Annotated in this window: 55 protein-coding genes, 2 tRNA genes and 1 pseudogene (1 of these 58 only partly in view); 24 read left to right on the forward strand and 34 right to left on the reverse strand. The window is 43.1% G+C overall.

Going from position 1 to position 57671, the window contains the following annotated elements; translation table 11 throughout:
* Positions 1 to 26: 26 nt before the first annotated feature.
* The 6 genes and pseudogenes from Xentx_RS08890 (at position 27) to pyrB (ending at position 3708) form a co-directional block, all read left to right on the forward strand.
* Positions 27 to 290, forward strand: a complete 264-nt coding sequence (locus tag Xentx_RS08890) for an antitoxin (protein WP_074019900.1) — start codon at positions 27 to 29, stop codon at positions 288 to 290.
* A complete protein-coding gene (locus Xentx_RS08895; protein ID WP_074019901.1) occupies positions 290 to 682 on the forward strand; it encodes a type II toxin-antitoxin system VapC family toxin in 393 nt (130 codons plus the stop codon). The genes Xentx_RS08890 and Xentx_RS08895 overlap by 1 nt, the downstream gene beginning before the upstream one ends.
* 119 nt (positions 683 to 801) lie before the next feature.
* Positions 802 to 968: pseudogene (locus tag Xentx_RS18785) on the forward strand (sigma 54-dependent transcriptional regulator); the annotation flags it as partial.
* A gap of 30 nt (positions 969 to 998) precedes the next feature.
* Entirely contained in the window at positions 999 to 1916 is a 918-nt protein-coding gene (rnz, locus tag Xentx_RS08900) for a ribonuclease Z (RefSeq protein WP_074019902.1), read from the forward strand.
* A 119-nt stretch (positions 1917 to 2035) separates the two neighbouring features.
* Positions 2036 to 2464 carry a carboxymuconolactone decarboxylase family protein gene (locus Xentx_RS08905; RefSeq protein ID WP_074019903.1) on the forward strand — a complete coding sequence of 143 codons (429 nt, stop codon included), beginning with the start codon at positions 2036 to 2038 and terminating at the stop codon, positions 2462 to 2464.
* Positions 2465 to 2763: 299 nt separating this feature from the next.
* Positions 2764 to 3708 (forward strand): aspartate carbamoyltransferase, encoded by a 945-nt coding sequence (pyrB, locus tag Xentx_RS08910; protein WP_074019904.1) that lies wholly within the window; start codon positions 2764 to 2766, stop codon positions 3706 to 3708.
* 174 nt (positions 3709 to 3882) lie between these two features.
* Here the strand turns inward: pyrB and Xentx_RS08915 are convergent, their stop codons facing one another.
* A complete protein-coding gene (locus tag Xentx_RS08915) occupies positions 3883 to 6201 on the reverse strand; it encodes an FdhF/YdeP family oxidoreductase (protein WP_074019905.1) in 2319 nt (772 codons plus the stop codon).
* 861 nt (positions 6202 to 7062) lie between these two features.
* Between Xentx_RS08915 and Xentx_RS18495 the strand changes: the two genes are divergently transcribed.
* From Xentx_RS18495 to Xentx_RS08935, 4 genes are read left to right on the forward strand one after another with little or no spacing between them, the layout of a single operon-like run.
* A complete protein-coding gene (locus Xentx_RS18495; RefSeq protein WP_083600924.1) occupies positions 7063 to 7716 on the forward strand; it encodes a helix-turn-helix domain-containing protein in 654 nt (217 codons plus the stop codon).
* Positions 7717 to 7726: 10 nt separating this feature from the next.
* Positions 7727 to 8209, forward strand: coding sequence for a hypothetical protein (locus Xentx_RS08925; protein WP_074019906.1), 483 nt, complete (start codon positions 7727 to 7729; stop codon positions 8207 to 8209).
* Positions 8206 to 8904, forward strand: coding sequence for a VUT family protein (locus Xentx_RS08930; protein WP_074019907.1), 699 nt, complete (start codon positions 8206 to 8208; stop codon positions 8902 to 8904). Before Xentx_RS08925 ends, Xentx_RS08930 begins: the two co-directional genes overlap by 4 nt.
* On the forward strand, positions 8901 to 9644 hold the full coding sequence (locus Xentx_RS08935; RefSeq protein ID WP_074019908.1) for a metallophosphoesterase family protein: 744 nt from the start codon (positions 8901 to 8903) through the stop codon (positions 9642 to 9644). The genes Xentx_RS08930 and Xentx_RS08935 overlap by 4 nt, the downstream gene beginning before the upstream one ends.
* A 49-nt stretch (positions 9645 to 9693) precedes the next feature.
* On the opposite strand, the gene Xentx_RS08940 is transcribed toward Xentx_RS08935, so the two are convergent.
* Both Xentx_RS08940 and Xentx_RS08945 read right to left on the reverse strand, forming a co-directional pair.
* Entirely contained in the window at positions 9694 to 10905 is a 1212-nt protein-coding gene (locus Xentx_RS08940) for a DUF819 family protein (RefSeq protein WP_074019909.1), read from the reverse strand.
* 63 nt (positions 10906 to 10968) lie between these two features.
* Entirely contained in the window at positions 10969 to 11724 is a 756-nt protein-coding gene (locus Xentx_RS08945) for a M15 family metallopeptidase (protein ID WP_083600925.1), read from the reverse strand.
* A gap of 227 nt (positions 11725 to 11951) precedes the next feature.
* On the opposite strand from Xentx_RS08945, the gene pyrI reads away from it, so the two are divergent.
* From pyrI to nrdG, 4 genes are all read left to right on the forward strand, one after another.
* Positions 11952 to 12416, forward strand: a complete 465-nt coding sequence (gene pyrI / locus Xentx_RS08950) for an aspartate carbamoyltransferase regulatory subunit (RefSeq protein WP_074019910.1) — start codon at positions 11952 to 11954, stop codon at positions 12414 to 12416.
* 138 nt (positions 12417 to 12554) lie between these two features.
* Positions 12555 to 12941: a 2-iminobutanoate/2-iminopropanoate deaminase gene (ridA, locus tag Xentx_RS08955; protein ID WP_074019911.1), complete on the forward strand. Its 387-nt coding sequence runs from the start codon at positions 12555 to 12557 to the stop codon at positions 12939 to 12941.
* A gap of 265 nt (positions 12942 to 13206) precedes the next feature.
* Entirely contained in the window at positions 13207 to 15129 is a 1923-nt protein-coding gene (gene nrdD / locus Xentx_RS08960) for an anaerobic ribonucleoside-triphosphate reductase (protein ID WP_074019951.1), read from the forward strand.
* Between the two features lie 4 nt (positions 15130 to 15133).
* On the forward strand, positions 15134 to 15595 hold the full coding sequence (nrdG, locus tag Xentx_RS08965; protein WP_074019912.1) for an anaerobic ribonucleoside-triphosphate reductase-activating protein: 462 nt from the start codon (positions 15134 to 15136) through the stop codon (positions 15593 to 15595).
* Here nrdG and Xentx_RS08970 read toward each other — a convergent pair.
* Together Xentx_RS08970 and bhsA are read right to left on the reverse strand one after the other, a co-directional pair.
* Positions 15592 to 16023, reverse strand: a complete 432-nt coding sequence (locus Xentx_RS08970) for a YhbP family protein (RefSeq protein WP_074019913.1) — start codon at positions 16021 to 16023, stop codon at positions 15592 to 15594. The two genes, nrdG and Xentx_RS08970, sit on opposite strands and share 4 nt — an antisense overlap.
* A 117-nt stretch (positions 16024 to 16140) precedes the next feature.
* Positions 16141 to 16392 (reverse strand): multiple stress resistance protein BhsA, encoded by a 252-nt coding sequence (gene bhsA, locus Xentx_RS08975; RefSeq protein ID WP_074019914.1) that lies wholly within the window; start codon positions 16390 to 16392, stop codon positions 16141 to 16143.
* 284 nt (positions 16393 to 16676) lie between these two features.
* On the opposite strand from bhsA, the gene Xentx_RS08980 reads away from it, so the two are divergent.
* The gene (locus tag Xentx_RS08980) at positions 16677 to 16985 is read left to right on the forward strand and encodes a GIY-YIG nuclease family protein (RefSeq protein WP_074019915.1); all 309 of its coding nucleotides are present in this window, start codon (positions 16677 to 16679) and stop codon (positions 16983 to 16985) included.
* An 18-nt stretch (positions 16986 to 17003) separates the two neighbouring features.
* On the opposite strand, the gene Xentx_RS08985 is transcribed toward Xentx_RS08980, so the two are convergent.
* The 5 genes from Xentx_RS08985 to Xentx_RS09005 all read right to left on the reverse strand — a co-directional run bounded on the left by Xentx_RS08985 (position 17004) and on the right by Xentx_RS09005 (position 21265).
* The gene (locus Xentx_RS08985; protein WP_074019916.1) at positions 17004 to 17513 is read right to left on the reverse strand and encodes a GNAT family N-acetyltransferase; all 510 of its coding nucleotides are present in this window, start codon (positions 17511 to 17513) and stop codon (positions 17004 to 17006) included.
* The gene (locus tag Xentx_RS08990) at positions 17507 to 17647 is read right to left on the reverse strand and encodes a hypothetical protein (protein ID WP_244149845.1); all 141 of its coding nucleotides are present in this window, start codon (positions 17645 to 17647) and stop codon (positions 17507 to 17509) included. The genes Xentx_RS08985 and Xentx_RS08990 overlap by 7 nt, the downstream gene beginning before the upstream one ends.
* Before the next feature lie 306 nt (positions 17648 to 17953).
* Positions 17954 to 19126 (reverse strand): ABC transporter permease, encoded by a 1173-nt coding sequence (locus Xentx_RS08995; RefSeq protein ID WP_074019917.1) that lies wholly within the window; start codon positions 19124 to 19126, stop codon positions 17954 to 17956.
* Entirely contained in the window at positions 19126 to 20271 is a 1146-nt protein-coding gene (locus Xentx_RS09000; RefSeq protein WP_074019918.1) for an ABC transporter permease, read from the reverse strand. The genes Xentx_RS08995 and Xentx_RS09000 overlap by 1 nt, the downstream gene beginning before the upstream one ends.
* A gap of 22 nt (positions 20272 to 20293) precedes the next feature.
* Positions 20294 to 21265 carry an HlyD family secretion protein gene (locus tag Xentx_RS09005; protein ID WP_074019919.1) on the reverse strand — a complete coding sequence of 324 codons (972 nt, stop codon included), beginning with the start codon at positions 21263 to 21265 and terminating at the stop codon, positions 20294 to 20296.
* A 917-nt stretch (positions 21266 to 22182) separates the two neighbouring features.
* Between Xentx_RS09005 and Xentx_RS09010 the strand changes: the two genes are divergently transcribed.
* The 3 genes from Xentx_RS09010 (at position 22183) to btsR (ending at position 27851) form a co-directional block, all read left to right on the forward strand.
* A complete protein-coding gene (locus Xentx_RS09010) occupies positions 22183 to 25239 on the forward strand; it encodes an inverse autotransporter beta domain-containing protein (RefSeq protein ID WP_074019920.1) in 3057 nt (1018 codons plus the stop codon).
* Positions 25240 to 25425: 186 nt separating this feature from the next.
* Entirely contained in the window at positions 25426 to 27129 is a 1704-nt protein-coding gene (locus Xentx_RS09015; RefSeq protein WP_074019921.1) for a sensor histidine kinase, read from the forward strand.
* 2 nt (positions 27130 to 27131) lie between these two features.
* Positions 27132 to 27851 (forward strand): two-component system response regulator BtsR, encoded by a 720-nt coding sequence (gene btsR / locus Xentx_RS09020; protein ID WP_074019922.1) that lies wholly within the window; start codon positions 27132 to 27134, stop codon positions 27849 to 27851.
* 164 nt (positions 27852 to 28015) lie between these two features.
* Here btsR and Xentx_RS09025 read toward each other — a convergent pair whose 3' ends face one another.
* The 16 genes from Xentx_RS09025 to rlmE all read right to left on the reverse strand — a co-directional run bounded on the left by Xentx_RS09025 (position 28016) and on the right by rlmE (position 46221).
* Positions 28016 to 29926 (reverse strand): DEAD/DEAH family ATP-dependent RNA helicase, encoded by a 1911-nt coding sequence (locus tag Xentx_RS09025; RefSeq protein ID WP_074019923.1) that lies wholly within the window; start codon positions 29924 to 29926, stop codon positions 28016 to 28018.
* 170 nt (positions 29927 to 30096) lie between these two features.
* Entirely contained in the window at positions 30097 to 30981 is an 885-nt protein-coding gene (gene nlpI / locus Xentx_RS09030; protein ID WP_074019924.1) for a lipoprotein NlpI, read from the reverse strand.
* 191 nt (positions 30982 to 31172) lie between these two features.
* Positions 31173 to 33311, reverse strand: a complete 2139-nt coding sequence (gene pnp, locus Xentx_RS09035; RefSeq protein ID WP_074019925.1) for a polyribonucleotide nucleotidyltransferase — start codon at positions 33309 to 33311, stop codon at positions 31173 to 31175.
* Between the two features lie 267 nt (positions 33312 to 33578).
* On the reverse strand, positions 33579 to 33848 hold the full coding sequence (gene rpsO / locus Xentx_RS09040) for a 30S ribosomal protein S15 (protein WP_074019926.1): 270 nt from the start codon (positions 33846 to 33848) through the stop codon (positions 33579 to 33581).
* A gap of 173 nt (positions 33849 to 34021) precedes the next feature.
* Positions 34022 to 34963: a tRNA pseudouridine(55) synthase TruB gene (gene truB / locus Xentx_RS09045; protein WP_074019927.1), complete on the reverse strand. Its 942-nt coding sequence runs from the start codon at positions 34961 to 34963 to the stop codon at positions 34022 to 34024.
* Entirely contained in the window at positions 34963 to 35373 is a 411-nt protein-coding gene (gene rbfA, locus Xentx_RS09050) for a 30S ribosome-binding factor RbfA (RefSeq protein ID WP_074019928.1), read from the reverse strand. The genes truB and rbfA overlap by 1 nt, the downstream gene beginning before the upstream one ends.
* Before the next feature lie 74 nt (positions 35374 to 35447).
* Complete coding sequence (gene infB, locus Xentx_RS09055) at positions 35448 to 38216, reverse strand: translation initiation factor IF-2 (RefSeq protein ID WP_074019929.1); 2769 nt, start codon at positions 38214 to 38216, stop codon at positions 35448 to 35450.
* Positions 38217 to 38241: 25 nt separating this feature from the next.
* Positions 38242 to 39750 (reverse strand): transcription termination factor NusA, encoded by a 1509-nt coding sequence (nusA, locus tag Xentx_RS09060; RefSeq protein ID WP_074019930.1) that lies wholly within the window; start codon positions 39748 to 39750, stop codon positions 38242 to 38244.
* 21 nt (positions 39751 to 39771) lie between these two features.
* Complete coding sequence (gene rimP, locus Xentx_RS09065) at positions 39772 to 40224, reverse strand: ribosome maturation factor RimP (RefSeq protein ID WP_139292463.1); 453 nt, start codon at positions 40222 to 40224, stop codon at positions 39772 to 39774.
* Positions 40225 to 40448: 224 nt separating this feature from the next.
* A tRNA-Met gene (locus Xentx_RS09070) sits at positions 40449 to 40525 on the reverse strand.
* 58 nt (positions 40526 to 40583) lie between these two features.
* Positions 40584 to 40673 (reverse strand) — tRNA-Leu (locus Xentx_RS09075).
* 87 nt (positions 40674 to 40760) lie between these two features.
* Positions 40761 to 41099 carry a preprotein translocase subunit SecG gene (gene secG, locus Xentx_RS09080; RefSeq protein WP_074019932.1) on the reverse strand — a complete coding sequence of 113 codons (339 nt, stop codon included), beginning with the start codon at positions 41097 to 41099 and terminating at the stop codon, positions 40761 to 40763.
* 179 nt (positions 41100 to 41278) lie between these two features.
* Positions 41279 to 42616 (reverse strand): phosphoglucosamine mutase, encoded by a 1338-nt coding sequence (gene glmM, locus Xentx_RS09085; protein ID WP_074019933.1) that lies wholly within the window; start codon positions 42614 to 42616, stop codon positions 41279 to 41281.
* Between the two features lie 98 nt (positions 42617 to 42714).
* Complete coding sequence (gene folP, locus Xentx_RS09090; RefSeq protein ID WP_074019934.1) at positions 42715 to 43557, reverse strand: dihydropteroate synthase; 843 nt, start codon at positions 43555 to 43557, stop codon at positions 42715 to 42717.
* Positions 43558 to 43623: 66 nt separating this feature from the next.
* Positions 43624 to 45543, reverse strand: coding sequence for an ATP-dependent zinc metalloprotease FtsH (ftsH, locus tag Xentx_RS09095; RefSeq protein ID WP_074019935.1), 1920 nt, complete (start codon positions 45541 to 45543; stop codon positions 43624 to 43626).
* 48 nt (positions 45544 to 45591) lie between these two features.
* On the reverse strand, positions 45592 to 46221 hold the full coding sequence (rlmE, locus tag Xentx_RS09100; protein ID WP_074019936.1) for a 23S rRNA (uridine(2552)-2'-O)-methyltransferase RlmE: 630 nt from the start codon (positions 46219 to 46221) through the stop codon (positions 45592 to 45594).
* Positions 46222 to 46355: 134 nt separating this feature from the next.
* On the opposite strand from rlmE, the gene yhbY reads away from it, so the two are divergent.
* A complete protein-coding gene (gene yhbY / locus Xentx_RS09105; RefSeq protein ID WP_038218890.1) occupies positions 46356 to 46649 on the forward strand; it encodes a ribosome assembly RNA-binding protein YhbY in 294 nt (97 codons plus the stop codon).
* A gap of 89 nt (positions 46650 to 46738) precedes the next feature.
* Here yhbY and greA read toward each other — a convergent pair whose 3' ends face one another.
* Positions 46739 to 47215, reverse strand: a complete 477-nt coding sequence (greA, locus tag Xentx_RS09110; protein WP_074019937.1) for a transcription elongation factor GreA — start codon at positions 47213 to 47215, stop codon at positions 46739 to 46741.
* Positions 47216 to 47493: 278 nt separating this feature from the next.
* Here greA and dacB point away from each other — a divergent pair, with 278 nt between their 5' ends.
* The gene (gene dacB / locus Xentx_RS09115) at positions 47494 to 48954 is read left to right on the forward strand and encodes a serine-type D-Ala-D-Ala carboxypeptidase (RefSeq protein WP_074019938.1); all 1461 of its coding nucleotides are present in this window, start codon (positions 47494 to 47496) and stop codon (positions 48952 to 48954) included.
* Between the two features lie 90 nt (positions 48955 to 49044).
* Here dacB and cgtA read toward each other — a convergent pair whose 3' ends face one another.
* The 3 genes from cgtA to rplU all read right to left on the reverse strand — a co-directional run bounded on the left by cgtA (position 49045) and on the right by rplU (position 50931).
* Entirely contained in the window at positions 49045 to 50214 is a 1170-nt protein-coding gene (gene cgtA / locus Xentx_RS09120) for an Obg family GTPase CgtA (RefSeq protein ID WP_074019939.1), read from the reverse strand.
* Positions 50215 to 50345: 131 nt separating this feature from the next.
* Complete coding sequence (gene rpmA / locus Xentx_RS09125; RefSeq protein WP_038237679.1) at positions 50346 to 50603, reverse strand: 50S ribosomal protein L27; 258 nt, start codon at positions 50601 to 50603, stop codon at positions 50346 to 50348.
* Between the two features lie 19 nt (positions 50604 to 50622).
* Positions 50623 to 50931 (reverse strand): 50S ribosomal protein L21, encoded by a 309-nt coding sequence (rplU, locus tag Xentx_RS09130; RefSeq protein WP_045968299.1) that lies wholly within the window; start codon positions 50929 to 50931, stop codon positions 50623 to 50625.
* 252 nt (positions 50932 to 51183) lie between these two features.
* Between rplU and ispB the strand changes: the two genes are divergently transcribed.
* Positions 51184 to 52155: an octaprenyl diphosphate synthase gene (ispB, locus tag Xentx_RS09135; RefSeq protein ID WP_074019940.1), complete on the forward strand. Its 972-nt coding sequence runs from the start codon at positions 51184 to 51186 to the stop codon at positions 52153 to 52155.
* A 27-nt stretch (positions 52156 to 52182) separates the two neighbouring features.
* On the opposite strand, the gene Xentx_RS09140 is transcribed toward ispB, so the two are convergent.
* Together Xentx_RS09140 and Xentx_RS09145 are read right to left on the reverse strand one after the other, a co-directional pair.
* Entirely contained in the window at positions 52183 to 52563 is a 381-nt protein-coding gene (locus Xentx_RS09140; protein WP_074019941.1) for a DNA-binding protein, read from the reverse strand.
* Between the two features lie 75 nt (positions 52564 to 52638).
* Positions 52639 to 52986, reverse strand: a complete 348-nt coding sequence (locus tag Xentx_RS09145; protein ID WP_074019942.1) for a DNA-binding protein — start codon at positions 52984 to 52986, stop codon at positions 52639 to 52641.
* A 187-nt stretch (positions 52987 to 53173) separates the two neighbouring features.
* Between Xentx_RS09145 and Xentx_RS09150 the strand changes: the two genes are divergently transcribed.
* The gene (locus Xentx_RS09150) at positions 53174 to 53440 is read left to right on the forward strand and encodes a helix-turn-helix domain-containing protein (RefSeq protein WP_074019943.1); all 267 of its coding nucleotides are present in this window, start codon (positions 53174 to 53176) and stop codon (positions 53438 to 53440) included.
* 110 nt (positions 53441 to 53550) lie between these two features.
* On the opposite strand, the gene mdh is transcribed toward Xentx_RS09150, so the two are convergent.
* On the reverse strand, positions 53551 to 54489 hold the full coding sequence (gene mdh, locus Xentx_RS09155) for a malate dehydrogenase (protein WP_074019944.1): 939 nt from the start codon (positions 54487 to 54489) through the stop codon (positions 53551 to 53553).
* Positions 54490 to 54893: 404 nt separating this feature from the next.
* Between mdh and argR the strand changes: the two genes are divergently transcribed.
* A complete protein-coding gene (argR, locus tag Xentx_RS09160) occupies positions 54894 to 55364 on the forward strand; it encodes a transcriptional regulator ArgR (protein WP_074019945.1) in 471 nt (156 codons plus the stop codon).
* Between the two features lie 73 nt (positions 55365 to 55437).
* On the opposite strand, the gene mpl is transcribed toward argR, so the two are convergent.
* Positions 55438 to 56808: a UDP-N-acetylmuramate:L-alanyl-gamma-D-glutamyl-meso-diaminopimelate ligase gene (gene mpl, locus Xentx_RS09165; protein ID WP_074019946.1), complete on the reverse strand. Its 1371-nt coding sequence runs from the start codon at positions 56806 to 56808 to the stop codon at positions 55438 to 55440.
* A 183-nt stretch (positions 56809 to 56991) separates the two neighbouring features.
* Here mpl and fbp point away from each other — a divergent pair, with 183 nt between their 5' ends.
* Positions 56992 to 57671, forward strand: partial view of a class 1 fructose-bisphosphatase gene (fbp, locus tag Xentx_RS09170; protein ID WP_074019947.1) — the 5' portion only. 325 nt of this gene lie beyond the right edge of the window; 680 of the gene's 1005 nt are visible here — the first part of the coding sequence; the start codon lies at positions 56992 to 56994; the stop codon falls past the right edge of the window.

Genomic DNA, 57671 nt, shown 5'->3' on the forward strand with positions numbered 1-57671 from the left:
ATGCCAACTGATTTTAGAGGTGAATTATGGAAAGAGTTGTGAAAATTTTCAAAAATGGACGTAATCAAGCCATTCGGTTACCTGTCATGTTTGAATTTGATGCTGAGAGAGTTTATATCCGCCAGGATAAAAATGGGGATATTATTTTGTCGAAAAACAAATCTAAACATGATGACTGGGATTTATTTTTCAATATGTTAAATAATCTTTCTGTTCCAAATGATTTTTTAGATGTCAATGATCGTAATCAGGACATAACTAAACGCGATCCATTTGAAGGAATTCTTTAATGTATATGCTGGACACAAACACTGTCAGTTATATTTTTCGAAAAAATCCAACAGTAATCAACAAATTACGCACAATACCACCGTCAAGAATATGCATATCTAGTATTACTGAGGCTGAATTACACTATGGAATTTTGGAACGGCAAAACAAGGAGCTACAAAATATTGTCAACACGTTTATTGAATCGATAACGGTTTACGATTGGGATAATGCCGCTGCAAAAACTTATGGTGAACTCCGTGTCAGAATGGAACAAATTGGTCGTGTTATGGGCACAATGGATCAGTTGATCGCGGCTCATGCCCTAAGTAAAGGGCTGACGATTGTTACTAATGATGCTGCATTTAGGATAGTTCATGGTTTAAATGTCGAAGATTGGAGTAAATATTGACAAGTAGGATCGCAATCCCACTTAACCAACCACCTATCTACACCCTAGCGGGTGACTCTTTTTTCACCTCGTTACGACTCATACGGATGGCGACATTCGCCGAAAATAGGCGTATCAACCAACAGTTGGAAACAGTGATTAAAGTCTGCCATGAATCCAGCAGATTATCGGCAGCAGGCCGCAAGCTCTTTGCTATTTCCCACCAACAAAAAACAACCTAATGATGCCGATAGGTTACGTAAGTCTTGCCCGATTCTGTCTTGATTGGGAAAGTATTAGACATTAATTGGAAATTAACAAACCGGAGAACAACAACATGAAGCTGAAATTTCTAGGCACTAGTGCCGGCATTCCCACAAAAGAGCGCAATGTCACCAGCCTTATCCTCGATTTACAGGGCATCCGCAACGCACTGTGGATGTTTGATTGCGGTGAGGGAACCCAGCATCAGATCCTTCATTCTCCCATCAAGGTAGCTAAACTGGAGAAAATCTTTATCACTCATCTGCATGGTGATCACATCTTCGGTTTGCCCGGATTACTGTGCAGCCGTTCGATGGGAGGTTCTACCGATCCCCTTACTTTATATGGGCCAACGGGGATACGTCAGTTTATAGAAACCACATTACAGTTGAGCAGTTCTTTCCTGACCTATCCATTGGAAATTATCGAAGTCCAGCCCGGACAACTGTTTGATGATGGCGAACTCAAGGTCACGGCTTATGCCTTGAACCATCGCGTAGAGTGCTACGGCTACCGTATTGAAGAGCACGACAAACCCGGCGCACTTAATGCAGAAAAATTAAACCAGGATAAGATTCCCCGTGGCCCATGGATGCAGGCTTTAAAGCAGGGAGACACAATAACACTGGAAGATGGCCGCACAATTTGCGGCAAAGATTATTTAGGTACACCGATTCGTGGCAAATCATTGGCTATTTTCGGGGATACTGAACCGACACCCGAAGCACTGAAACTGGCTGCCAATGTTGATGTGATGGTGCATGAAATCACGCTGGAAGATGCATTTGCCGCGAAAGCCAACGAGCGTGGGCATTCTACCACTAAACAAGCCGCAACATTGGCACGCAATGCCAAGGTCAAACACTTTATCGCTACGCACATTAGCGGACGCTATGGAATTGAGGATTGCCCGCGATTATTGGCGGAATGTCGGGAAGTATTTCCAAATACTGATTTGGCCGCAGATTTTGCCATATTTATTATTAAATAAAATATTGCCAGAAAAATGAAAACACTGTATAAATAAACAGCATAAATTCTGGCAGAAAAATAGATTTATATCACCTATTTCTGGTTAACTCCCTTCAACAAAATACTTAAGAAATAAAAATGAATTACGCAAAAATCTCACCAAAGATTATTAACCCGTTATATAAAGGCTATGAAGAAATCCATGCCTCTGAATTGGATCAAGAGCTTGTTCTGTTGGTGGAAACACGGGTATCTCAAATTAATGGTTGTGCCTATTGTTGCCATCTTCATGCTGAAGCAATCCGCAAAGATCATGGTATAGAACAAGTAAAACTGGATAAGTTACCTGCATGGTTCAATTCCAGCATCTACAACCCAAAAGAAAAACTGGCATTAGAGTGGTGCGAAGCCTTAACGACAAACCCTAGGCAAAGTATATTGGATAAGATCAAAGAACGCTTGGATGCTGTTTTTACAGAAAAAGAGATTGTTGACCTGACAGCAACAATTTCCTTAATGAATGCTCTTAACAGAATGGCGGTCAGTTTAGGTGATCGAAACGAATAATCACCGCATTATGCGGGTTGTTTAACCTGACCATTAATTGAAATAAAAATTTCTTCCGGCAATCCTTGCGATGAATGCTATCGTGAGTATAATGCGCGACGATTTGCTGGGAGAAAACATGAAAGATTGCGTTGTAAAAACTGTTAGAAAACACCAAGCTAACGAAGCTCTGTCTGCTGACAGCGTAAACGCGTTGTTTTTCCCATTGCCTAACCAAACATTTAAAAAGCCCCTCAATTGAGGGGCTTTTTTTTGCCTGTCCAGTCCAAGGCTAGAAGTCATAAAAGAGGAACGTAAACATGGCTAATCCGTTATATCGCAAGCATATCATTTCAATTAATGATCTGAGCCGCGCAGATCTGGAACTGGTATTGCAGACGGCCGCTGCATTAAAAGCCAATCCACAGACTGAATTACTGAAACACAAAGTTATAGCGAGTTGCTTCTTTGAAGCCTCCACACGTACCCGTCTCTCATTTGAAACCGCCATTCAGCGACTCGGCGCTTCCGTCGTGGGTTTTGCTGACAGTAGTAATACTTCATTGGGTAAAAAGGGAGAAACGTTGGCTGATACTATTTCCATTATCAGCCAATACGCTGATGCAATCGTTATGCGTCATCCACAGGAGGGGGCGGCACGACTGGCTTCTGAGTTTTCCGGCCATATCCCTGTTATCAACGCCGGCGATGGCGCAAACCAACATCCGACCCAGACTTTGCTCGATCTGTTCACCATCCAAGAAACTCAGGGCAGACTGGAAAACCTGAAAATTGCGATGGTCGGTGATTTGAAATATGGCCGTACCGTGCACTCACTCACACAAGCGCTGGCAAAATTTAATGGCAACCATTTCTGTTTCATCGCACCAGATGCACTTGCAATGCCAGGCTATATTTTGCATATGCTGGAAGAAAAACAGGTGAGTTACAGCCTCCACAATAACTTTGAAGATGTGTTGCCAGAACTGGATATTTTGTATATGACTCGTGTCCAGAAAGAGCGTCTTGACCCTTCAGAATATGCCAATATCAAGGCTCAGTTTGTTCTGCGCGCGGCGGATCTGGAGAATGTTAAGGAAAACCTGAAAGTACTGCACCCGCTGCCGCGGATCGATGAAATCACAGTGGATGTCGATAAAACACCATATGCTTACTACTTCCAGCAAGCAGGAAATGGCATTTTTGCCCGTCAGTCATTATTGTCGCTGGTATTGAATGAAGATGTTGTTATAGAAAATAAATAGGCATCAATATTATGATTGGGGAAACTGTTCCTTGATCATAATCGTACTTTCTTTGAAAAGATTTTTATCCAGCTCGGTTTTTAATGAAGAATACATTGTTATCTTCAAAAACCGAGCCTGAATCGACATATTACTAACTGTTATAGATAGGTAGGTGGAAAAGCCATAAACATCTTATACAAGACGTTGAGGTTCAGACCCATTATGTTCAGTAAGGGATAATTTCACCGGTACAGATTTTGAGGTTGGCGTGCCTGTACCATCACCAACACTTTCCATTGGGACTAATGGATTGGTTTCTGGATAATAAGCGGCAAGGTTTCCACGTGGAATGGTATAAGGCACTAATTTAAAGCCGGAGACTTTGCGCTTGATACCGTCATGCCATACTGTTTCGATATCGACTAAATCACCAGCCTGATATCCCGATTGGGCAATATCTTCCGGATTCATGAACAACACTTCCCGCTGACCATAAATTCCACGATAACGATCATCCAACCCATAAATCGTGGTGTTATATTGATCGTGTGAACGTAAAGTTTGCAAAGTAAAAGGAACATCAGCACCTTCAATTTGCGGGAACAGAGTTTTTGGCAGCGGTACATGACTGAATTCAGCTTTTTTGCTCGGGGTTGCAAAACGTAATTCGGCCGCAGCATTGCCAAGATAGAAACCGCCAGAGTGTTCACATTTTTTATTAAAATTAGCAAATCCTGGAATGGTCGCTGCAATATGATCGCGAATTTTATTGTAATCTCCGGCTAATTCCAGCCAATTAATGGTTGCACTACTACCAACTGCCGCATTAGCAATACCAGCAATAATCGCTATTTCAGAACGCTGGCTATCAAATAATGGCTTATTTACGCCCTCTGAGGCATGAACCATGCTGAAAGAGTCTTCTACTGTCACAAACTGTGCGCCCGTAACCTGAATATCTTGTTCGGTACGCCCCAATGTCGGCAGAATAAGAGCACCTTTTTTACCAGTAATAAGATGGCTCCGGTTTAATTTTGTGCTGATGTGTACGGTCAAATCACAATGTCTAAGCGCTTCTTCTGTTCGCGGACTATCTGGAGCCGCGGCCGCAAGGTTCCCACCCAGTGCGATCAGAACTTTAACTTCATTACGCAACATGGCACTCAATGCCTGCACAACATGATGGCCATGTGCACGAGGTGGCTCAAAACCAAAATGAGCAGCCATGTTATCCAGGAAAAGTTTGGCCGGTTTCTCGTTTATTCCCATCGTCCGGTTACCCTGTACATTACTGTGACCACGTACCGGACAAAGCCCTGCGCCCGATTTACCCAATTGACCAAAAAGCAATTGAAGGTTGACGATTTCACGTACCGTAACCAAAGAGTGTTTATGTTGGGTTATCCCCATTGCCCAGGTACAGATGACACGCCCAGCATTCTGATAAATGGCAGCCGCTTCACGCAATTGTGCTTCGGTCAATCCCGATTGATATTCAATCAATGACCACCCGGTTGCTGCAACTTCTTGCAAGTAATCATCCACCCCGTTGGTGTAAGTTGCGATGAATTCCAGATCAAAAATACCTGATTTGCCTTCAGCCAGCAGGGCGTTATGGTTTTCCAAAAGTGCCTTGACTATCCCTCGCACCGCCGCCATATCGCCACCAAGTTTGGGCTGATAGTAACGGTGGCTAATTTCCCCTGCCATTGGGGTAATTACTTCGAGCGGTTTTTGTGGATCAGCGAAACGTTCCAATCCGCGCTCACGCAGGGTATTAAAAGTGACTATGCGTGCTCCGCGTTCAGCAGCATGTCGTAAGCTATGCAGCATTCGTGGGTGATTTGTTCCGGGGTTTTGACCAAATATAAAGATGGCATCTGCATGATCAAAATCTTGCAGCCGAACGGTGCCTTTCCCAACGCCTAAGCTTGCCAACATACCGGAACCACTGGCTTCATGGCACATATTGGAACAATCCGGGAAGTTATTGGTTCCCACGACACGGCCAAATAACTGGTACAGCCACGAAGCCTCATTACTGGCACGTCCCGAAGTGTACAGCTCAAGCTGATTGGGGTTATCCATCGCCTTAATGTGGTCGGCAATCAAGACAAAAGCATCATCCCAACTGATCGGCTCATAATGATCCGTCTGCGGGTTATAGCTCATCGGCTCAACCACTCTTCCCTGGTATTCAAGGAAATAATCACTTTGTTGGTAAAGTTGACTAACGCTATGGGTTGCGAAGAATTTTCGATCAACATACCGACGAGTCGCTTCCCAAGTGACTGCCTTGGCACCGTTTTCACAAAAACTAAACAGGCTTTTGTTGTCATCTCCCCATGCGCATCCGGGGCAATCAAAGCCCTTGGGTTTATTCATGCGCATCAGGTTAACCATATTTTTCAGTGCTTGTTTACTATCAAAGACAAAACGGGTTGTTGCCTCCAGTGAACCCCAACCACCAGCAGCCGCATGGTAAGGTTTTATTTTTGATTTGAATTTCATAAAAATCTCTATTTTTTATGTCATGACCAACACAATCAGGCCACATCTTTGCAGGTGAACCAATAACGTCGATTTCATTCATTGGCGGCTTACCACCGCTGTGATCATACTCCTATCTGCCCATTATGATAATTATTCCGTGGTTATATCACGAAAAAACCGAACTATTTACCAAATATATAGGCACTATTGCTAGTGCCCTTAATGCTATTAAGATCAAAAATTAGCACTGAACGTATCAACGCTATCGGCTTTAACAAACTTGGCAGCGTTAGGCATCTCTTTGCCATCTTCGTCTTTACTTAATGCATTAAAATGCTCAACGCCACATTTGATCTTGGCCTTTTCAGCTTCACGCAGGTCATCTGAGACTCACCAGATTAATCAACGGGTAAACATAGGCCACGGCTAATTTCCTGTCGCTTTTTAGTGATTGAATTGGTTTCATTCAACATACAGATCTGGAAAACATTCGAGTTGTCCCAGCATTCTCTCAGTGCTGACCTTAAAGAATTTCAACGTAGCTAAATATTAATAAAAAAATTAATTAAGTCATTTAATGAAAATTTCGTTTATTATTTTCACTAGGAATTATAATAAAAATCACATATTGTGAACATTAATTGCTCGTTATGTTCAGCAAGTTAATTTGAACATAACGAGCGGGTACGCTATTTCTTAACGCAAAGTTTACTCTTTTTATTATACGAATATGATTCACTTCTCTCATATCCCTTCCTTAGTATCCAGCATAAACTGTCAGTTTCCCTGATGCTGAGCACTTGTATTACAAAATCTTAATAGATAAAATAAGATTATAAATATCAGCGTACGACAATATATTATCAGAGAGATGATATAATGCAAGAATCGAACAATAAAAAAACAACTGAAGCAGATGCTCTGTTATCTAATATCGCTCAAAACATCGATTTTTTAATGAAAAAAAATGACATCCCCCCACAAACCTTGAGCAGGCTGACAGGCTTAGGCATTGCAACTATCAATAGCCTCAGACGTGGTGTAGGCAACCCAACTATCGCAACTATTTCATCCATTGCAGATGTATTTGGTGTAAATGTTGGTGAAATTACCGACAATAAGTTGTATGAGTCAAATGAAGATGAGGAAATTATTTTATCAATCCCCCTAATTCGTTATAGTGAATTGGATAGCTATATAACCGGAGAAATAGTTAACGTAAATTTATATAAAGTCAGTGTTAATAGTAATCACGAAAATTCACTTTTCTCAGTAGAATTTTCAAATAATCTATTATCTCCGTATTTTGACAGTAATACCATTGCCATTGTTTCTAAAACGGAAAATTTTTGTGACAGTGATGTGGTTCTCGTTAAGATTAAAGATGCTCCTATTTGTTTTAGACAAATTTTTGTAGGCGAAAGTGGAATTTATTTTTCGATATTAGGAATTGAAAGTGAACCTAAAACAATATTAACCCATAACTACACAATAATTGGGGTTGTGACTAAATCAATTAAAAAATTAAAATAGGAATTTTATTATGGAAAAAATAGTTGATTTTTTCAAAAAGACATTTAAACCTCGTTATATATACAGTTTACAAAAATTTGAACCCATAAAAGAGAATGGATGTTATATATTAAAAGAATTAGGCACCCATACATGTATCAAAGCAACCGCAGAAGATATCTTTGATAGTGATCTATTATATAATATAAATCCTATCGACATCATATTCATAACAAAATTTGAAGAATATGAAATGAGAGAAAAGCAAAAATTCGAAATTATAGAAGAAAGCAGAGATCTTTCCTTCATAATACAAAATGCCTATTCTCGCAGAAAAATAAATGGAAAGGAATTACTTATGGATAATAATATAGTGGAAAAATTAGATCCAGCAAGCCTTGTCAAAATCGCCTATATGTCAGGATTAAAAGATGGCAGAAAAATCTCCGATGATATATCAAGGGCAGAAAAAATAAAATCATCCAAGCATACAAAATTGAAGGTAATAAAGTGACTAAATCCTATCCCATTAATTCAAAATTTAAATATGACTCTTTATTTATTTCTTTATCCGTCACAATAATGATAACATGTGATGTACTTGTATATAAAACTTTAGATTTTAGTGGCTTCAAAATCACATTTAGTGGGATTTTATTCTCTTTTTATTTCCTAATATCCACAATTCAGACAGAAGTATATGGGTACAGACAAGGAGTCAAAACAGTCTGGATAATCGTTTTATGCCAATCAATTTTCGTAATGATCATCTTTGCAGCATCACATGCACAACCAGAAAATAATCAGATCTCAATGAACTTTAGATCATTATTTGGTGAGTTCTGGCGTGTGATGGTGGGGACATGGACTTCTGTACCTATTTCTTATTTTATCAATGGATTTGTTATATCTAACTTAAAAAAAGTTTTTCTTGGACGATTTTTTTTCATCAGATATATCATTGCTTCAATGATTACCCAGGCCGCTCTTCTACTGTCAGCATATCCTATCAGCCTGTCTTCAAAATACAGTTTTAATGAATTAATCATAATAATTGCGACAACATGGTCATATAAAGTCATCATGTCCATTATTTTGCTACCGATAGGGATAATCTTATCTGATAAAATCAAAAAATTAGAGTCAACTGATATATACGACTGGAACATTTCATATAATCCATTTCTTTTCAAAGGTAATAAAAAATGAAAGCTATTCACTTAACAGACATACACTTGACCCTAAGCCGAGACAATAAAATTTTTAATGTCAATCCTTATGAAAATTTTGATTTTGTTTGTGAAGAAATATATAGAATAAAAAACATTACTGATATAGCGTTAATTATTGTATCCGGTGACATTACAAATGATGGTGATGTCGATGCTTATAAATACTTTTTTAAGAAAATGGAATCCCTAAAAACACCTTATATAGCAATACTTGGTAATCATGATATTAAGAATAATTTTGATATCGCTCTCGCAGAAGAAAAAACACAATATATTATCAACTCCCGCCAGTATAAAAATAAATCCTGGCATATTATTTCTGTCGATACTGTCGTCGAAGGTGAGGATTTCGGTTTTATATCCAACAATAACTTGGCTGAGTTAGAAAGAGAGATGATTGAAAACAGTCATTTTAATATCGCAATATTCATGCATCACCATGCCATTTCAGTTGGTACACCAATTGTAGATAACTGCATGTTGAATAATAGCAAAGAATTATTGGCTCTGTGTGAGAAACATCAGGTTAAATTTATCGGCAGTGGACATGCACATACTTCACGTATTTGGCATCATAATACAATGGTAACGAGTGTTGCTCCCGCTGTTGTATTCCAATGGTTACCAGGTATAGATACAGTCAAGATATCAAAGGGCTTTGGTTTCAATATAATAGATTTTTCTTCCGATTTATCTATAACATCATGCATTTATTAATGTTTATTTCCTCTATTGTTCAAGTTGCAGCGTTGTTGGCTGCACTTGTTCATTTCACCACAAAATAAACAAACGTCCCCACATAATTACCAATGACATAGCCAACAGTACCAATCACCATAATCGGGCCGACCAGATTAATCCAACCACGGCTAATTGCCATCGCTGCTGCGGTAGTTGGCCCACCGATATTGGCATTACACGCCAAAATGTTTTCCTCAAGGTTGAATTTAAACACTTTTCCCACGGCAAAAGTCAGTATCAAGTTCAGCATAGTAATCACAAAGACGAAGGCAAATAGTAGTGGCGCATGGCTGATAATGACCTGAACGGATGCAGGTATGCCAATCACAACAAAAAACATATAAATGGCGTAAGTACCCAATTCCTGGGTGCCATTCAGTTTGCTGAATGTCTCTTTAAATATTGAGACGATAATAAAAGTGACGGTAGTCAGAAGCAGGTATTTATCGGAAATCAGGCTGAAAACCAGCTCTTGGTAAATGTTGTTTGGCTGCCCAAGCAAGGTTTTTAACCATGATGAAAGCTGAAATGATAGCGCAACGATAAAAATTGACCATGCCAGCGATATAGCGATGTCTTTCAGGGCAATATTTTTGGGTTTCCAATAAGCAGCCGCCAAGGGTTGAGATTTATCTAAATTAGGCGTATTTTCAACCAAATCGGTATATGGACTGCCCCAGAATTTTCTCGCCACTGTCCAACCAGATAAAAGCATCAGGATAATAAAATAAGCGGCCATCATAAAATGATCAGCAACGATGGTAGAGGCCACCATGTCCTGGGAAGTTTCCAGCTTGGCGGCCATTGCCGCAAAGTTAACTCCTCCTCCCGTATAAGAAGCGGATATCATGCCACTGATTTTATCTAACTCTGGTATGTAAGCCCTGAAAAGCCAGAAAGAGACGATTGTACCAATCATGGTCGCAACGGAAGAAATCAGGAAAAGTATCAATAATCGTCCACTTTCTTTAAGAATACTGTGCAGGTTAGTTTTAAATAATAATAAGGGGATTGCCAGTGGCAGGATATACCCCCAAACAGCATCGTAAGCCGGTGCTTCGGTAGGAATAATATTTAAATTGGAAGCAAAGACAGCAACGATCAATGCAATCACTGCTCCCGGTATTTTAGATGCCCATTTAAAACGCTGTTCTGCCATTATGGCGGCAGCGACAACAATCATAATAAAAGCCCACAGCATTAATGAATTGTCAGCTGTAATGAATGTATTTTTCATTATTTTTTCCCAATATTTTTTAAATAAAAAAGAAGATATTCACTCACTGACTCATTCAATGATTTACTTATTCAAATAGTCTGAAGTTTCATCTATTGCTCCATAAATAGCCGTCCTGTTGTTATAGAATGCCCACATGGAGTTACCGTAATCATAATGCCACCACTCAGTCGGTAAATTGGTAAATCCTACTTGCTTCATGGCGTGGTAGAGTAATCGGCGATATAAAGTGGCAGACATATTTTTTTCAGGGGCCTTTTCTAATGCAGCGGTGTAGGAAAGTCCATTCACTTCATCAAACTCTGTCCCCAAAAAAAGTGCATGACCAGATTCTATATTAAAGAGTGTGACATCCACTGCACCCCCTGTCAGATGTGGGCTGATTTGATTTTTTCCTACTGGCGCTGGAGCTACAAATTGCTGTAATAGTTTCTGCTGTTCCTCAGCCGATAATTCGGTATATTGCTCTGCGATCTTTACCTGCGTTATCTCTTGCAATGCTTGCTGCGTTTCCCGCGAACGCCAACCATCCAATACTAAAATCCCCAAATGGGCAGGAAGTAACTGTGATGCTATCCTTAATTTTTCAGCCACACTTTTTCTTACCATACAATATTCAATAGAGCCTTTTATTCCTGCCAGATAATAAACCGATTTTTGTTTTAATTTATTCGAATCAGTAATGATTTCTAAAGATTCATGACATTCATAAATAGGAATTTCATTAATTATTTTCCAATCAAAATCGCCCTCTACCGAGATTTTTTCCGCAGCATTTTTTCCCAGGTTTATATTTCCAGAAGAAGTAGGTAGCAACATATTCAACCTTACACTGTGATATTGGTGTTGATTTCATTTAAATAACAACATGTTTACAGGTTAGCAACAGAAGTGCTATCCATCAAATTTTATTTATTTTCTATTATTGAGTTAAATCGTCTTTTATATTCAAAAGGTAATCAGGTGAAATGCCAAATCGTCTATGACAAAATAAGCCAACCCTAATATCTGGAGGAGGAATACCGAGACGGTATTCATGACACAACATGACACAAGACCATCAACTACAAGTAGAAGCCATTAAATGTGGCACGGTTATCGATCACATCCCAGCCCACGTCGGCTTTAAGTTATTGTCACTGTTCAAACTCACCGAAACAGATCAGCGCATTACGATTGGCCTGAATCTGCCTTCCAATCATTTGGGTAAAAAGGATCTGATCAAGATTGAAAACACCTTTCTGACAGAACAACAGGCAAACCAACTCGCCATGTATGCACCCAATGCCACGATCAATAATATTGAGAATTACGTTGTGGTCAAAAAGATGCCAATCAACTTGCCAGACAGAATCGACAGTGTCCTTGTCTGCCCAAACAGCAATTGCATCAGCCATAATGAACCTGTCGACAGCAGCTTCTATGTGATGTCAGAAAAAGACGATGTGGTGTTGCGCTGTAAATACTGTGAGAAAGAGTTTGATCGTCAAGCCGTTATCAATAACGATTAACCACCGATTCAAATAATCTATCTGCTGCCAGTTCAGGTAATCTGTAAGAATGTCCTGTATCAATTGATGCGGGACAAAGGATCACTATAATGGCAATCCAGAAAATTTTTCCATTTAGACGTCAAACAGGAGTTTCTAATGTCACGTTCTATCCATACCGAAAATGCACCAGCAGCAATCGGCCCTTATGTTCAGGGTGTTGATCTGGGTAGCATGGTTATCACTTCCGGCCAAATCCCTGTTGATCCAAAAACCGGTGCTATCCCTGAAGAGGTGACTGCTCAAGCCCGTCAATCTTTGGAAAACGTTCAAGCTATTATCGAACAATCTGGCTTGAAAGTTGCTGATATCGTAAAAACCACAGTGTTTGTTAAGGATCTGAATGACTTCGCGGCCGTGAACGCAACTTACGAAGCGTTCTTTGCTGAACACAATGCACCGTTCCCTGCCCGTTCATGTGTTGAAGTTGCCCGTCTGCCAAAAGACGTGAAAATCGAAATCGAAGCTATCGCCGTTCGTCGCTAATTTGTCGTTTTCTCAACCCTGATAACGCTGGTATCAGGGTTGTTATTCCCGTCTGGTCTTCCTCCCGCTAATAATCTTCCCTTTCTCTGTCTTAGATCAACTTTTTAGTTTGTATATTAGCTCATAAAAACCACATGTTGTGCTTTAATATAATATAAACACTACATATAGTATTTATGCACAAGATTATCCACTTTAAAGCAGAAAGCGAGCCTTCATCTCATTTTGGCCTGTGGATAACATATTGAGGAGCCTTATCGTGAAAATGGTTGTGACGCAACAGGATGACGTTAGTAAGGGCAATACCTGTGAACAGGCTTCCCATACCTGGCATGATCGGTTAGATCAAGAAATTCGGGGCCTGATCGAGCAAAGCAATTTCTCTCTTCTCAATGAAAATGCCAATAAAGACAGTAAGGTAATTCCAACCCAACGTGATTTATTGGCTGGAATTGTTGCCCGACAATATGCCAAGCAGCATATGCTGCCACATGATGTAGTGCAGGCACACGATAAAGGAGAAATTCACTATCATGATCTGGATTACGCCCCGTTTTTTCCTATGTTCAACTGTATGCTGATCGATTTGCAGGGCATGCTGACTAACGGCTTTAAAATGGGTAATGCGGAAATTGAACCGCCCAAATCCATTTCTACCGCCACTGCGGTCACCGCCCAAATCATCGCACAAGTTGCCAGCCACATTTATGGCGGCACAACCATTAATCGCATTGATGAAGTCCTCGCCCCTTTTGTAAAGGCCAGTTATGACAAGCATCTGGCAATTGCCAAAGAGTGGAATATTGCCGATCAGGTTGCCTATGCAGAAGCCCGCACGGAAAAAGAATGTTATGACGCCTTCCAGTCTCTGGAATATGAAGTCAATACGCTGCATACCGCCAATGGGCAAACGCCATTTGTCACTTTCGGTTTCGGATTGGGAACAACCAACGAAGCCCGACTGATTCAAATCTCAATTCTGCGTAACCGCATTGCAGGTTTGGGAAAAAACCGTAAGACCGCCGTCTTCCCCAAACTAATTTTTACCATTCGTGATGGATTGAATCACCGGTTTGGTGATCCCCACTATGACATCAAATTACTGGCTCTGGAATGTGCCAGTAAACGCATGTATCCCGATATCCTCAATTATGATCAAGTGATTAAGGTAACGGGATCATTTAAAACTCCAATGGGTTGCCGCAGTTTTCTCAGCGTTTATGAGGAAAACGGTCAGCAAATTCACGAAGGGCGTAACAATTTAGGCGTTATCAGCCTGAACCTTCCCCGCATTGCGCTCGAAGCTAAGGGTAAGGAAACTGATTTTTGGCAAATTTTGGATCAACGCTTGTCACTCGCCAAAAAAGCGCTGATGACCCGAATTTCTCGCCTCGAAAATACCAAGGCTCGCGTTGCCCCGATCCTCTATATGGAAGGTGCCTGTGGTGTCCGCCTGAAAGCCGATGACAATATTGCCGATATTTTCAAACAGGGCCGTGCTTCTATTTCGTTGGGCTATATCGGCATTCATGAAACAATAAATGCATTATATGGTAATCACATTCACCTGTTTGATGATGAACAACGCCAGCAGAAAGCCATCTCTATTGTTAAACGCTTACGTAATGCCGTCGATCAGTGGAAGCAGGAGACAGGTTATGGGTTTAGTTTGTACAGTACACCAAGCGAGAATTTATGTGACCGCTTCTGCCGTTTGGATACCACTGAATTTGGCATAATCCAAGGTGTCACCGATAAGGGCTATTACACCAATAGCTTCCATCTGGATGTGGAAAAGAAGGTCAATCCCTATGATAAGCTGGATTTTGAAGCGCCCTATCCACCATTAGCAAACGGTGGTTTTATTTGCTACGGCGAATATCCCAATCTGCAACATAATTTGAAAGCATTGGAAGATGTCTGGGATTACAGTTATTCACGTGTGCCTTACTATGGCACCAATACGCCAATTGATGAATGTTATCAATGCGGTTTTACCGGTGAGTTTGCCTGTACCAGTAAGGGATTCACCTGTCCCCAATGTGGTAATCATGATCCAGCCCATGTCTCAGTCATTCGCCGTGTTTGTGGTTACCTCGGCAGCCCGGATGCCCGCCCATTCAATGCCGGTAAGCAGGAGGAAGTGAAACGCCGCGTGAAACATCTCGGCAATGGGCAAATAGGTTAATAGCATGAATTATCATCAATATTATCCGGTTGATGTGGTGAATGGCCCCGGAACTCGTTGTACACTGTTCGTATCAGGTTGTTTGCATCAATGCCGTGGCTGCTACAACCAAAGTACATGGCGAGTGGATTCAGGCCTGCCTTTTACGCAAGCAATCGAAGATCAAATCATTACTGACCTAAAAGATCACCGTATTAAACGGCAAGGTCTGTCACTGTCTGGTGGTGATCCTCTGCATCCCCATAATGTTCCCCGCATACTGCAACTGGTTAAACGTGTACAGGAAGAATGCCCAGATAAGGATATCTGGCTATGGACAGGTTATGTCCTTAATGAATTAAGTGAAGTTCAACAAGAAGTTATCAGTTATATCCATGTGATAGTGGATGGGAAATTTGAACAAGAGCTATATGATCCCTCGTTAATCTGGCGAGGCAGCCATAATCAGGTTATCCACTATTTTTAACGCTGCCAATGCAATTTTTTGCCAAAACCGAGGGTATTATTCACCATTTTGATTTCATTGATATTGAGCTGCCAGATTGGGGACTTGGCTGCCAAAGCGATAGGAAAACGGCGGCAATAACGTGCTCTGGCGAGGGTTTCAGCTTCACCTGCCAATGGAATGACTTCACCACGAAATTGAACACCCTTGATTTGCGCGATATTGCGTGTTTGGCCGGCAACAGTGCCTGCAACGATAGGATTGTTTTGCATCATCTGGCCGTGGCGGGTATCAGATTCCGTCATAAACCAGAATGCCATGCAATCAGCATCAAAAACATAAAAACAGTTCGCACACCATAAATCTTGGGCTGAAGAAGAGCAAAGAGTAAATACATGCTGCCTGGCAAGATATTGGCTAATTGTTAATATTTCTTTATTTAAATCCATATATTTCCATACCGTTATTTTATTTAAGCCATAACAAAACACGATAGGCGCCTTATCCAGTTACGTATTCTGTATACGACTCAATAAACCCTGAGGTTTATATAGAAACACTATAAATTATTTATAAATTTCGGCAACTCCATTGAGTTGATTCTGGCCATTTGCAGACACAACACGGAAATAAGTTGCGCCAGCTTCATCAGCTTTTTTGGACAACTCTGCGGTTAGGCTATCTAGTGTCTCTGCACCACTCACTGAAACAACCCCGATCTTTTCTCCCTTAGCAACCTGAACTTCAGTAGCGGCAAAAGAACCAAAAGAAACCGCACTTAATGCTAAAATAGAGATAATAGTTTTTACATTTTTCATATTTTGCTCCTCTACTCATTTTTTCAACATGGTATTAATCTCTTGTAATTGTGAGCATGTTATACGCTTGTTCAGAATATTATAATTAGCAATTGTTGCTATATTTTTTCAATTTTTTTGAATGAAAAACACTGACAATGGTTAATGAATGACATATAATTTTAATAAATTCATTTTGTTATATTTAAAAACCATCAAAAATTCAGCTTATAATCACACTTATCACTGAAATATGAGTTAATTTCTTATATAAATTAATTTACTAAAATTATTAAAAATAAATAATGAATATTAAAGTATCTAACTGGTATATCTATCTGATCAGAACACGAAATGGGAGCCTGTATACCGGAATAACCAACAATATCTCTTGTCGATTTAAGCAACATGCGGCCGGAAAAGGTGCAAAATACCTGAAAGGAAAAAACCCTTTGACGTTGGTCTATCAGAGTCAGGTAGGGAATAAAAGCGTGGCATTAAAGATGGAATATCGCGTGAAAAAACTGAGTAAGCAGCAAAAAGAAAGGCTAGTTATAGACCAGCCTCTCTGCATAATGACTTATTTAACAGAAATCAGTTCATCTGAGAAGTGAGAAGTTTTTTCACTCAGGTTATGCCCACAGGTGAGCAAAATGGGCAGGATAAGTAACCAGACCATGGCAGTCTCCCTGTGAAATATCAGCCAGGGGATAGATCAAGAAGTAATCCTCACAATCAGGCCATTGGCAATGCACTTGATATTCACTAGCAAGTTTAAAACCCAAACGGCAGTAGTATTGAGGCTCCCCCAGCACTACAACCGCTCCATATCCAAACTCGTTCAGGCTATCCAGTCCTTCATAAACCAACTTTTCACCAAGCCCATGACAACGATACGGTTCCGCCACTGCCAATGGCGCCAAACCCACCCATTGATGATCTTCACCATTGATATCAACAGGCGCGAAACCGGCATAGCCAATCACATGGCCTTCATCGTCGGTTGCAACAATACCTAGTGTCAATAAACCATCTTCTCTTAATTGATGAATTAACTCAGCTTCTGCCGATGTTTCAAAAGATTGGCGCAGCAAACGATCAATCCCCATAGCATCGACAGGAATTTCGACCCTGATTAACATGACGATAACGCGCGATCGTTCTGATCAGCGCCCTCTTTCTGTCCCACTTTGATCAATTCAGTCAGACGCAATAGACCAAAGTGAAGGATGGATGGCATAGATCCCACTTGAATGGAATCCAGCAGATTTTTCACATGTAGTCCCAATTCTGTATTCCCTTCAACCCATAAACGACGCTGAAAAGCAATGTATCAGGAAAGCAATTATCTTGTACACTGATGACCCCGTGTAAGCCAAGCACCCGCACTTTTACCTTCACTAGCAATATATCAAAATACCAGCTTCTCATCAGCCAAGAAACTGTTTCAGCACCTGATGCTATAAGAGGTAAAAGAGTTGCTTACAATGGAAAAATCGATAATAAATCCCTTATCACAAAACGTCTACAGGGTAGATTAGCAAAAGCCATACATGGCAATTAAATTGTGATTTTATGAATATTATGAAGAAAAGAATCGTTTAATACGCTGGGTGATACAACGAAATTCTTTATTACGCAGCATACCAACCAAAATGCCCAAAACCATATACATCACACCAAGCAGTAACATCATGCCGATATCTTTGTATACATTGTGCAATGGCAATCCCATTTGATTAACCCCTGCTATTGCTTTTGTTGCCCATGTCGAGGGCAGTGCCAATGAGATCACCCTGACCCACTCAGGCATCGCCTGAGGAGGCCAGATTGTGCCGGAAATATAGAAGATCGGCGTAGTAATAAAAGCCAGCGTTAAATAAATCATTTCCACGCTACGCAGGCATTCTGTCACCAATTTACCCAATCCCAATACCGTCAACAAGAATGGGAATGTCAGTAAAAGCACGAGGTAAATCGGTGCATCTTGCCGATACCCCAATATCCACGGCCACAGGATAAAAAAGATCACTGACAGAAATAGCCAGATAGGGATCAAAGCGGATAATGTTCCCAAATAGACGGGTAACGGCGGATTACCTTTGGGCGTTTCCCGCAGGGTAATACTGACGCGAACACAAGCTACTAACAAAGAGTGTTGCAGTAACATGACCAATAAACCAGGAAATATTATTGCAGCATAGCTGACACCCGGGTTAAATAACCCAATAGTTTCACTTCGAATCGGTTGTAGCAAAGTTTTCACCTGCTCAATGCTGAAACCCGATTGCAAAAGTAATTTGCCATTGTATTCTGACAAAAGTTGTTGATAAGCCAGTGCCAGATCCTGTTGGATCTGCCCATTGGCGAGACGATTTGTCGCATCACCATAAACCGGCACAGTGACATTCTGTCCACTCAACAGGCGTTTTTCAAAATCCACCGGCACGATGATAATGGCAAATATTGTGCGCTGTAGCATGTCACGACGGGCATCATCGAGATTACTGTAGATTTGGGGTGCCACTTTTGCCATAGAATCAATACGGCGGATCAGCGTGCGACTCGCATGGCTATTATCCTGGTCGATCACAGCAATCGGTAAGTCCCACAAAGAAGGACGAATGTAGACCAGGCTCATCACACATAGCGAAACAATCAACAACAACCACATGGGTTTTTCCAGCATCCCCAAAAATACATCGCGCAGGGTCTGCCAATACAACGCCCAATTTGCTTGCCCATTACTCGACATTATGCAGTTCCCTCTGATCGATTAAGGCGCTTCCACAAGCGATTGCGAATCAAAAAGCCACAAACCGCAGGATAGATCATCAATATTAGGCAAACATGCAAAATAATCTGTAGTGATACCTCTCGCAGGAAGATATCAAACATGGCATTCAAAGCATAAGTTAATGGCTCAAGAGTAGAGATAACCCTCGCGGGCCATACCATAGAGAGTGTTGGCACGAGCATGCCAGAAAACGTCATCGCAATACTGACTAACATCCCAATCAAGGTATAGGCAGTTATTGCACTGTTGGTGAAGGTAAACAGCAATAGGCCAATACTTTGTGCAGCAATCACATAGAAAAATCCAACAATCGGCATGTACAACGGATTACCCGCTACTTTTGCCCCCGAAAAAAGAACCAGTGCCGTAATTTCCACCATCAATAGCAGTGTGAAAATCAAGGTATAAGGCGCCAATTTTCCCAACAATGCCCCGACGAAATATTTCGCCTCCAAGAGCTGCTTTCCTCTGGCCATTGTGTAGATAGTACATGTGACGACAAAAAGTTGTAATAGATGAATGGTTGCCGCAAATTGCTGGTAATAAATATAACTGCCACTGGCATTAAACAAGCTGTCATAGGACATGGTCGCTTTAGCTAATGGAGGTAACTGCCGACCTATTTCGGAAGCAATGATTGTGCGGTATTTTGCATTAGTTTCCGCCACCAATCCGCTGAAATCCTGAGTCGAGTAGCGACCTGCGCCATAAAATAGGGCATTGTAATACATAGTTACCGTCGGCTGTTTCCCGCTTAGAGCATCTTTTTCAAAATCCTCAGGGATATAAAGCAGGGAATAATCCTGCGACCTGCGCAAACGTTCTATAGATTCTGGCAAACTATTGTCATAAGACTTAATATTCGCATGGGGTGCAGCATCCAAGTTACGGATAAAGGTACGTGACAGCGTACTCTGGTCATTATCCACAACCGAAACAGGCAAATTAAATAGTGTTCCTTCTGAAAAATTAGCACTAATTAAGATAAACAACAGCAAAGGAAACAACCACCCTAGCCAGTGAAAAACCGGACTATGCAGCGCAGTATTAAATTCTCGCGTAAATTCCTGTTCGAAACTGCTCCACACAGCTTTTCTATTCATCAGGCCGCCCTTATTTATACCCTTACTTATTCCAGAGCCATAAGGCACTCATACCCGGACGTAAGCCATCAACGGGTTGCAATGGATATAACCGAACCTCAAACGTTCTCAGGTCAAAATCCCCCGTCGCTCGAGTTGCGCGTTTCGTTGCATAATCCCCCATTGGCGCGATATAACGGATTTCAGCTTCAATCTCTTTATTTCCCAGTGCAGGTACACGCAATTTAATTTTGTCGCCCTTGCGAACGTTTGCCAAAATATTTTCACGCAGGTTATAAACAAAATAAGCCTGTGAAATACGTATCAATGTCGCTAACGGGCTATTAGCATTAAAAAGTTGACCAACTTCTGCTGGCAATGGCCCGATTTCTCCATCAACAGGGGCTTTGACTTGCAGATCATCACTCTGTATTTTCAGTTCACGCAGGTTTTCTTCTGCTTCATTCAATGCTGCCAGAAATTGTTGCCTTAACTCTATGCGGTCACCATTTTTTCCTTCATCCAGATCTGCTTTAGCCCCCAGCATCTTTTGATAGGCAATATCCCGTGCGTTGCGTGCATTATCCAGAGCACTGGCAGATACATAGCCGTTAGCCGATATATTTTTGAGGCGATTAAATTCACGTTGTGCATTTGTGTACTCTGATTGAGTCTGGGCAAAAATAGCTTCTAAATTTCGAATGTTCTCCTCACGAGTCCCATGCAGAGATAATTCAAGTTTTGCCTTAGCTTGATCACGTACAGCTTGAGCCGCAGCAACTTTAGCCGCCAGTTCAGGACTATCAAGACTCACCATCAGTTGCCCTGCTTTGACACTATCTCCTCGTTCAATATGAACCTCAGCGACTCGCCCCATCGCTTTGGACGCAACAATAACTTCTGGCGCATCAACTTCTCCTTGCAACAAGAGCTCCTGACTATGGGAACGGAAAAGTACTGCCATTGCGATTAGAAAAATAATCAGTAAGATTGTGAAAAGTGTTCTTTTCTTCATTATGTTCTGCAAGCCCTAAGCGTACTATCAGATCAAAATTCTCGATAAAATTACAGCCAGCCCGATATTAGTTACAGTGTCAGTGTCAGTTAAGGCAAACCGCATAAACTATGCCTAAATATTCTTCACTGCCTAAATTTTAGCACTTCCGGGGAAAAAACCTTTGTCAGTTATAAATACTGCCATAAACCCTATTAACACCAGTAAACAAAGGTCATAGCGATATAAACCCCTATAATAATAGCATGATATTTTTTAACAAATATAAAACATTTAACACATCATCATATAAAACTGGATAGTAATCATAAAAATAATTAGTTAATTAAATTTATATTAATTAAGTTAATAAATATAATGAATTAATCGCTATCATCCTTTTTCATTCAAAATAAATATTGACAATGAAAAAGGCAATAAAAGACTCGCGAGAAATAAATATTAATTATGCAATAAAATTACATATTATAATTAAAATTATAAATTCATATATATTAATATAGTAAAAAAATAAATGCTATATTTTCAGTCCAAAATACTTTCGATAATTATTATTCCTAGTAAAAATCTGTTGATTTTATTTTGTAAAAAAATAGAAAAAACAATAAACAAATCATATTTTCTTATGTTTAATAAGAATCAGAAAGAAGGCATTAAGATAATATAAAACAAAATGACAACCATTTATTTTTATTTAATTATTTAAATAAAATAGGGTTTAAATATCAAATTGATTGATATCAAAAGTTATATTGATCAAAAAATAATTTTATGCTGGAATAAAAAACCACACTTGGCGTTTTTCTCCCTAATTACACGACTTATAGCAGGCAGTAAATAGAATATAATATCCTGAAATGGATAGGTTTGCTGCTGGCTATCGCATGATATTTTTTTATTGTTACGGGTCTATAGATATGAACAAAAAATTCGATAAGCCGCGGTTACATAATCAGCAAAATTTGGTGAAACGTGTAGCCTGGATGAACATTGTCACCCAACTTGCGTTTCCCGTTGCTGGTGCATTCACTCCCGTTATCGCTACTGCCGAAACCCACTCAGCTTTTCAAAATGAAAAATGGAGATTACCAACAGAGCCTTATGTCCTGAAATCAGGGGAAACGGTCAAGATTGTCGCTAAACGTTATGGTTTAACTGTCTCTGATTTAGAAAAAATCAACCAATTGCGTACCTTTGATAAGCCTTTTATCGCGCTTGGAGTGGGTAGTGAGATTGATATTCCAAAACCTCGAAACAATAAATTTTTACCTTTTAACTATTCCTCATCAGAAATCTCTTTGTCAAAGCAACCTTTATTAAAACAATCATTATTAGAACAACCCTCATTAGGCAAAATCCCTATTAAAGAAGACAAGTCTTCTATTGATGAAAATTCTAGTAATCTGGCTGAAATTTCCTCTCGCATTGGCCAGTTTCTAGCCAGTGACGACATTAAGAATAATGCAGCAAGCCAATTAAACAGCCTGGCAGTGGGAGAAGCCAATCAGAAAATTCAAAATTGGTTGGGACGCTATGGCACTGCTCGTGTACAGCTTAATATGGATAGTCATGGCCATTTGAATGACAGCCAATTTGATATGTTACTGCCGCTGTATGATACCTATCACCAGATGATTTTTACACAGTTCGGCCTGCGCCATATTGATAAACGCAATACCGCCAATATTGGATTTGGACAACGTCATTTTTTTGATAATTGGATGCTGGGCTACAATGCTTTCTTTGACCATGATATCACTGGCGATAATAACCGACTCGGTCTTGGAGCAGAATATGCCCGCAATTACCTGAAATTAGCGGCTAACGGCTATATTCGCTTAAGTAATTGGAAAGAATCCCGCCTTTTGACCGATTATGATGAGCGACCCGCCAATGGCTTCGACCTAAAAATACAAGGTTATTTGCCTTCTTTACCACAACTTGGTGGTAATTTGATGTATGAGCAATACTTCGGGAATGAAGTTGGGCTTATGAATAAAGACCATCGCCAGAAAAATCCCGCTGCCTTCACTTTCGGGGTTGATTATACACCGATCCCATTGCTGACTTTCGGTATTGACCGCAAACAGGGTATGTCCGGTGGTGGGGAAACCCAATTCAATATCGAACTGAGTTATGAGATCGGTACGCCGTGGGCCAAGCAGATTGATCCAGATGCAGTAGCGTTTAAACGCTCTCTGCAAGGCAGCCGCTATGATTTGGTCGATCGCAACAACCAGATCGTTTTGGAATACCGCAAACGTGAAGTGATCTCTCTGGCAATAGATAATCTGATTATTGGTCATGCGAGAGATACCAAACCTCTTCATATCAGTGTCAACAGCAAATATGGGTTTAAAGATATTGAGTGGGATGCAGCAGACTTTTTTGCCAATGGAGGTAATATCCAACACCAAGGTGGCACACACTACCTGTTGACCTTGCCCAAATATCAATCTCAGGGCAACAACACCTACACGGTGGGAGCCATGGCTTACGATGAGCACGGTAATACATCCAAACGGGCTGAAGTGAAAGTACAAGTGCTTCCCGCTGTAGTTAATGCTAGTAAATCCACCTTCTCAGCAAAAGACAAAGAGCTTTTGGCCGATGATCGTGCCACCACCCTCCTGACATTAACCCTGAAAGATAAAGATGACAAACCTATCCGCGGAGTTGCCTCAGACATCAAATTAACCTCAAGTGGGTTAAGTGGAAATGGCAGTGATCCGAAGATCGATAAAATGAAAGAAGTCCAACCGGGTATCTATGAATCCAAACTCACTGCTGGCGAAAATATCGGGGTACTGAAAATCACTCCAGAAGTAGAGGGTATTATCATCAAGCCCGTCGAGATCATGTTCGTACATCCTGAGGCGCCAATTGTTAGAAATTTAGCCATAGTTGGCAAATTAGAGATGGGCCAGAAATTAAGTGCAACCTATACCTTTAATCCTAATCATGGCGACCCAACGGATAAATCGATCTATGTATGGGGCAATAAGGGCAATATTGACATAACCAAAGGCCATACAATAACAGAATCAGGCAAGATCCCCGACTATCCATTGACACTGTCAGATGCCGGCAGGGTGAAAGAGATTGTCATCCAGGCAAAAAATGCGATGGGTCTTATCGGCAATACACAGAGTGTTGATACCAGCATGAGTACCGATCAAGGAAACCATACTCATGATAGTGGAAAAGGAGGTACTGTCAGAGGGCTAGCCGATGACATGATGATCACAGTAAGCGCTGATAAGGTTAAAAACCATGAACCGATCATACTGAAAATCAAAACGCTAAATCACAAACAACCAGCCCAAAATGTCGCAGTCAGAGTTAACGCTATCAACGCACTGAATCGTCAGAATGTTACTGAGAAAATCACGGCTTTACTGAGAGGAAAATCAGGTACGTACCAAGGTTTCACGGATGATCAAGGTGTTTTGTCTATTGCAGTGACCGATCCAAACGGGCTTGGCGTGAAGACGACATTATCTATCTCAGTGGATGGTATTACAGCCTCACAAACTAAAGATGTCATTTTTACTGTGGCTACTAGCCCAGACGTTCCCGTGGCTAATTTTTGGGGGCATATGCCTGATACCGTAGTGGCTGAAAATGGTGTTGTCTTTAAGCGCCCTCGATTGAAAGCAGAGATAGCCGCAGAGAACGCTTATACTGAAAGTGGCGAAGAATGGCCGCGCCGTACAGCAATAGGAGCCAGATGGTACTGTAAGAAAACACATAGCAAGTTGCCAAAAAAAGAAGATTTGATGGCTTTGTACCGTGCCCATCCAAATAATGCAATGCATGACCAACTTGGTTGGCCCAAACATCGCTCCTATCGTTCTGCAACGATAGGGAAAGACGAAAAAGGAAGAGATGAACATTACGTTGTGAATATAGACGAAGGATTTGAAAAAGTTGTCAATGATAAACTCTATGATTACGTGATCTGTGAAGAATAACACCATTTGTAAGTCATTTTCATTGTCTGGCAAAATCCGCCTCAAGAGGGGCGGATAATTCTTCCCCATTCCTATAAATACATTATCCTGCCACACCTATTGACTTGACGGTGTTAAATTCTACCTTTGATAATAGCGTTTTAAATTTTTATCGTTATTAATCACATAATTTCAAAACGAAAATATATGTACGAATTTAACCTTGTGTTGCTATTACTTCAGCAGATGTGTATCTATCTGGTGATCGCTTGGCTCCTGAGTAAAACCCCGCTGTTTATTCCCTTGTTGCAAGTGACTGGCCGTTTACCTCATAAACTGATGTGTTACGTAATTTTTTCCATCTTCTGCATTATGGGAACGTATTTTGGGCTAAATGTTAACGATTCGATTGCCAATACCCGTGCGATTGGTGCTGTGTTAGGAGGCTTTCTCGGTGGGCCAACAGTCGGTGCGATGGTAGGGTTCACTGGGGGTTTACACCGCTATTCTCTCGGCGGGATGACTGCATTTAGCTGTATGGTATCCACCATTATAGAAGGTGTATTGGGTGGCCTTGTGCATATTTATTTGATGAAAAAAGGACAGATCAATAAATTATTGAACCCGTGGACGGCGGCCATTGTCACTTTCCTTGCTGAATGTAATCAAATGGGCATTATCCTGCTACTTGCCAATCCTTTTAGTGAAGCTCTGAGTTTGGTAAAAGATATTGCTGCCCCCATGATCATTGCCAATAGTATCGGGGCGGCCATGTTTATCCGTATCTTATTGGACAGACGCGCCATTTTCGAAAAATACACCAGTGCTTTTTCTGCCCAAGCGCTAAAAATTGCTGTTTATACAGAGGGAATTTTACGTAAGGGATTCAATGAAGATAATAGTATGCGCGTAGCAAAAGTTATCTATCAGGAGTTAGAGATCGGGGCTGTCGCGATTACGGATAGGGAGAAGTTACTGGCGTTTATTGGTATCGGCTCAGATCACCATTTACCTAGCACCCCGATTGCTGCTAAACAATCTCATCGTGCCATTGAGAATAATGAGGTCGTGTACGCTGATGGCAATGAAACGCCTTATTGCTGTTCCCTTAGCCCAACCTGCAAACTTGGTTCCGCTCTGGTGATCCCTTTACGGGGGGAAAACCAACAGGTTATTGGTACGATCAAACTCTATGAAGCCAAGAATCGTTTATTCAGTTCCATCAATCGCACATTGGGAGAGGGAATTGCCAGCCTGCTCTCTGCCCAAATTCTTGCCGGACAGTATGAACGGAATAAACAATCTTTGCTGCAATCAGAAATAAAGCTCCTTCACGCGCAAGTGAATCCTCACTTTTTATTTAATGCCTTAAATACACTGCAAGCTGTTATACGTCGGGATAGCCAGCAGGCAGGCCAGCTTGTGCAGTATCTCTCAACATTTTTCCGTAAGAATTTAAAGCGACCTGAAGATATTGCCACGTTAGAAAATGAGCTAGAGCATGTAAACGCTTACTTACAAATTGAAAAGGCCCGTTTCCGTGAGCATCTCCAAATTGCTATCGAGATACCTGAATCCTTGCTCGATGCACGGTTACCTGCCTTTTCTCTCCAACCAATGGTAGAAAATGCCATTAAACATGGCACATCACAGTTACTGGATACAGGAAGAATTACGATTAGAGCCTATCAAGAAGACCAATTGCTATTGGTAGAGATTGAAGATAATGCAGGGTTATATTGCCCCAAAAAAGTGGGGGATGAAGGTCTTGGGATGAGCTTAGTAGATAAACGTCTGCGGCTTCGTTATGGTAAACAGTATGGGGTGAGAGTTGATTGTCAACCAGAAGAATTTACCCGTGTCATTTTGTACTTACCATTAGAAAAAAAACAGGCTAAAAAAGCGGCGTAAATATGAATATATTGATTGTTGACGATGAGCCATTGGCTCGTGAAAATCTACGTTGTCTGCTGGCAGAGGAAACTGATATTCAAATTATTGGAGAATGTGCCAACGCAGTCGAAGCGATTGGTGCTATCCATCGTCTGAAACCCGATGTTGTTTTCCTCGATATTCAAATGCCCCGTATTACCGGACTGGAAATGGTAGGTATGCTCGATCCAGAGCATCGCCCTTACATTGTTTTCCTGACTGCATTTGATGAATATGCAGTGCAAGCCTTTGAAGAACATGCATTCGATTATTTATTGAAGCCGCTGGAAAAAGAGCGCCTGATTAAGACTCTGCAACGACTGCGTTCTGGCTATCAAAAACAAAATCTGGCAGATCTTCAACGTGAAGATGAACAACTGAAATATATTCCCTGCACCGGACATAGCCGAATCTGGCTGATGCCATTGGATGATGTTCTGTATGTCACTTCCCGCTTGAGTGGTGTATATGTCATGAGCGCTAACGGGCAGGAAGGCTTTACCGAGTTAACCCTGCGGACACTGGAAACTCGCACTTCATTAACTCGCTGCCATCGCCAATATTTAGTCAACATGATCCAATTACGGGAAATTGTTTTTGGAGACAATGGGCAGGCAGAGCTGGTATTGAGCAATGACAAACGTATTCCAGTGAGTCGTCGTTATCTGAAACCCCTTAAAGAAGCCTTGGGGTTAAATTGATAGCCGATTAGGGCATAATTTCTTCATCCTACAAGAAAATACCCAAAGGAAATGCCCTTATAGAAAAAGCCCTTTCTCCATTAAGAGAAAGGGCTTTATTTAATTCATCATTGCGATATTTTTAACGCAACGATGAATCAAGCAAATCAATGAAAGATTAGTACTTATACATTGCCATTGCTTTGACGACGACGTGGTGCACCACCATTGAAATCATCGTTACCGCGACCACGGAAAGAACCACGCTCACCACCACGACGTTCGTTGTTAAAACGACGACCACCATTATTGCCGAAACCATCGCGGTCACGACGTGATGAACCATTGCCACCATTACCGCCATTACCATTGCGGCCACCACGACGCTCACGACGTTCAAATGGTTGCGCATCACCCATCAACTGCATATTCATTGGTTTGTTCAGAATACGAGTACGGGTGAAGTGAGACAGCAATTCCCCTGGCATCCCTTTTGGCAGTTCAATCGTAGAGTGGGTAGCAAACAGTTTGATATTACCGATATAACGGCTGCTGATATCACCTTCGTTTGCAATTGCCCCCACAATATGACGAACTTCAACGCCATCATCACGGCCAACTTCAATGCGATACAATTCCATATCACCCACGTCACGACGTTCACGACGAGGACGATCACCTCTGTCACGTTCACCAAAACCATTGCCATTTCCATTGCTATTGCGGCGACGGTCATCACGATCGTTGAATTCACGGCGAGGACGACGTACTGGATCGGGTGGCAGAATAAGTGCTCGCTCACCCTGTGCCATTTTCAGCAGGGCTGCTGCCAGTGTTTCCATATCCAAATCATCGTTGGTGCCCAGCTTGGACAACAATGCACGGTATTGATCCAGATCGCTGCTTTCCAGTTGATTCTGAACATTAGTCGCAAATTTCTCCAGACGACGCTGGCTCAGAAGTTCTGCGTTCGGCAATTCAACTTCCGGGATAGTCAGTTTCATGGTGCGTTCAATGTTACGCAGCAAACGACGTTCGCGGTTTTCAACAAACAACAGAGCACGACCCGCACGGCCAGCACGACCGGTACGACCAATACGGTGCACATAAGATTCTGCGTCCATCGGAATGTCGTAGTTAACAACCAAGCTAATGCGATCAACATCAAGACCACGAGCAGCAACATCAGTCGCAATCAGAATGTCCAAACGGCCATCTTTCAGACGCTCAAGTGTTTGTTCACGCAGAGCCTGATTCATGTCACCATTCAGTGCCGCAGAGTTGTAACCGTTACGCTCCAGCGTTTCTGCAACTTCCAGCGTTGCATTCTTGGTGCGCACGAAAATAATTGCAGCATCAAAATCTTCTGCTTCAAGGAAACGTACCAGCGCTTCATTTTTGCGCATACCGTAAACAGACCAGTAGCTTTGGCTAATATCAGGACGGTTTGTGACACTGCTCTGAATACGAACTTCCTGCGGATCATTCATGAAACGACGGGTAATACGGCGGATCGCTTCTGGCATTGTCGCTGAGAACAGCGCAGTTTGATGTTCAGCAGGGATCTGGCTCATGATGTTTTCAACATCTTCGATAAAGCCCATACGCAACATTTCGTCAGCTTCATCCAGTACCAAACCTTTCAGGTTGGACAGATCCAATGTTCCGCGTTTCAGATGATCAAGCAAACGTCCTGGCGTTCCCACCACAACTTGTGGCCCCTGACGCAAGGCACGTAACTGAACGTCATAACGTTGTCCACCGTAAAGCGCAACAACATTCACATTGCGCATATGCTTGGAAAAGTCTGAACATGCTTCAGCAACCTGCACCGCCAGTTCACGGGTTGGCGCTAATACAAGGATTTGTGGCGCTTTAAGTTCAGCATCAATGTTATTCAATAAAGGTAAGCTGAAAGCTGCGGTTTTACCACTGCCAGTCTGTGCCATGCCCAGCACATCACGGCCGTTCAGCAGGTGAGGAATACATTGTTGTTGAATAGGAGAAGGCTTCTCATAGCCCATGTCTTGCAGTGCAGAAAGAATAGGTGCCGATAAACCTAAATCAGCAAAAGAGATTTCAGTCTCAGTGGTCATGTAATGGTGCCTCATTGATCGTGGCGGCCAGTCTACATAACACAGTGAAAAGAATTTCTGTCATTTTCATTTAAAATGTGAACTGGCTCAAATTATGTTATTAAACGAACAAACAAGCCCCCATCTCTAGAGATGTGAACTTTAAAATCTGTCGTGAAAATGTTCGTCAGCTATTGTTGGTTCGATTCCGATAAGTCATCTTGTTTTTGGCCCAATAGTGCCAATTCCAACAATGCGTAGCGGTGCTCAACAAAGTTATGCACATTGTTAGCCACCGTCAGCTTGAATAACGCAACTGCGCTATCCTCATCCCCCAGACTTAGGTAATGTTTACCTAAATAGAAGTCAGTTTCACTGAGATGCTCAGCGAGCGAAGTGTTATCTGTTGAACTCTGTTTTAAGCGTTCCATCAGTGTTTTTTCACTGATTTTGCCCAAATAGAATTCAACAATATTCCAGCCCCATCTTCCCCGGTTCGCTTTGTCAAAATGGTGCGACAAATTAGTCATTGCAGCCTTAGGATCAATTTTATCTTCCACAAGGTACAACCACAACGAACGGAAGGGATCATTTGGATCGTCTTGATAAAACGCCTGCAGATCATCCTGCGCCAATCGATAGCGGCCACCGTAATACAGTGCAATGCCGCGATTCATTCGCGCGTAGTTGTAAGTTGGATCAAGCTCTAAAACAGAATCAAACGCTTCATAGGCAGAATCAAAATTACCTGCCTGCGTAAAATAAATTCCTAGATAATTAAAAATCTCAGGAATATCAGGACGGATAGACAAAGCCACTGAAAAATCATTCTGTGCCAGTGCCCTCAGCCCAAGGCTATCATACAGCACACCTCGCTCATATAAAAGCTGTGCATATTCATCTTCCGTAAGTGACCGACTCGCAAGTATTTGCTCCATACGAGCCAGAATAACCTCTTGTTGCAATGTCGGTTGTAATGGAATAGCAATAACTTCATCTTTACGCCATCCAGTGCCACTACACCCCACAAGGAGAAAAATAGCCGCAACATAACACCAGCGCAGAAAAGAATTCATTTCCTACTCCCGAAGCCAGACATCAATCAGAATGCCCTATTACTCCACCCACATTGTATATTCCAGGCTTCCTGCCCAAAATTGACTTCTTCTCATCTTTCAGGCCATTGCCCAGCTATTGCCAACAATAACTCGAAATCTATTGAGATAAACGGCGCCCTTTTTACAGGACGCCGCTCTTTACGTCAAATTTATTCTACTGATGATTCCGGTGATTGCGGTTCCGCATCAGTCGTAATCACGGCTTCTTTCATGCTCAGGCGGATACGACCCTGACGGTCAATTTCCAGCACTTTTACAGGAACTTCTTGCCCGATTTGCAGATAATCAGTGACTTTCTCTACACGTTTTTCTGCGATCTGAGAAATGTGTACCAGCCCTTCTTTACCGCCACCGATAGCAACAAATGCGCCAAAATCAACAATGCGGGTCACTTTGCCATTATAAATACGACCAACTTCAACTTCCGCAGTGATTTCTTCGATACGTCTGATAGCATGACGTGCTTTGTCACCGTCAGTCGCCGCAATCTTCACTGTACCGTCGTCTTCAATTTCAATGGTAGTCCCTGTTTCTTCCGTCAATGCGCGGATCACAGAACCACCTTTACCAATCACGTCTTTGATCTTGTCTGGGTTGATCTTGATAGTGTGGATACGTGGTGCAAATTCAGAAATATCATTGCGTGGACAATTAATTGCCTGTTCCATCACATTCAGGATGTGCAAACGAGCACCTTTAGCCTGATTCAGAGCAATCTGCATGATTTCACGGGTAATGCCTTCGATTTTGATGTCCATTTGCAATGCGCTGACACCATCACGGCTACCTGCAACTTTAAAGTCCATGTCGCCCAGATGATCTTCGTCACCCAGAATGTCAGACAGAACAACAAAGTTATCCCCTTCTTTCACCAGCCCCATTGCGATACCTGCAACAGCGGCCTTAATTGGCACACCCGCATCCATCAATGCCAGCGATGCACCACAGACAGAGGCCATAGAAGAAGAACCGTTGGATTCAGTGATTTCAGATACCACACGAACGGTATATGGGAATTCGTTGATACCTGGCATTACAGCCAATACGCCACGTTTCGCCAAACGACCATGGCCAATTTCACGGCGTTTTGGTGAACCGACCATGCCAGTTTCACCGACAGAGTACGGAGGGAAGTTATAGTGGAACAGGAAGCGATCTGTACGCTCACCCATCAGCTCATCGATAACTTGAGCATCACGCTCTGTACCCAATGTTGCTGTTACCAGAGCCTGAGTTTCGCCACGGGTAAACAGGGATGAACCATGAGTACGTGGCAGTACACCTGTGCGAACGTCCAGAGCACGAACCATGTCTTTTTCACGGCCATCAATACGCGGTTCACCACGCAGAACACGGCTACGAACAACATTTTTTTCCAGAGTAGCGAGAACTTCAAGAACTTCTGTTTCTTCCTGTTCAACGCCTTTTTCTGCGAATTCTGCCAAGATAGCCGCAGTAACTTCTTCTTTGATGCTATCAACCTGAGCATAACGCGCCTGCTTCTCAGTAATGCGATAAGCATCACCCAGACGGCTTTCGGCCAGTTCTGCAACACGATCGTGCAAAGGCTGATTAACAGACTCTGGAGCCCAATCCCATTTTTCTTTACCCGCTTCAGCAACCAGCGCATTGATGTTATCAATCACAATCTGTTGTTGCTCATGACCAAACACCACCGCACCCAACATTTGCTCTTCAGTCAGCAATTCTGCTTCGGACTCTACCATCAGTACCGCGTTATTTGTACCTGCAACGACCAGATCCAAACGGCTGTGTTTCAACTCATCGCTGGTTGGATTCAGAACGTACTGATCGTTAATGTAACCAACACGCGCAGCACCAATTGGACCATTGAATGGAATACCAGACAGCGCCAGTACAGCGGAAGAACCGATCATGGCAACGATATCAGGGTTTACTTGTGGGTTAACAGAAACGACTGTCGCGATGATTTGAACTTCATTCAGGAAACCTTCTGGAAACAGAGGGCGTAGAGGACGGTCAATAAGACGAGCAACTAATGTTTCACCTTCGCCCGGACGGCCTTCGCGACGAAAAAAACTTCCCGGAATACGGCCAGCAGCGTAAGTGCGCTCCTGGTAGTTAACGGTCAGAGGGAAGAAATTCTGACCTGCTTTAACTTTCTTTTGACCAACAACGGTTACAAATACCGCTGTGTCATCCATATTTACCATAACGGCTGCTGTCGCCTGACGAGCCATCATGCCAGTTTCGATGGTCACAGTGTGTTGACCATACTGGAATTTACGAACAATCGGATTAAGCAAAATAATTTTCCTTCGTTAGTATTGCCGATTTAAGAAACCAGCAACAATGGATTTTCTCTTCTTGCTACACCCTCACGACTAATGACAGTGCTCACTGCTTTGAGGACTCTCATTAGCCGCGCGAGTCACTACTGTAGCGGAAGAGGTTCAAATTTTAGAGACGGTGCAAAAAACAGTAGATTAAATTTTCCGATTCTGTTTCTTGGCAATTCCGTTTCCTAGAAGAAAAGGGGCCCGATTAGGCCCCTTTCCACTGAAACTCATCAATTAGCGACGCAGTCCCAGACGCTCAATCAGAGCAACATAGCGTGCCACATCTTTACGCTTCAGGTAGTCCAGCTGCTTACGACGTTGTGCAACCTTTCTCAGCAGACCACGACGGCTGTGGTGATCTTTTTTGTGCTCTGAAAAGTGACCTTGCAGGTGGTTGATGTCAGCAGTCAGCAGTGCGATCTGAACTTCGCTGGAACCACTGTCGTTAGCGCCGCGACCAAATTCAGCAATAATCTGCGCTTTTGCAGCAGTACTTAGAGACATAGTATAACTCCAAATTGTAATTAAAATGACGAGTGCCGATCTCTAATTCAGCCACTCATGTACAGACGCGGTATTCTACGCTGCAAATAGGTGAAGCGCAAGACAGTACAATCACCGTCATTCTATGCCCCAACTCAATTTACCTGCTGCAAATTCCTTGTCTGTTGCTATCATTATTCCGTTTCAACAACCAGACGGCGTGGAGCCACTAGTCCATCACCATCAATCACTGCAATGCCGATGAATTTATTTTCATCTCCTTCGGTCACCCTCACCCATTCATCTGAAGCCAAATTATGTTTGCTTCGAACCGGCTGGCCTTGTTTGAAGTAAGACGCAACGACAGATGTTAAGTGAATGACAGGAAAATGAGCCACTGCGGTATCCATTGGTAGCAACAATGGATCAAGTAATTCCCACACCTCAATTTCTTGATCTTCAGCCTGTTGTTTTAACTGATATAACTGTTCCAACGTTACCATTCTTTGATTGGGATAATTGGCAACCTGCAAACGACGCAGATAAATGACATGCGCGCCACAACCCAAAAGTTCCCCTAAATCATCAATAATGGTACGAATGTAAGTTCCCTTGGAACAGTGTATTTCCAATTCCAACTCATTCCCTTCCCAGCGAATGAATTGTAATTCATAAACAGTGATAGGACGCGCTTCACGCTCAACTTCAATACCCTGACGGGCATATTCGTATAACGGTTTTCCCTGATGTTTCAATGCAGAGTACATAGAAGGAATCTGCATGGTATCACCACGGAATTTATCCAATGCAGCATTAAGCTGAGACTCGGTGATTTTTACGTCGCGCTCATTGATGATTGTTCCATGTGAATCCGACGTATCTGTACGTTGCCCCAAACGGGCAATCACACGATAGCGCTTGTCAGAATCCAGCAAGAATTGGGAAAATTTGGTCGCTTCACCCAGACAAATCGGCAACATGCCTGTCGCCAATGGATCCAGTGCACCAGTATGACCCGCCTTACTGGCATTGAAAATCCGCCTGACTTTCTGTAACGCATCATTGGAGGAAATATCTTGCGGCTTATCCAGCAACAATACACCGTGTATAGAACGGCCTCTACGACGGCGCCCCATCATTTTTCCTCATTATGATCCGTAGATGCGCGACGCTTCTCATCATCTTTAACGACGTTGCTAACCAAATTCGACATGCGCATTCCTTCTACCAAAGAACTGTCATAAGAGAATGTCAGTTCAGGAATGATACGCAGGCGCATCGCTTTACCCAGCAGGGAACGGATAAAACCAGAAGCTTCGTTCAATGCCTTGATACCTTCTTTAACCATATTTGAATCATGCCCGTCCACCAGCACATTCAGAAAGGTGACAAAGACTTTGGCATAAGCCAGATCGCGAGAAACCTCAACACCGGAGACTGTCGCCATGCCGATACGGGGATCTTTGATTTCACGCTGTAAAATGATGGCAATTTCTTTTTGCATTTCCTGTGCAACGCGCTGAGTACGACTAAATTCTCTTGCCATTGTTATATCTCCTGACATTTTGGGGGGCATAAAGCCCCCCAAGAATGGAATGAATTTATTAATAAATAATGGTATTAATCGATGGAGCGTTTAATTTCAATCACTTCAAAGACTTCAATCATATCGCCAACGCGAACATCATTGTAGTTCTTCACACCAATACCACATTCCATACCATTACGGACTTCGTTAACGTCATCCTTAAAGCGACGCAAGGATTCCAATTCACCTTCGTAAATAACAACGTTATCTCGCAGTACGCGGATCGGATTATTACGCTTGATGGAACCTTCTGTCACCATACAACCAGCAATCGCACCAAATTTCGGTGACTTAAACACATCACGAACTTCGGCAAGACCCATGATCTGCTGTTTGTATTCTGGTGCCAGCATACCGCTCATAGCCTGTTTGATCTCATCAATCAGGTTATAGATAACGGAGTAGTAACGCAGATCCAGACTTTCGTTTTCAATGATACGACGCGCAGAAGCATCAGCACGAACGTTGAAGCCCAGAATAATTGCTTCAGATGCCGCTGCCAGCGTCGCATCAGTTTCAGTGATACCACCCACACCAGAACCGATGATTTTCACTTTCACTTCATCAGTAGACAGTTTCAGCAGTGAATCACTAATTGCTTCACATGTACCTTGAACATCTGTTTTCAGAACAATGTTCAGTTCAGATACCTTGCCTTCTTCTAAGTTAGCGAAGATGTTTTCCAGCTTAGCTTTATGCTGACGAGCCAATTTCACTTCACGGAATTTACCTTGACGATACAAGGCCACTTCACGCGCTTTTTTCTCATCACGAACAACTGTCGCTTCATCACCCGCAGATGGCACATTGGACAGACCCAAAATTTCCACTGGGATAGACGGGCCTGCCGAGGTCACTTCACGGCCGAGTTCGTTACGCATCGCACGGATACGTCCATATTCGAAACCACACAGAACGATATCGCCTTTGTTCAGCGTACCAGACTGAACCAGAATGGTTGCAACTGGACCGCGGCCTTTATCCAGGAAGGATTCAATGACCACACCATTTGCCATACCAGTGCGTACCGCTTTCAGTTCAAGGACTTCGGACTGAAGCAAAATGGCTTCCAGCAATTCATCAATACCAATACCAGCTTTGGCAGACACATTGATGAACTGGTTTTCACCGCCCCACTCTTCTGAAATGATACCGTACTGTGACAATTCATTCTTCACGCGATCCGGATCAGCTTCTGGCTTATCGATCTTGTTCACAGCAACAACAACCGGTACGTTGGCCGCTTTAGCGTGTTGAATAGCTTCGATGGTCTGTGGCATCACACCATCATCCGCTGCTACAACCAGAACAACGATATCTGTTGCTTTCGCACCACGTGCACGCATGGAGGTAAACGCAGCATGGCCTGGGGTATCCAAGAAGGTGATCATGCCTTTTTCAGTTTTCACATGATACGCACCAATGTGCTGGGTAATACCACCCGCCTCTCCAGAAGCCACTTTAGTGGAACGGATATAGTCGAGCAGAGAAGTTTTACCGTGGTCAACGTGCCCCATGATGGTGACAACTGGTGCACGAGGTTCTGCCTGGGTTTCACCTGTATCACGATCACTCATCAGCGCTTCTTCCAGTTCGTTTTCACGACGCAGGATAACTTTGTGCCCCATTTCTTCGGCAACCAGTTGCGCTGTTTCTTGATCGATCACTTGGTTGATGGTTACCATTGCGCCCATGTTCATCATGGTCTTAATGACCTGAGCACCTTTAACGGCCATTTTGTTAGCCAATTCTGCAACAGTAATTGTCTCACCAATCACAACGTCACGGTTAACCGCAGCTACAGGTTTTGTGAAGCTCTGCTGTAAAGTGCTAGGCTTACGTTGCTTACCTTTGGTACGACCCACAGCGCGCGCTTCTTCGCGATCAGCTTTCGATTCAGAATGTTTGTTATTCTTCTTCTGGCGAGCTTTGCCGCCACGGGAGCGGGAACGACGATCGCCTTCTACTTTGGCGTCATTTTCATCTTCCGCATCACGAGCATAGCGGGAAGTGGTTACGTGGTAGTCACTACTGTCACTGTTATCAGAGTCATCAGTCCATTTGTCTTGATTCTCTTCTGCCATTCGACGTGCTTCTTCTGCAACACGCTTCGCTTCCGCTTCCACCTTACGGCGCATTTCTTCTTCAGCTTTACGTTTTAAATTTGCAGCTTCGGCTTCACGACGCGCTTTTTCATTTTGCACGGCAGAGTGAGTCTTATCTGATTTTGGTTTGTTTTCGGTATGTTGCTTAATCACTTTTTCTTTTTCCGCCGCCTCACGCGGAGACAGTTTAGCCTCTTCACGTTTGGCTTTTTCTTCTGCTTCACGTCGAGCGCTCTCTTCTGCTTCACGTTTGGCTTTTTCTTCAGCTTCACGTTTAGCTTGCTCTTCCGCGAATTTTTTCGCTTCAGCCTCAAGCCGCGCCTTCTCTTCTGCCTCGCGCCGAGCCTGCTCTTCCGCTTCACGCTGAACCTGTTCTTCCGCTTTAGCCTGTTCAAGGGCATCACGGTTCACATATGTGCGTTTTTTGCGGACTTCAATCGCTACCGATTTACTTTTGCCACCGGTGCCAGGAACGTTCAGTGTACTGCGTGTTTTACGCTGTAGTGTCAATTTACCCGGCTGACCGCCAGAACCGCCTTGTTCACGGTTCAGGTAGGCCAGCAAAGCTTCTTTTTCTTTCTGGGAAACAGAGTCAGTTGCGGTTTTCTGAATGCCAGCATCAGCGAATTGCTGGATTAGACGTTCTTCCGATGTCTGGATCTCTTCTGCCAGTAATTTTACGGTTACCTCTGTCATTCTGTTCCTTCCTGCTACAGTTTATTTATGCATCATCGCCAAACCAACAGATATTGCGGGCTGCCATAATGAGTTCTCCTGCTTTCTCATCATTCAGTCCTTCGATATCAGATAAGTCGTCGATACCCTGCTCGGCAAGATCTTCCAGAGTGCAGATGCCACGGGCAGCCAGGTTAAACGCCAAAGTACGCTCCATGCCAGGCAGATTCAATAAATCTTCGGCAGGTTGCTGATCACTAAGACTCTCTTTCTGAGCCAGTTCCAGCGTCGTCAAGGCCGCTTTAGCACGTTCACGAAGAGCTTCAACGGTTTCTTCATCAAGGCCTTCTACTGCCAGAAGTTCATTGATTGGCACATAAGCCAGTTCTTCCAGTGTAGAGAAACCTTCCTCGACTAATACAGTGGCGAAATCTTCATCAATGTCGAGATGCTTAGTAAATGTATCAATAGAAGCGTGTGCTTCTGCCTGATGTTTTGCTTGTAGCTCTTCCGCAGTCATGACATTGAGTTCCCATTTGTCATCACCACGATGTTTTTTCAACAGTTGTGCCGCCAGACGAACGTTCTGACCATTACGTCCAATCGCCTGAGCAAGATTACTGTTTTCTACGGCAACATCCATAGTGCAGTTGTCTTCGTCAACCACAATAGATGCAACATCCGCCGGAGCCATTGCATTAATGACAAACTGCGCAGGGTTATCGTCCCACAGCACGATGTCAATTCTTTCACCGCCCAGTTCACTGGAAACGGCTTGTACCCTTGCACCACGCATACCAACACAAGCGCCAACAGGATCAATACGCTTGTCGTTGGTTTTCACTGCGATCTTGGCACGGGAACCCGGATCACGAGCAGCCGCCTTGATCTCAATGATTTCTTCACCGATCTCAGGTACTTCGATGCGGAACAATTCAACCAACATCTCAGGACGAGAACGAGTGATGAAAAGCTGTGCACCACGTGCTTCAGGGCGAACATCATACAGAACACCACGCACGCGGTCACCTGGACGAAAGTTTTCCCGTGGCAACATGTCTTCACGTAAAATGACCGCTTCAGCATTATTACCTAAATCTAAGGTAATATTTTCGCGGTTCATTTTTTTGACCTGACCGGTCACGATCTCACCCTGTTGTTCACGGAATTGATCAACAACCATCGCACGCTCAGCTTCACGTACTTTCTGTACGATAACCTGTTTTGCCGTCTGAGTCGTAATGCGGTCAAAGGTCACTGATTCAATTTGATCTTCAATATAACCCCCCAGCTCAATCTCTGGGTTGTCAAATTTTGCCGCTTCCAGTGTGATTTCGCGCGTTGGCAGAGTCACTTCGTCAACAACTAACCAGCGACGGAAGGTATCAAAATCACCTGATTTACGATCGATACAGACGCGGACGTCGATTTCCTGCTCATATTTTTTCTTGGTGGCTGTCGCCAGTGCAATCTCTAATGCTTCGAAGATTTTTTCGCGAGGGAGTGATTTTTCATTAGAAACCGCTTCCACAACAGCCAGAATTTCTTTATTCATCCTAGTTGCCTCATCCGAACTTTAAAAGTGGGGTACCAGGTTCGCTTTCTGGATGTTGCTCAGTGCGAACACTTCGTCTTTTCCATCCACCGTAACCGTAATCATTTCACCATCAACTGCCTTGATGATACCTTGCCATTTGCGACGGTTCTGCATTGCCATGCGTAAAACCAAGCTGACTTCTTCACCTATAAAACGCTGGTAATGTTCAGCCTTAAACAGTGGACGCTCAAGCCCTGGTGAAGATATTTCCAGGTTATAAAGCCCTGGAATCGGATCTTCAACATCAAGCACTGCACTGACCTGGTGGCTAACATCAGCACAATTATCAACAGTGATACCCTCCTCACTATCGATATAGACTCGCAACGTCGATACACGAGCGCGAATAAACTCCAGGCCAACTAATTCAAAACCCAAAGCTTCAACTGGTGCTGAAATTATCTCTGTTAATTTTTGCTCTAACGTGGACAAGCCCACCCCCAAGACATAAAAAAAGGGCTATATTAGCCCAGTAATTCTGCTGTCAAATAACAAAAAACCCCGATACTCGGGGCTTTATGCAACTGGACCCTGTTTACTGCCAGCGGTCTCAACCTACTTCTTTTTTATACCTTTCAAAGCAACCTGTCAAATCAGGAGAGATATCTCAATGGCTGCTGAATATTACTATTGAAAAGGTATAGATTGTTAAGAAGTGGTTGCGGGAGCCGGATTTGAACCGACGACCTTCGGGTTATGAGCCCGACGAGCTACCATGCTGCTCCATCCCGCGTTCGAAAACGTGGCAAATCTTACGCTGATAATACTAAAAACGCAAGTTTCTAGATTAATGGTGCCGAGGACGGGACTTGAACCCGTACGCCCGTTGTTTAGGCACTACCACCTCAAGGTAGCGTGTATACCAATTTCACCACCTCGGCACTGATTTTTATAGGGCTGTTATTCTAAATAGTTAGATAAACTCATCGTTAAAACCAACAACCCTATCTCAATTCTGTTACTGAATATTACTGTGGGATATCACTATTTGGTTTTGCTGGCGTTGCCGGAACTTCTGCCTGTTTTTCAACTTTTACAGGATCGACAAGGTTATCCCATTTACTGCTAGAACCCGTCTTATTGCTGGTCATGTTACCAAGAATCAGGCTGATAACAATGAACAACGTGGCAAAAATGGCCGTCATGCGGGTCATAAAATTACCGGAACCCGATGAACCAAACAGCGTGTTAGATGCACCCGCGCCGAAAGAAGCACCCATATCAGCACCTTTACCTTGCTGTAGCAGAACCAGAGCGATTAGCCCGATACCAACCAGCAAGAATATACCTAAAAGAGCTTCATACATATGTTGTACCTGTTTCCTCGTGGCTTTTACCACAATTTCATAGCGACGTTATGTTGCATCACCCGCTCACAAAATTAGAAAAATTAACTTATTGAGCGGGTGTGAATACTAACCAAAGCGTATCAGACACGCAAGATTAATTTTAAATCCTGACGCCGATCGAGCAAAAAATAAACAAATCAGCCGATTTTTTTCACAGCATCAGCAATACGATGCGCTAATGCCGTGACTTGCTGTTCATCTTCGCCTTCCACCATGACACGAATCAATGGTTCTGTACCTGATTTACGCAGCAAAACACGACCACAACCATTCAATTCAGTCTCAACTGATTTTACGGTTTCAAGCACTGATTCTGATTGCAGGGGATCAACATCACCTGCAAAGCGAACGTTAACCAAAACTTGAGGTAAAAGTTTCATGCCACTGCACAGATCATGCAGGCTCATATTATTGCGTACCATTGCACTCAAGACTTGCAATCCAGCAACAATTCCGTCTCCTGTTGTGGTTTTGTCCAACAAAATCACATGGCCTGAATTTTCTGCGCCCAGACGCCAGCCTTTTTCCTGCAATTTTTCCAGAACATAGCGGTCGCCAACTTTTGCACGTTCAAATGGAATACCAAGCTGTTTCAGTGCCAACTCCAGCCCCATATTGCTCATCAACGTACCCACAGCACCACCACGTAGCTGGCCTTGTCTCAACGCCTCACGTGCAATGATATAAATGATCTGATCGCCATCAACCTTTTGCCCCAGATGATCAACCATAATGATACGGTCGCCGTCACCATCAAATGCCAGACCTACGTGCGCTTGTTCTTCCAGTACGCGCTGTTGCAATAGACGGACATCTGTTGCACCACACTCTTCATTGATATTGATGCCATTAGGCTCACAACCAATGGTAATAACCTCCGCTCCCAACTCTCTGAGCACATTCGGTGCGATATGATAGGTCGCACCATTGGCGCAATCTAAAACAATTTTCAATCCATTTAAACTTTGTTCACTGGGGAATGTCCCTTTACAAAATTCAATGTAACGACCCGCCGCATCAACTATCCGATTTGCCCGCCCTAACTCAGCAGATTCCACACAAGTCAGAGGCTTTTCCATTTCTGCTTCAATCGCTTCTTCAACATCATCCGGTAATTTAGTCCCATCGATGGAGAAGAATTTAATGCCGTTATCATAGTAAGGGTTGTGGGAAGCAGAAATGACAATGCCGGCTTCAGCACGAAAAGTACGTGTCAGATACGCCACGGCAGGTGTTGGCATCGGGCCGGTAAAGGATGCCGACAGTCCCGCAGCGGCTAACCCTGCTTCCAATGCAGATTCCAACATATAACCTGAGATTCGGGTATCTTTACCAATAATAATTTTGCGAGAACCATGACGCGCCAACACTTTCCCCGCAGCCCAACCAAGTTTCAATACAAAGTCAGGGGTAATTGGGGTATTACCCACTTTGCCACGGATACCGTCAGTGCCAAAATATTTACGGTTACTCATAAATTTCTTTTTCCTTTGCTGAACGAATTTTCTGCTCTCAGCGTTTTTTTGCTGACATCATGTTCTTTACAAACGGTGTATTTTACAAACTATATATTCTATGAACATGGATTCTTTTCAGATAGCGTTGCATGAACAACTTGCATTGCCTGAACGGTTTCTTTTACATCATGTACACGGATAATCTGGGCACCTTTCATGGCTGCAATCACAGCACAAGCAACGCTTCCTGTCACACGCTCCTGCGGTGGCACATCAAGTAATTGACCAATCATGGACTTGCGTGACATCCCCGCCAGAATAGGTAATCCCAAATGATGAAATTCTTGCAAGTGAGCCAATAACTGATAATTATGCGATAAGTTCTTACCAAAACCGAAACCAGGATCAAGAATCAGGTTGTTTTTCGCGATACCCGCCGCAACACAACGCTCAATTTGCTGTATCAGGAAGGTTTTTACTTCCGATACAACATCTTCATAGTGAGGTTCTGTTTGCATGGTGCGAGGTTGTCCCTGCATATGCATCAAGCAAATTGGCAAACCACTTTGTGCTGCCGCTTCAAGTGCTCCAGGTTCCTGTAACGCACGGACGTCATTGATAATATGCGCTCCCGCCTTGGCTGATTCCCGCATAACATCAGCTTTTGAGGTATCAACAGAGATCCAGATATCAAAGCGCTGTGCCAATACCTCAATCACAGGAATAACACGATCCAGCTCTTCCTGTTCACTTACTTCATTCGCTCCAGGACGAGTTGATTCTCCTCCCACATCAATAATCGTTGCTCCCTCTTTGATCATCTCAGCAGCATGTTTCAATGCCGCATCAAAAGTATTATGGGTTCCACCATCAGAGAAGGAATCGGGAGTGACATTCAAAATTCCCATTACTTGTGGGCAGGAAAGATCGAGGACGCTGCCTCTGGCAGTCAGTTTCATCGCTAGGTGCCTTAATGTCAAAACCCCAGGACAAGCCTGGGGTTTAATGTAGGGTTGTTAGCCGCGTTATACGGTTGGGTTACCATCCGCAGGCTTTGAGGTTTGCTGCTGAGATGGGGTGTTGTGACGGTTATTACTATTACCGCTATTTTTATCTCCTTCCCAACCTGCCGGTGGACGTACTGTTGTACGATTCATCAGATCATCAATCTGAGGAGCATCAATGGTTTCATACTTCATCAATGCATCTTTCATTGAATGAAGAATATCCATATTATCCATCAGAATCTGACGCGCACGTAAATAGTTACGATCGATGATGGCCTTTACTTCCTGATCGATTAAACGCGCGGTGTCTTCAGACATATGTTTTGCCTTGGCAACCGAACGACCGAGGAAAACTTCACCCTCTTCTTCCGCATACAGCAATGGCCCCAGTTTTTCTGAAAAGCCCCACTGTGTCACCATGTTACGCGCAATAGATGTCGCCACTTTAATATCGTTAGAGGCACCGGTAGAAACATTATCTACACCATAGATAATCTCTTCCGCTAACCGTCCACCGTATAAAGTTGAAATTTGGCTTTCCAATTTCTGACGGCTTGCACTGATCTGATCGCCCTCTGGTAAGAAGAACGTCACACCCAACGCACGGCCACGCGGTATAATCGTGACTTTATGTACAGGATCGTGCTCTGGAACCAAGCGACCAATAATGGCATGTCCTGCTTCATGGTATGCGGTGGATTCTTTCTGTTCCTCCGTCATAACCATTGAACGGCGTTCTGCACCCATCATGATCTTATCTTTGGCTTTTTCGAATTCAACCATAGAAACAACGCGCTTGTTACCGCGAGCGGCAAACAAAGCAGCTTCGTTCACAAGGTTAGCCAAATCCGCACCAGAGAAACCTGGTGTACCACGAGCAATGACCGATGCATCAATATCAGTATCCAGCGGAATGCGGCGCATGTGAACTTTTAGAATTTGCTCACGGCCACGGACATCTGGTAGGCCAACAACAACCTGGCGGTCAAAACGACCAGGACGTAACAGAGCTGGATCGAGAACATCAGGACGGTTAGTCGCTGCGATAACAATAATGCCTTCGTTACCTTCAAAGCCATCCATTTCAACCAGCATTTGGTTCAGTGTCTGTTCACGTTCATCATGTCCGCCACCCAGACCAGCACCACGCTGACGACCGACTGCATCAATTTCGTCAATAAAGATGATGCACGGCGCAGCTTTTTTTGCCTGTTCAAACATATCACGAACACGGGAAGCACCAACACCAACGAACATTTCAACGAAATCAGAACCAGAAATGGTGAAGAAAGGAACTTTCGCTTCTCCAGCAATAGCTTTCGCCAGCAATGTCTTACCCGTACCTGGAGGACCAACCATCAAGATACCTTTCGGGATCTTACCTCCGAGTTTTTGGAAACGGCCTGGTTCACGCAGATATTCAACCAATTCGCCCACTTCTTCTTTTGCTTCATCACAACCAGCAACATCGGCAAACGTGGTTTTAATCTGATCTTCCGTCAACATACGGGCTTTGCTTTTACCAAAAGACATCGCCCCTTTACCGCCACCGCCTTGCATTTGGCGCATAAAGAAGATCCAAACGCCAATGAGCAGTAACATTGGGAACCATGAAATAAAGAGGGTCGCCAACAGACCTTGTTGTTCTGGTGGTTCACCAACAACTTTTACCTGCTTATTGAGTAGGGTATCCAGCAACTTTTCATCCTGAATTGGCATATAAGTGCTGTATTTTCCACTGTTGTCCTTCTTAGTGAAATCAATGTCACGACCCGAAATACGTACTTCGCTTACTTGATTCTGCGATATCTCATTGATGAAATTAGAGTAATCTACCCTACGACCACTAGAATCGCCGGGACCAAAACTCTGGAACAATAACATCAAGACAACTGCGATGACTAACCAGAGAATCAGGTTTTTCGCCATGTCACTCAAGGGATTAACCTCATATTACAACTGTGTTAACAAATAGTAGTCAGGGTACTATACTTTCCGCCCTGTCGCTACAATGTATACTTCACGTGATCGTGCCCGCGAAGATTCTGGTTTACGAACTTTTACCTTCGCAAAAAGGGAGCGTATTTCCCTCAGGTATTCATCAAAGCCCTCTCCCTGAAATACTTTGACAATAAAACTACCCCCAGGGGCCAGCACATCACGACACATATCCAACGCTAACTCAACCAGATACATGGATCGGGGAATATCGACCGCGGGGGTTCCACTCATATTAGGAGCCATATCCGACATGACGACCTGGACTTTATTATCACCAACTCTCTCAAGTAATGTTTTCAATACCAGCTCATCACGAAAGTCTCCTTGAAGGAAATCGACCCCAACTATCGGATCCATTGGTAAAAGATCGCAAGCAATGACTCGCCCGCTATTACCAATCTGACTCACTACGTACTGAGACCACCCACCTGGAGCAGCACCTAAATCAACAACGGTCATGCCCGGTTTAAAAATTTTGTCGCTTTGCTGTATCTCATCAAGTTTAAACCAAGCGCGAGAGCGAAGCCCTTTTTTCTGCGCCTGGAGAACATATTTATCACTAAAATGTTCCTGTAACCAGCGACTTGAGCTTGCTGAGCGTTTTTTATTGGCCATTGTTCTTTCCAACTCTACTAATAAGGCGCCTTATTTTTTGCGTTCTCTTATCAAACCACACCACACTTTTATGGTGATAGATATGAGATGGCGGTAGAATATATCGTTTTCAATCCTAACTAAGCAAAAAAACGATGACTCTTAACAAGAAACAAGTCCAATACCTGAAAAGTCTCGCTCATTCATTAAAGCCTGTCGTTATGATCGGCAACAATGGGTTGACCGAAGGCGTGTTGGCTGAAATCGAACAGACTCTTTCGCATCACGAGCTTATCAAAGTTAAAGTTGCTGGCGAAGACCGTGAAATAAAAACTTTGATCGCTGAAGCGATTGTTCGTGAAACAGGTGCACATAACGTGCAAATCATTGGCAAAATGTTAGTTCTCTACCGTCCATCGGAAGAACGCAAGATTAGTCTACCTAAATAATCACGGCATATTTATACAAAAGTGCCATATTAATTTATTTATTATGATAAAAAGGCCAAAAGCTGGCCTTTTTCTTTGATCATGGTGTATTAAACATAATCCACGTTCAAAACTTCGAATTCCACTTGACCGCCAGGCGTGGAGATGACAACAACATCATCGACTTCTTTACCAACCAGGCCACGGGCAATCGGTGAATTCACTGAAAGAAGGTTTTCTTTAATATTGGCTTCATCATCACCGACAATACGGTAGGTCTGTTCTTCATCCGAATCCAAGTTCAATACCGTTACCGTTGCCCCAAAAATCACTCGGCCATTGTTGGTCATCTTCGTGACATCAATCACCTGTGCATTGGAAAGTTTAGCCTCAATTTCCTGAATTCGGCCTTCACAGAAACCCTGCTGCTCACGAGCGGCATGATATTCCGCGTTTTCTTTCAAATCACCGTGCTCACGCGCTTCAGCGATTGCGGCAATAATTTGAGGCCGACGTACATTTTTCAAATGTTCTAATTCTTCGCGCAATTTATCCGCGCCACGTACCGTCATCGGAATTTGTTTCATTTATTCAACCTCTAAATTAATCCTAAGCCCAAACAACATCTTCCTGATTTTTTTGTAATAACAGCACAATGAGCACACCTTATCAGGCAGGCTTATAGATACTTAATAAAAAGAAGTGTAATTCAGCACAATCTGAAGTCCACAGGCATACTTACCTGTCAATCTATCATTCTAACGTAGAGTTGATGATGGATCATCGTTTACTTTGCCTTTAAACAGCACCTTAGTATCATTAATACAAATATTCATGGAATACATCACCTTCATATGCGAGATCTATGGCTCTTTTAAAAATTCCCAGCAGAATAGCGTGTATGCTCAGCTTTAGCCTGAGCATTTTTAGTGCAAATGCCTCTTCTGATATCTCTTCTATTGAGAAAAGCGCCCAGTATTTGCCTACGGGAACTAACCTTTCATTTATTGCCCAAGCTGTTGGGGAAAAAAATCCCTTAGTTGATTATCACGGGCAACAAATGGCTTTACCTGCCAGTACGCAGAAAATTGTGACAGCATTAGCAGCGCTATTGCAGCTTGGTAAGGATTACCGTTTTATCACAACACTGGAAAGTGATGCTAATCTTTCAGATGGTGTATTAAAAGGTAACTTAACGGCTCGCTTTGTCGGTGATCCCATGCTGACACGTTCACAACTACGCACTATGAGCGAAGCCCTAAAACAATCTGGTATAAAACAGATTGATGGAGATCTTGTCATAGATATTTCGATTTTCTCCAGCCACGATAAAGCACCAGGCTGGATATGGAACGATATGACCCAGTGTTTCAGCGCCCCTCCATCAGCAGCAATTGTGGATAAAAACTGCTTTTCTGTTTCACTTTACAGCTCAGAAAAACCTGGCGAACTGGCATTTGTCCGTGTACCCTCTTTTTATCCCGTTAATGTACTGAGTGAAGTCAAAACATTGGCTAAGGGATCACCAGAAGCGAAGTATTGTGAATTTGATGTTACATCGGGTGATTTAAATCGATATACCCTCACAGGCTGCCTGGCACAACGCGATGAACCACTGCCATTGGCTTTTGCTATCCAGAATGGGCCTGGTTATGCTGGCAAGCTCCTGAAGAATGAACTGAATATTGCCGGTATTGAGTTAAAAGGCCATATACGGCTCCAGCCGGCTCCCAAACAGCCAGAAAAGATCCTCGCCGTGAATCAATCTGTGCCATTAAATAAGATGCTCGAAATCATGTTGAAAAAATCAGATAACATGATTGCGGATACTCTCTTTCGTACCCTTGGTCACCGCTATTTCAACGTTCCAGGAACATGGCGGGCAGGTTCCGATGCTGTCCGCCAGATTCTGAAACAGAGAGCAGGTATTGATTTGGGCAATACTGTCATGGTGGATGGTTCTGGCCTTTCACGCCACAATTTAATCGCTGCCACAACCATGATGGAAATATTACAATTTATCGCTCAACATAATGATGAACTGGACTTCATCTCCATGTTACCCAAAGCGGGATATGATGGCACGTTGGCTTATCGCCCTGGCCTGCATGAAGCGAGGCTTGATGGCAAGGTCTTTGCCAAAACGGGATCATTACAAGGCGTTTATAACCTCGCTGGGTTTATGACTACTGCAAGTGGACAACAAATTGCTTTTGTCCAGTTTGTCTCTGCCTACTCTGTTCCGCCAGAAGATCAACGAGCCCGTCGTGTTCCGTTATCGCGTTTTGAGCACAATTTATATAAATCGTTATATCAAAGTCACTGAGCTGGCTCAGTGACTAAGAAGGGCTTGACCAAAGAAAAAAGGGCGCCATGTACAGCGCCCTTTTGTTATATTCGAATGACTACATGAAGATTAGCGTTTATAAATAAACTCAACGCCTTCGTCATCTTCTTCGTCCCAGTCATCATCCCAATCTTCATCGTCAGATGCTTGCTGTAACTGCTCTTTATGGTAGTCATCCCACATAAATTCAACTTTTTCAGGTTGAGACTCTTCCGACGTTTCCATACTACGAGGCTGCGTCTTCATAAACTCCATAATGTCCCAGCAAAGCTCTTTCACACCCTGACGGTTCACGGCGGAGATCATGTAATAATCGCCTTCCCAACCCAATTCATCAGCGATAGCTTTTGCCCGCTGTTTAGCTTCTTCTGGATCGATAAGATCGACTTTGTTAAAGACCAACCAACGCGGTTTTTCTGCCAGTCTTTCACTGTAGTTGTGTAGCTCTTTGATGATGATACGGGCATTTTCGACTGGATCGGATTCATCGATTGGGCAGAGATCAATCAAATGCAACAATACGCGGCAGCGTTCCAAATGCTTCAAGAAACGAATACCCAATCCAACGCCTTCTGATGCACCTTCAATCAGACCAGGGATATCTGCGACGACAAAACTTTGTTCGTTATCCATACGCACAACACCAAGGCTTGGCACCAAGGTTGTAAATGGATAATCAGCAACTTTCGGTTTTGCTGCCGATACAGCACGAATAAAGGTGGATTTGCCTGCATTTGGCATCCCCAGCATTCCTACATCAGCCAGCAGCATCAGTTCCAACATCAGCTCACGACTTTCTCCGGGAGTTCCCATCGTTCTTTGACGAGGAGCACGGTTCACCGAAGATTTAAAACGGGTATTGCCAAGGCCGTGGAAGCCTCCTTTTGCTACCATAAAACGCTGTTCATGGCGCAGCATATCCCCAAGCACTTCGCCCGTGGCAACATCACGTACACGAGTTCCAACCGGAACCTTAATAGTAATGTCCTGACCACGTTTACCCGTACAATCGCGGCTTTGTCCATTCTGACCACGTTCAGCGCGGAAGGATTTTTCAAAACGGTAATCAATCAGTGTATTGAGGTTTTCATCTGCCAGCAGGTAGACATCACCACCATCACCACCATCGCCACCGTCAGGCCCACCTTTTGGAATATATTTCTCACGACGGAAGCTGACGCAACCATTGCCACCATCTCCCGCTACAACCAGAATTCTGGCTTCATCTACAAATTTCATCACTTTTCTCCGTAGGATAGCCACTGTAAAGCTGGATGGCAGCTAGTACCCAGAGATGGCGTAATCCAAAATAATAAAAAGCCCCGCAACACACATTGCAGGGCTTCTGATTCGATCAAGATACAAAAAACTTATTCAGCTTCGATGCTGATAAATTTACGGTTTTTTGAACCTTTAACTTCGAACTTAACTTTCCCGTCAGCTAATGCGAACAGGGTGTGGTCACGGCCACAACCTACGTTGTTGCCTGCGTGGAATTTAGTACCACGTTGACGAACGATGATGCTACCTGCCAAAACAGACTCACCACCAAAACGTTTTACACCCAGACGTTTGCTTTCAGAATCGCGACCGTTACGAGTCGAGCCGCCAGCCTTTTTGTGTGCCATTAATCTGCTCTCCTAAATCTTAAGCGATGCCAGTGATCTTAACATCGGTGAACCACTGACGGTGGCCCTGTTGCTTACGGCTGTGTTTACGACGACGAAACTTAACAATTTTAACTTTCTCGCCACGGCCGTGAGCCACAACTTCAGCTTTAACTTTAACGCCTTCAACTACTGGAGCGCCGATTTTGATGTCTTCGCCGTTAGCGACCATCAGCACCTGGTCAAACTCAACAGTTTCACCTGTTGCGATGTCCAGCTTTTCCAAGCGAATTGTTTGGCCTTCGCTTACTCGGTGTTGTTTACCACCACTTTGGAAAACTGCGTACATATAAACTCCGCTTTCCGCGCACCCCCCTAAAAATGCTTTCCAGAGCGCGCTATAAAATATTCACAATAGGGCGCGAATTCTACGCAAAAACCACTTGGAAGACAAGTGCAGAATTAGAACAGATGAGAAAAAAACAGAGTTTTTCAATTGTCATTTATTTGAACGGTTTTTCAAGTACAATCGATACATCTTGATATCTATTGATATGCTAATTAATGAGCACAGCTCTGAATCAGAGTCCAAAGCCAAAACATGAATTTAGAATCGATAATTAAACTCACCGCTGATGATATGGCAGCGGTTAATGAAACCATTCTTAACCAATTAAATTCTGACGTTGCGCTGATCAACCAACTTGGTTACTACATCATCAGCGGCGGTGGCAAGCGCATTCGACCAATGATTGCCGTACTGGCAGGGAAAGCCCTTCACTGCCAAGACGCAAAACACATCAAAGTTGCTGCTTTGATTGAATTTATTCACACGGCAACGCTACTGCATGACGATGTCGTTGATGAATCTGATATGCGCCGTGGTAAAGCGACAGCCAACTCCATTTATGGTAATGCTGCCAGTGTCCTTGTGGGCGATTTTATCTATACGCGCTCATTTCAAATGATGACCGATCTCGATTCCATGCGCGTATTAAAATTGATGTCTGATGCTACCAATGTCATTGCTGAAGGAGAGGTCATGCAGTTGATGAACTGCAATGATCCGAATATTTCAGAAGATGACTATATGCGGGTCATTTACAGTAAAACCGCCCGCCTGTTTGAAGTCGCTGCGCATTCAGCCGCCATTCTCGCCAACGCCACTCCTGAGCAAGAAATAGCACTACGTGATTATGGTCGTTATTTAGGAACCGCATTTCAATTAATTGATGATCTGCTGGATTATGACTCAGATAACAGTACGCTTGGTAAGAATACAGGGGATGATTTGAACGAAGGCAAACCAACATTGCCTCTTTTGCACGCTATGAACCACGGAACACCGGAACAATCCGCTCTGATACGAGGTGCCATTGAACAAGGTAATGGCCGCCATTTGCTGGATACCGTCCTGGCAACGATGAAACAGTGCGGTTCACTCAAATATACCCGCCAGCGGGCAGAAGAAGAAGCTGATAAGGCAATTTCAGCATTGCAGTCACTGGAGGATTCTCCATACAAGGCGGCTCTTGAGGGATTGGCTCATGTCGCTGTACAGCGACTTTCCTGAACTGAAGCAATCAGTGCCCCAGAAAATTCAATCTAGGGCACTGTCTTTATTATTAATATCTTGAATACTGACATATTGGACAAGGCTGGCTAGCCCTTTTCTCAAAATAAATTTAACCATTCGTTCTCTTTCAGATTTGCTCAACTGGTAATAAGCCTCCACCCAGATCATAAATGGGTCCTGTCGCTTATTCCGGTAGTATTCGACTGAATTTTCACTGACTGTCAGTACATTCACGACATCTTCGGGCAAACTGTTAACATTATATTCGAGCGCTTTTCCCTGTACGCCCCGCTTACGGCGTTGTTCCCAGCCCTCGCGCCTCGCCATTAGATTGACTCCTTGGGGAGACGATGGCAGCCCTGCGAGGCCGATGAGTTCTTTTGCAGAATACCACTCTTTTTTCATCTCTTTCTCCTCGCTTGATACTGGAGCAGTGACGAGAAAGCCAAATTTTAAGCACCTGGCTTTTCAAAAGCTGTCTCAAGTAGCTATGATTTTTTCCAAAAAACTTCTTATGCCATCTCGTAATATCACTTCGGTAATGACCTCCTTCTCTTCCTCAGTGAGTAAATTAAATGCACTTACCCAAATGGATAAAGGATCTTGTTTCTGCACCTGATATTCCGTTGGTGTTTCATGAAGCTCCAAAGCTTCTAACGTTGATTGAGGAAAACAAGAATAATGGTATTCAATCGCCCTTCCCTGGACGCCTGACCGTTTTTGCCGCAACCACTCTTCACGTTTTGCCCTGGCATTAACTCCTTGTGGTGATCTAGGCAACTCACCTACACCGGTCAACTCCATTGCCGTATACCACTCTTTTTTCATAATGTTTCTCTATTTTTGTAACCAAGTTCAAAAAAGAAGTTATTAAGAAAAAATTAGAAACATTTTTAGAAAAAATAATGTTATTTTGTTTTCTTAATAACAGGTTCGTGTTCGTTATTAATTTCACATTAACGCTTTAGTTATACCACTAATGTGGCTTCTAATTTAATAGAAAAGGATTAAAAAAATGATTTCTATGAAATCGGATTGGCATCCTGCTGATATTATTGCCGCTTTACGTAAACGTGGCACGACGTTAGCTGCCGTTTCTCGTGCAGCAGGACTGAGTTCATCTACTTTGGCGAATACACTTTCTCGCCCATGGCCCAAGGGAGAATGGATAATAGCGAAGCACTTAGAACTACATCCGTCTGAAATATGGCCAAGCCGCTATTTCGATCCCAACACAGGAGAACTATTAGAAAGGAAAGTTAGAGAGAAAAAGAATAATTAGCTATCGATATACCTATTGAAAGAAAAACCGCTAGTTATTTCTAACTAGCGGTTTTAGTTATTTAATATATTTAACTTAATTCGTATATTAATAAATCATTAATAAATGAATTAGCTGTTAATAAACTTCTCGCCTAAGTCAATATCTTTCTTCAAAACATCCAGCATGTTATCCAATGCTTTCTGTTCAAAGTCACTCAACTTGCCAATATCTAAACGTTCTTCGATACCATTTTTACCTAAGCGAACAGGCTGCGCAAAGAAACGGGCATATTTGCCATCACCTTCAACATAGCTGCACTCAACAACATTGCTTTCGCCTTGCAAGCCACGGAGCAGCGACAGCCCCAAACGAGCCGCTGCTTGTCCCATAGACAGTGTTGCAGAGCCGCCACCCGCTTTCGCTTCAACAACCTCAGTACCCGCATTCTGGATACGCTTGGTCAATGCTTCAACTTCTTCATCAGTGAAGCTAACACCTGGAATTTGCGACAGCAGAGGCAGAATGGTCACACCAGAGTGCCCGCCAATAACAGGAACTTCTATTTCTTCTACTTTCTTGCCTTTCAACTCAGCAACAAAGGTGTTGGAACGAATGATATCCAGGGTTGTGACACCAAACAGGCGGTTCTTATCGTACACCCCTTCTTTTTTCAGTACTTCAGCAGCAATCGCTACAGTGGTATTGACTGGGTTGGTAATAATTCCAATTAATGCTTTTGGACAAGTTTTAGCCACCTGCTGAACCAGATTACGAATGATACCCGCGTTGATATTGAACAAATCGGAACGATCCATACCAGGTTTACGAGCCACACCCGCAGAAACCAATACGACATCCGCACCTACCAATGCAGGGGTTGCATCTTCACCAGCAAAACCAGTGACTTTAACTTCCGTTGGGATATGGCTCAGATCGGTTGCCACGCCAGGGGTCACCGGAGCAATGTCATATAAGGAAAGTTCTGAACCTGAAGGAAGCTGGGTCTTGAGTAGAAGGGCAAGTGCCTGACCAATACCACCGGCTGCGCCGAGAACTGCAACTTTCATCCTGATACTCCTTAAATTAAGTACTGTAAACACGATGTATTAAAAACACCACGTATTAAAAACACCACGTATTAAAAACAATCTATTAACAGCCAGATTATCCACTTAATAGCCTGATGATGAAACACCAAAGTTGTTTTATTCTAAACAAAATGCTTATCTGTTAATGAGATAATGGACACTTTTTTAAGAATTATTTCAGCCGTATTCGTCATCAATTAATGGATTACCTTACTCTTCCCTTTCAGACCAAACAATCCTCAAAAACCACCATTTAATTAACAATGCATTTACTATGTTTAATCCATTATTCTCTTTATGCTGGTTTATTCTTCTCTTTCTTGAATAAAAATTCACTCTTTCGCATAATGTCCGCCTGATAACGGATTCAACGATGGTGAAATATGCGTGTTCCTTCGAAACAGGAAGATTTGGTAAAAGCTTTCAAGGCATTATTGAAAGAAGAAAAATTCAGCTCTCAAGGTGAAATTGTTGCAGCACTTCAAGAGCAAGGGTTTGAAAATATCAACCAATCTAAAGTTTCCAGAATGCTAACGAAATTTGGTGCTGTCCGAACCCGTAATGCAAAGATGGAAATGGTTTACTGCTTACCCGCAGAATTGGGAGTTCCCACTGCCACCAGCCCATTAAAAAATCTGGTATTAGATGTCGATTATAATCACTGCATTGTCGTCATACGAACTAGCCCTGGCGCGGCACAACTAATTGCCCGCCTATTAGATTCATTAGGGAAAGCAGAAGGGATACTTGGCAGCATTGCGGGAGATGACACTATTTTTTCCACCCCAGCACAAAACTTTACGACAAAACAACTCTACGAAGCAATTCTCCACTTGTTTGAACAGGAACTTTAATTTTTTCAGGTCTGCCGTATGCCAATATAATCAAAATATGCGTATGGCAGACCGAAACATAAGAAAATATTGATTAATCCACGCTTATTTTTTTCATCAATGCAGCCAGTAGTTTTTCGTGAATACCATCAAATCCACCATTACTCATAACCAGAATATGGTCACCGGGCTGGGCCGTTTCTACAATCATTTTAACCAAAGTATTAATATCCGCACTCCAACGAGCTGGCTGAATACACTGTTCGGCAATTTCAACCACCTGCCACGGAATATTGGTGGGTTGATAGAGAAAAACTTCATCGGCACGTCCCAAAGAAGGAGCAATATCATTTTTGCTCATTCCCAGTTTCATGGTATTCGAACGCGGTTCCAGTACGGCAAGAATGCGAGCCATGCCGCCTACTTTACTTCTCAACGCCTCCATTGTGGCTAAGATAGCCGTTGGATGATGGGCAAAATCATCATATACCGAGATGCCATTAACTTCGCCGCGCAATTCAAGGCGACGACGGGCGTTAATAAATTGGCATAATGCCTGACAGGCATCCGCAGGTTGAACGCCCACATGATGGGCTGCCGCAATTGCGATCAAACCATTATGCATATTGTGTTCACCAACCAATGACCACTTCACTTCCCCAACCAGCTCACCCTGATGGAATACCTGGTAGTGGCTGCTATCCTGGCTAGCTTTCTTCGCCTGCCAATGACCGCTTTCTCCGATCTGTTCCAACTCACTCCAATATCCCATTGAAAGCACATGCTTCAAATTAATATCATTATCAGGAACAATGATCTTGCCGGTACTCGGCACAACCCTGACGAGATGGTGGAACTGTTTTTGAATAGCGCCCAAATTTTCGAAAATGTCGGCATGATCAAACTCAAGGTTGTTCATGACCAGTGTGCGGGGACTGTAGTGGACAAATTTCGAACGCTTGTCAAAGAAGGCACAATCATATTCATCAGCTTCAATCACAAAAAATGGGCTTTCACCGATGTGTGCTGAAACTTCAAAATTCCCTGGCACACCACCAATCAGGAATCCTGGTTTATAGCCACACTCTTCCAAGATCCAAGCCACCATACCCGCCGTCGTTGTTTTGCCATGAGTTCCCGCGACAGCCAATACCCAACGCTCCGGCAATATATGATCATGCAGCCATTGCGGGCCAGAAGTATAAGGAATGCCACGATCTAGCACGGCTTCTACGCAGGGATTGCCACGTGTCATAGCATTACCAATGATCACCATATCTGGAGCAGGATCGAGCTGTGCTGGATCGTACCCTTGGATCAGCTCAATGCCCTGTTTTTCCAGCAAAGTGCTCATTGGGGGATATACATTGGCATCAGAGCCAGTCACTTCATGCCCCTGTGTGCGAGCGAGGATCGCCAGCCCACCCATGAAAGTACCGCAAATGCCAAGAATATGAATACGCATTTATTTCTACCTGATTCATGAACTGTATCACTATTTTAACGCTCAAATCAGAGATTAAAAATGCAATAACCTATGAATCATTGGATTCTTTAGCTAAACTGCCCGCGCCTAAGTGCGGCACATAAGTGCAACACATAAGTGAAGCACGCTTCCTAAAACCATAACCAACTCAAGGCCTTTGTCATGAAAACATTGGGCGAATTCATCGTCGAAAAGCAGCAAGATTTTCCGCATGCTACAGGTGAACTGACTGCACTACTGTCTGCCATAAAGTTAGGTGCCAAAATCATCCATAGAGATATCAATAAAGCCGGTCTTGTGGATATTTTAGGCACAAGTGGCGTCTCTAATGTTCAGGGTGAAGTCCAGATGAAGCTGGATTTGTATGCCAATGAAAAACTCAAGGCAGCACTGAAAGCACGCGGCGAAGTCGCAGGCATTGCTTCCGAAGAGGAAGACGACATCGTTATTTTTGATGGCGATCGAGCAGAAAATGCGAAGTATGTTGTTTTGATGGATCCACTGGATGGTTCTTCGAATATTGATGTAAACGTTTCCGTCGGGACTATTTTCTCGATTTACCATCGAATAACCCCGATCGGGCAACCTGTAACCGAAGAAGATTTCCTGCAACCGGGCAATCGTCAGGTTGCAGCGGGTTATGTGGTTTATGGCTCATCCACAATGCTGGTTTATACTACAGGCTGTGGTGTCCATACTTTTACTTATGATCCTTCCCTTGGTGTATTCTGTCTGACTCATGAGAAAGTCCAATTCCCAGAAAAGGGCAATATGTACTCTATCAATGAAGGGAACTACATCAAGTTCCCAATGGGCGTGAAAAAATACATCAAATATTGTCA

Source organism: Xenorhabdus thuongxuanensis (genome assembly GCF_001908095.1).
Taxonomy (GTDB): Bacteria; Pseudomonadota; Gammaproteobacteria; order Enterobacterales; family Enterobacteriaceae; genus Xenorhabdus; species Xenorhabdus thuongxuanensis.

What these genes read in the sequence shown, in the direction of transcription:
- Xentx_RS08985 (WP_074019916.1), bottom strand. Translation starts at nt 17,513, where the DNA reads ATGTTAATCAGGGTCGAAATTCCTGTCGATGCTATGGGGATTGATCGT.
- Xentx_RS09150 (WP_074019943.1), top strand. Translation starts at nt 53,174, where the DNA reads ATGATTTCTATGAAATCGGATTGGCATCCTGCTGATATTATTGCCGCT.
- Xentx_RS08935 (WP_074019908.1), top strand. Translation starts at nt 8,901, where the DNA reads ATGAAAGCTATTCACTTAACAGACATACACTTGACCCTAAGCCGAGAC.
- Xentx_RS08890 (WP_074019900.1), top strand. Translation starts at nt 27, where the DNA reads ATGGAAAGAGTTGTGAAAATTTTCAAAAATGGACGTAATCAAGCCATT.
- Xentx_RS09010 (WP_074019920.1), top strand. Translation starts at nt 22,183, where the DNA reads ATGAACAAAAAATTCGATAAGCCGCGGTTACATAATCAGCAAAATTTG.
- Xentx_RS08995 (WP_074019917.1), bottom strand. Translation starts at nt 19,126, where the DNA reads ATGTCGAGTAATGGGCAAGCAAATTGGGCGTTGTATTGGCAGACCCTG.
- Xentx_RS09140 (WP_074019941.1), bottom strand. Translation starts at nt 52,563, where the DNA reads ATGAAAAAAGAGTGGTATTCTGCAAAAGAACTCATCGGCCTCGCAGGG.
- glmM (WP_074019933.1), bottom strand. Translation starts at nt 42,616, where the DNA reads ATGAGTAACCGTAAATATTTTGGCACTGACGGTATCCGTGGCAAAGTG.
- rplU (WP_045968299.1), bottom strand. Translation starts at nt 50,931, where the DNA reads ATGTACGCAGTTTTCCAAAGTGGTGGTAAACAACACCGAGTAAGCGAA.
- Xentx_RS09145 (WP_074019942.1), bottom strand. Translation starts at nt 52,986, where the DNA reads ATGAAAAAAGAGTGGTATACGGCAATGGAGTTGACCGGTGTAGGTGAG.
- Xentx_RS08925 (WP_074019906.1), top strand. Translation starts at nt 7,727, where the DNA reads ATGGAAAAAATAGTTGATTTTTTCAAAAAGACATTTAAACCTCGTTAT.
- cgtA (WP_074019939.1), bottom strand. Translation starts at nt 50,214, where the DNA reads ATGAAATTTGTAGATGAAGCCAGAATTCTGGTTGTAGCGGGAGATGGT.
- Xentx_RS09005 (WP_074019919.1), bottom strand. Translation starts at nt 21,265, where the DNA reads ATGAAGAAAAGAACACTTTTCACAATCTTACTGATTATTTTTCTAATC.
- Xentx_RS08970 (WP_074019913.1), bottom strand. Translation starts at nt 16,023, where the DNA reads ATGGATTTAAATAAAGAAATATTAACAATTAGCCAATATCTTGCCAGG.
- Xentx_RS09015 (WP_074019921.1), top strand. Translation starts at nt 25,426, where the DNA reads ATGTACGAATTTAACCTTGTGTTGCTATTACTTCAGCAGATGTGTATC.
- bhsA (WP_074019914.1), bottom strand. Translation starts at nt 16,392, where the DNA reads ATGAAAAATGTAAAAACTATTATCTCTATTTTAGCATTAAGTGCGGTT.
- secG (WP_074019932.1), bottom strand. Translation starts at nt 41,099, where the DNA reads ATGTATGAAGCTCTTTTAGGTATATTCTTGCTGGTTGGTATCGGGCTA.
- folP (WP_074019934.1), bottom strand. Translation starts at nt 43,557, where the DNA reads ATGAAACTGACTGCCAGAGGCAGCGTCCTCGATCTTTCCTGCCCACAA.
- yhbY (WP_038218890.1), top strand. Translation starts at nt 46,356, where the DNA reads ATGACTCTTAACAAGAAACAAGTCCAATACCTGAAAAGTCTCGCTCAT.
- pyrB (WP_074019904.1), top strand. Translation starts at nt 2,764, where the DNA reads ATGGCTAATCCGTTATATCGCAAGCATATCATTTCAATTAATGATCTG.
- rbfA (WP_074019928.1), bottom strand. Translation starts at nt 35,373, where the DNA reads ATGGCAAGAGAATTTAGTCGTACTCAGCGCGTTGCACAGGAAATGCAA.
- ridA (WP_074019911.1), top strand. Translation starts at nt 12,555, where the DNA reads ATGTCACGTTCTATCCATACCGAAAATGCACCAGCAGCAATCGGCCCT.
- Xentx_RS09025 (WP_074019923.1), bottom strand. Translation starts at nt 29,926, where the DNA reads ATGACCACTGAGACTGAAATCTCTTTTGCTGATTTAGGTTTATCGGCA.
- Xentx_RS08945 (WP_083600925.1), bottom strand. Translation starts at nt 11,724, where the DNA reads ATGTTGCTACCTACTTCTTCTGGAAATATAAACCTGGGAAAAAATGCT.
- Xentx_RS08905 (WP_074019903.1), top strand. Translation starts at nt 2,036, where the DNA reads ATGAATTACGCAAAAATCTCACCAAAGATTATTAACCCGTTATATAAA.
- Xentx_RS08915 (WP_074019905.1), bottom strand. Translation starts at nt 6,201, where the DNA reads ATGAAATTCAAATCAAAAATAAAACCTTACCATGCGGCTGCTGGTGGT.
- rpsO (WP_074019926.1), bottom strand. Translation starts at nt 33,848, where the DNA reads ATGTCTCTAAGTACTGCTGCAAAAGCGCAGATTATTGCTGAATTTGGT.
- rlmE (WP_074019936.1), bottom strand. Translation starts at nt 46,221, where the DNA reads ATGGCCAATAAAAAACGCTCAGCAAGCTCAAGTCGCTGGTTACAGGAA.
- nusA (WP_074019930.1), bottom strand. Translation starts at nt 39,750, where the DNA reads ATGAATAAAGAAATTCTGGCTGTTGTGGAAGCGGTTTCTAATGAAAAA.
- Xentx_RS08980 (WP_074019915.1), top strand. Translation starts at nt 16,677, where the DNA reads ATGAATATTAAAGTATCTAACTGGTATATCTATCTGATCAGAACACGA.
- Xentx_RS08895 (WP_074019901.1), top strand. Translation starts at nt 290, where the DNA reads ATGTATATGCTGGACACAAACACTGTCAGTTATATTTTTCGAAAAAAT.
- rpmA (WP_038237679.1), bottom strand. Translation starts at nt 50,603, where the DNA reads ATGGCACACAAAAAGGCTGGCGGCTCGACTCGTAACGGTCGCGATTCT.
- Xentx_RS18495 (WP_083600924.1), top strand. Translation starts at nt 7,063, where the DNA reads ATGCAAGAATCGAACAATAAAAAAACAACTGAAGCAGATGCTCTGTTA.
- nrdD (WP_074019951.1), top strand. Translation starts at nt 13,207, where the DNA reads ATGGTTGTGACGCAACAGGATGACGTTAGTAAGGGCAATACCTGTGAA.
- truB (WP_074019927.1), bottom strand. Translation starts at nt 34,963, where the DNA reads ATGGGGCGCCGTCGTAGAGGCCGTTCTATACACGGTGTATTGTTGCTG.
- greA (WP_074019937.1), bottom strand. Translation starts at nt 47,215, where the DNA reads ATGAAACAAATTCCGATGACGGTACGTGGCGCGGATAAATTGCGCGAA.
- Xentx_RS08940 (WP_074019909.1), bottom strand. Translation starts at nt 10,905, where the DNA reads ATGAAAAATACATTCATTACAGCTGACAATTCATTAATGCTGTGGGCT.
- mdh (WP_074019944.1), bottom strand. Translation starts at nt 54,489, where the DNA reads ATGAAAGTTGCAGTTCTCGGCGCAGCCGGTGGTATTGGTCAGGCACTT.
- rnz (WP_074019902.1), top strand. Translation starts at nt 999, where the DNA reads ATGAAGCTGAAATTTCTAGGCACTAGTGCCGGCATTCCCACAAAAGAG.
- pyrI (WP_074019910.1), top strand. Translation starts at nt 11,952, where the DNA reads ATGACACAAGACCATCAACTACAAGTAGAAGCCATTAAATGTGGCACG.
- mpl (WP_074019946.1), bottom strand. Translation starts at nt 56,808, where the DNA reads ATGCGTATTCATATTCTTGGCATTTGCGGTACTTTCATGGGTGGGCTG.
- nlpI (WP_074019924.1), bottom strand. Translation starts at nt 30,981, where the DNA reads ATGAATTCTTTTCTGCGCTGGTGTTATGTTGCGGCTATTTTTCTCCTT.
- argR (WP_074019945.1), top strand. Translation starts at nt 54,894, where the DNA reads ATGCGTGTTCCTTCGAAACAGGAAGATTTGGTAAAAGCTTTCAAGGCA.
- nrdG (WP_074019912.1), top strand. Translation starts at nt 15,134, where the DNA reads ATGAATTATCATCAATATTATCCGGTTGATGTGGTGAATGGCCCCGGA.
- btsR (WP_074019922.1), top strand. Translation starts at nt 27,132, where the DNA reads ATGAATATATTGATTGTTGACGATGAGCCATTGGCTCGTGAAAATCTA.
- infB (WP_074019929.1), bottom strand. Translation starts at nt 38,216, where the DNA reads ATGACAGAGGTAACCGTAAAATTACTGGCAGAAGAGATCCAGACATCG.
- ispB (WP_074019940.1), top strand. Translation starts at nt 51,184, where the DNA reads ATGAATTTAGAATCGATAATTAAACTCACCGCTGATGATATGGCAGCG.
- Xentx_RS09000 (WP_074019918.1), bottom strand. Translation starts at nt 20,271, where the DNA reads ATGAATAGAAAAGCTGTGTGGAGCAGTTTCGAACAGGAATTTACGCGA.
- dacB (WP_074019938.1), top strand. Translation starts at nt 47,494, where the DNA reads ATGGCTCTTTTAAAAATTCCCAGCAGAATAGCGTGTATGCTCAGCTTT.